We start from the raw sequence: 57,671 nt of genomic DNA, 5'->3' as shown, positions 1-57,671 counted from the left end.
GTGATCGTCTTGAGGGTGTGCAGGGTGTCGTAGCCCGGGATGTCCGGGGTGGTGAACCGCTTGCCCTTCGCGTCGAACCACATCGACGACGGGCCGGGAAGGATGCGGATGCCGTGGTTCGGCCAGATCGGGGCGTAGTTGCGCAGGCCCTCGGTGTAGTGCCACATGCGGTCCGGATTGACGATCCGGCCGCCCGCCTTCTCGGTGATGGCGAGCATCCGGCCGTCGACGTGCGCGGGGACGCCGGTGACCATGAACTTCGGCGGGGTGCCCATGCGGGCGGGCCAGTTCTGGCGGACCAGATCGTGGTTGGCGCCGATGCCGCCGGAGGTGACGACGACGACCGGAGCGCGCAGTTCGAAGTCGCCGACCACTGTGCGGGAGCTGGGCGTGCCGCGGGCCGCGCCGGAGGCCTCCAGGACCGCGCCGCGGACGCCGGTGACGACTCCGCCGGTGGTGACGAGCTCGTCCACGCGGTGGCGGAACTTGAAGGTGACCTTGTTCGCGTCGACCGCGGCCCGCACCTTCTTCTCGAACGGCTCGACCACGGCCGGGCCGGTGCCCCAGGTGACGTGGAAGCGGGGCACGGAGTTGCCGTGTCCCGTCGCGAGGCCGCCGCCGCGCTCCGCCCAGCCGACGATCGGGAACCACTGCACGCCGAGCCCGGACAGCCAGGACCGCTTCTCGCCGGACGCGAACTCGACGTACGCCTTGGCCCATTGGTAGGCCCAGTAGTCCTGGCCGGTGGGGTCGTCGACGCCCCGGTCGAAACCGGCCGTGCCCTGCCAGTCCTGCCAGGCCAGGTCGTAGGTGTCCTTGACGCCCATCAGGCGCTGTTCGTCGGAGTTGACGAAGAACAGCCCGCCGAAGGACCAGAAGGCCTGGCCGCCGATGCTCGCCTCGGGCTCCTGGTCGAGCAGGAGCACCTTGCGGCCGGCGGCGGCGAGTTCGGCGGTCGCGACGAGTCCGGCGAGGCCATGGCCGACGACGATCGCGTCGGCGTCCTGGGACTCGGCGCCGAAGGCCGGGAAGGCCTGGGCGGCGAGGGTCGCGCCCGCGACGACCCCGCCTGCCACGGTCAGGGCGCGGCGGCGGCTGACTCCGGCGGCGTCTACGGCGTAGTCCATGAGCGGCCCTCCTGGGGGCGTTGCGTGGGCGTCACTGGGGGGCGTTACGAAGGGTGTTCCTGCGACAGCAGCACTGTTACCGTCGGTAGCCCACAGGAAACCAGGCCTTCACAACGCTGCGATAGTGCGCGGACGCCAACGCGGCCACCGCTATGTTGTGGCCCGGAGACAGTGCCGGAGACAGCGCAGGTGCCGGTGCCGGAGACAGCGCAGGTGCCGGTGCCGGAGACAGCGCAGGAGTCGGCGCCGGAGACAGCGCAGGAGTCGGCGCCGGAGACAGCGCAGGAGTCGGCGCAGAGTCGGCGTCCGGGCGGGGAGGGGACCATGACCGCGGTGCGCGGCCCGCAGCAGATCACGGCCGTTCTACGGGACATGGCCGACGACCCCGAGGTGTCCGGCGAGCTGGTGCGCGCGGCCCGCAGTCAGTCCCCGGAGCTGTCCGGGCTCGCCGAGGAGGCGACCCGTTCGCATGTGACGGCGATGATCCGGGACGCCGGCCCCTGGTTCGCCGCGCTGGAGCGGTCCGGGGCGGTCGAGGAGCAGGACTTCACCTCCGCCCTGCTGCTGGGCGCCGACCGCGCGGTGCAGGGCGTCCCGATGACGGCCGTGCTGCGCGGGGTGCAGGCGGCGCTGTCCCGGGCGGCGGAGATCACGGTGGACCGCTGCCGTTCGGCAGGGGTGCCGGACCGGGTGCTGCTGTCGGTGGTGCTGCGCCTGCAGGAGTACGGCAACGCGGTCGAGCGGCATGTGGTCCACGGCTACCGGGCCGCCGAGCACGAGACGCCGCGCGCGCTGGGCGCGGTGCGCGCCCGGCTGCTGCGCCGGATCCTGCTCGGCGAAGTCGCCCCGCAGGGCGAAGTCGCTCCGCATCCGGAGGAGTTGGCGCAGGCCGGGGTCCGCGCGGACGCCGACGGCCGCTACCACTGCCTCGCCGCGTTCCCCGCCCGCCGCCGTTCGCTGCGCTCGGCGCACGTCGTCACGGGAACGCTCGACGGACGACTTGCGGGGCTGGGCCCGCGGCCGCCCGGCGCCGACGAGGTCCCCCAGGACGCCCTCGTCGTGGTCGCGCCGGCCGCCGCCCTGTCCGAACTGCCCGCGCTGTACCGGCTGTGCGTGCGCGCGGTGGACGTCGGCCTGGAGCGGGGACTGCACGGCCGCCACGACGTCACGGACTTCGCCGCCCTGCTCGCCCTGGCCGAACAGCCGCTGCTGGGCGCGCTGGTGCGCGACCGGCTGCTCGGCGGGCTCGATCCCGCGAACGACTTCCACCGTCAACTCGCCCTGACCGCGCTGGCGTTCCTCGACAACGGCCGCCGCCTGGACCAGACGGCCGCGGCCCTGTTCACGCATCCCAACACGGTCCGTTACCGGCTGGGCCGGCTGCGGCAGATCACCGCCACACCCCTCCCCGACGGCGACGCCGGTCCGCTGGACGCGCTGCACTGGTGGTGGGCGCTGACGTGCTGGCTGTCAACTCGGAGCTGAGCAGGGCCTCTTGTCCGCCGGCGAAACTTGTTCGGCCCTTCGGACATTGTTCGAGAAGTCTTGACGCGGCCATGTACAGCGTTTGACACTCTCGCAACATCACGTCACACGGCTGAAACGGCGGTCCCCTATGACGCATAGAAAACGCTTCCGCACCGGCGCGAGACGCGGGGCGGGGCGACTGGCGGCGTTGACCGCCGCGTCACTGCTCGTGGGGCTCGTCGGAGCCGCGACTCCCGTCCAGGCGGCGGATGTCGCGCAGGCCGCAGACGTCGCCGACGTCACCGACGGACTGGCCCTCTGGTACAAGCTCGACGGCGCGTCCGGCACGACGGTGCCCGACGCCTCCGGTCACGGCCGCGACGGCACGGTCAACGGCGTCGCCGACTGGTCGACGTCCGGCCAGGGGCTCGCCTTCAACGGCTCCGACACCTACGTCAAGGCGCCGAACGACGTCATGAAGGGCATGACGTCGATCAGCGTCGCGATGGACGTGAAGATCGACGCCGCGCAGACCACGCCGTACTTCCTGTACGGCTTCGGCAACTCCAGCGGCAGCAACGGCAACGGCTACCTGTTCGCCACCGGCAACTCCCTGCGCACCTCGATCGCGACCGGCAACTGGTCGACGGAGCAGACCACCAAGCCCGCCGACTCCCACAACCTGACCCGCGCGGTGTGGAAGAACGTCACCTACACCCAGACCGGCGCCACCGGCGTCCTGTACGAGGACGGCGTCGAGGTCGCCCGCAACACCTCGGTGACCATCGCACCGGGGGCGATCGGCTCGGGCACGACCACCGCCAACTACCTCGGCAAGTCGGTGTACTCGGGCGACAAGCTGTTCAAGGGCGGCATGCGCGACTTCCGCGTGTACGACCGGGCGCTGACGGGGTCCGAGGTCGAGCAGCTCGCCCTTCCCGTCGCCACGCAGGGCGTCTCCGACGACAAGGCCTCCCTCTCGCTCGGCGACACCAGTGCCGTCGTCGCCGACCTGGACCTGCCCAGGACAGGATCCGCGGGCGGCTCCACGATCAGCTGGGCCAGCGACGACACCGCCGTGGTGTCGGACGCCGGCAAGGTGACCCGCCCCGCGGCCGGCGAGCCGGACGGCCACGCCACGCTCACGGCGACGCTGAAGAAGGGCACGGTCACCGCGACCAGGTCCTTCGAGGTGACGGTCCTCGCGGCGTTCGACGACGACACCGCGGCCCGGCAGGCCGCCGAGGCCCTCACCGTCCACAACCTCGACGACGCCCGCGGAAACCTCACCCTCCCGGCGAGGGGTTCGTACGGCACGGACGTCACCTGGTCCTCCGCAGACCCGGACGTCGTCTCGGCCGACGGCGTGGTCCACCGCCCCGCGCACGGCGCCGGCGGCGCCACGGTCGCGCTGACCGCGACGGTCGCCAAGGGGGACGCGAAGGCGACCCGCGTGTTCACCGCGAAGGTCCCCGCGCTCCCCGCGAAGGAAGCCCTCAAGGGCTATCTCTTCAGCTACTTCACCGGCGAGGGCACCTCGGACGGCGAGCAGCTCTACGCGGCCCTCAGCAAGGGCGACGACCCGCTGAAGTGGCGGGAGCTGAACGACGGCAAGCCCGTCCTGACGTCCACGCTCGGCGAGAAGGGCCTGCGCGACCCGTTCATCATCCGCTCCCCCGAGGGCGACAAGTTCTACCAGATCGCCACCGACCTCAGGATCTACGGCAACGGCGACTGGGACGCAGCCCAGCGCACCGGCAGCAAGTCGGTCATGGTGTGGGAGTCCACCGACCTCGTCCACTGGACCGACCAGCGCCTGGTGCAGGTCTCCCCGGACAGCGCCGGCAACACCTGGGCCCCGGAGGCGTACTACGACGCCGCGCTCGGCGAGTACGTGGTCTTCTGGGCGTCGAAGCTGTACGACAACGAGGCCCACTCCGGTGACACCTACAACCGGATGATGTACGCCACGACCCGCGACTTCTACACCTTCAGCGAGCCCAAGGTCTGGATCGACCGCGGCTACTCCGTCATCGACTCCACGGTGATCCAGCACGACGGCACGTACTTCCGCCTGTCGAAGGACGAGCGCAACAACTCCTCCTCCACGCCCAACAGCAAGTTCATCTTCGAGGAGAAGAGCGACTCGCTGCTGAACCTCTCCTGGGACGCGGTCGCCGAGGGCATCGGCAAGGGCGCGATGAGCGCGGCCGAGGGGCCGCTGGTGTTCAAGTCCAACACCGAGGACAAGTGGTACGCGTTCCTCGACGAGTTCGGCGGCCGCGGCTACCTCCCGTTCGAGACGACCGACCTCGCCTCCGGCGTCTGGACCCCGTCGACCGGCTACGACCTGCCGTCCAAGCCCCGCCACGGCACCGTGCTGCCGGTCACCCAGGCCGAGTACGACCGGCTGCTGCGCGCCTACCAGCCCGACCAGCTGGTGGCGAGCGTCGAGGACGTGTCGGTGAAGACGCGCGTCGGCGAGGCCCCCGTCCTGCCCGCGACCGTGATCGCCGAGTACGCCGACGGAGTCACCCGACCGGTGGCCGTGACCTGGGACGCCGTCCCCGCGTCGGACTACGCCCAGACCGGGACCTTCACGGTGACCGGCGCTCTCCCCGACGGCGCCGCCGTCCCGGTCCGCGCCGAGGTCACCGTCTCCGCCCAGGGCCCCGACGTGCCCGCCGACCTGCTGCTGCACTACGGCTTCGACGAGACGTCCGGCAGCATCGCCCGCGACTCCAGCGGCCACGGCTACCACGGCACCTATGTCCGAACGCCTGCCTTCGGCACGGGAGTCGAGGGCGGATCCTTCAAGATGTCCGGCGGCTCCAGCACCTCCGACTCGCCGTACGTCAAGATCCCGAACGGCGTCCTCAAGGACACCGACAGCGTCACCGTCTCCACGTACGCCAAGTGGAACGGCGGGGACAACTTCCAGTGGCTGTTCGGCCTGGGCCCGGACAGCGACAAGTACCTCTTCGCCACCCCGTCCAACGGCGGCGGCAGCCTCTTCTCGGCCGTCACCAAGGCCACCTGGTCGGGCGAGAAGCAGATGTCGGCGGGCTCCCCGCTGACCGTCGGCACATGGCAGCACGTCACCGTCACCCTGGACGGCTCGACCGGGACCGCGGTCCTCTACGTGGACGGCGCCGAGGCGGCCCGGGTCACCGGGATCACCATCAAGCCGTCCGACCTGTACGACGCGGCGAAGGGCTACAGCGGCTACATCGGCAAGTCCCTCTACTCCCCCGACCCGTACTTCGGCGGCGAGGTGGACGACTTCCGGATCTACAACCGGGCCCTGTCGGCGTCCGAGGTCCTGGAGCTGAGCGGCAACACGACGGGCATCGCCGCCGCGACCCACCCGGCGCTGAAGGTGGACGCGATCGTCGACGACGCGGACGCCAAGATCACGCTCCCGCTCACCGAGGGCACCGATCTCACCGCCCTGGCACCGGAGTTCACGCTCGCCCACGGCGCGGCGATCAGCCCGGCCTCCGGTTCGGCGCACGACTTCACCAGCCCCGTCACGTACGAGGTCACCGGCTCGGACGGCGAGAAGCGCACCTGGACGGTGACGGCGCTGGAGATGAGGAGCCCGGTGCTGCCGGGCCTCAACGCCGACCCGAACATCGTCCGCTTCGGCGACACCTTCTACCTCTACCCGACGACCGACGGCTTCGAGGGCTGGAGCGGTACGCAGTTCAAGGCGTACTCCTCCACCGACCTGGTCCACTGGAAGGACCACGGCGTCATCCTCGACCTGGGCCCGGACGTCTCCTGGGCGGACAGCAGGGCCTGGGCCCCGACCATGGAGGAGCGCGACGGCAAGTACTACTTCTACTTCTGCGCCGACGCCAGCATCGGCGTCGCGGTCTCGGACTCGCCGACCGGCCCGTTCAAGGACGCCCTGGGCAAGCCGCTGCTCGCCTCGGGCCGGTACCCGGGCCAGATGATCGACCCGGCGGTCTTCACCGACGACGACGGCCAGTCGTACCTCTACTGGGGCAACGGCCGGGCGTACGTCGTCCCGTTGAACGACGACATGGTCTCCTTCGACGCCTCGAAGGTCGCCGACATCACCCCGAGCGGCTACAACGAGGGCTCCTTCGTCGTCAAGCGCCAGGGCACCTACTACTTCATGTGGTCGGAGAACGACACCCGGGACGTGAACTACCGCGTCGCCTACGCGACCGGCCCCTCGCCCACCGGCCCCTGGACCAAGCGGGGCGTGATCCTGGAGAAGGACCTCTCCCTGGGCATCAAGGGCACGGGCCACCACTCGGTCGTCCACGTCCCGAACACCGACGACTGGTACATCGCCTACCACCGCTTCGCGATGCCCGGCGGCAACGGCTTCAACCGCGAGACCACCGTCGACAAGCTGGAGTTCGACGCGGACGGCCTGATCAAGAAGGTCGTGCCCACGCTCACCAGCGTCGACCCGGTGACCATCGTCCACGCCGGTCCGGACGCCAAGGGCGCCGAGGGCGACGCGATCGCCCTGAACGGCACGCTCTCCGGGGCGGGCAGCCCGAAGTGGACGGCGGAGAAGGGCGCGCCCTGCACGGTCGCGGACCCGGCCGCCGCCCGCACCACGGTCGCCTGCACCGACGACGGCACGTTCACCCTCACCCTGACCGGCGGACGCAGCACCGACACGGCCGTCGTCACGGTGACGAACGCGGCCCCGACGATCACCTCGGCCACCGGCCCGTCGTCCCCGGTCCCGGCCGGCCGCCGTACGGCCGTCACCGCCCGGTTCGACGACCCGGGCGCCGGCGACGCCCACACCTGCACGGTCGACTGGAAGGACGGCAGTAAGCCGGTCGCCGGGACGGTCACCGCGACCGGCTGCCGCGCCGAGCACACCTACGCCTCGGCCGGCATCCACCGCCCGGTGATCACCGTCACCGACGACGAGGGAGCCTCGGACAGCCGCACGCTCCCCGAGCTGATCGTGTACGACCGCTCGGCGGGCCCGGTGCTGGGCGCGGGCCGCGTCGGCTCCCAGGGGTTCTTCACCCTCGCCGCCGGCTACCTGCCGCACACCCTCGCCCCCGCGGGCCAGGTCACCTTCGACTCCGGTCCGGCCCGTCTGAAGTTCCGCTCCACCGGCCTGGACTGGCTCGTCGTCACCGGCTCCCGGGCGGTCCTCCAGGGCTCCGCCACGGTCGCGGGCAAGAGCGGCTACGCCTTCCGCGTCACCGCGACGGACCGCCCGGACATCTTCCACATCAGGATCTGGAAGAAGTCCGGCGGGGAACTGGTCTACGACAGTGGAGTCGGCGCGAAGACCAACGGCGTCGTGACGGTCGGCGCCCACCGCCGGTAGACGGTCACGTACGACGGTTAGAGTCATGGGCCCCCTGCCACCGCAGGGGGCCCATGCGTCGTACCGGGGGAACACCAGGCATGCCGACACCCGATCAGATCTGGAAGGACGCCGACCTGCCGACCCGGCGCCTCGCCGGGCTGGCCCTCAACCCGTCCACCCCGCTGGACGTCCTGCTGCGTCTGCTCGCCGACGCCCCCCTCGCCGTACGGATGGTGCTGTGCCGGGACCGGGACCTGCCCGAGGCGGTCGTCGACGCGGTGGTCGCGCACCCCGACGCGCGCACCCGCCGCTTCTTCGCCCGCAACGCACACATCGACCCCGCACAGCGGGCCCGGCTGGTGGACGATCCCGAGTGGGCGGTGCGCGCCGTGCTGGCCCACGGGCCGTGGGTGACTGATCCCTGTGAGTTCAGGCCGCTTCCCGACGAGACGATCGTGCGCATGATCAGCACGTACGAAGGCGACGCCATAGGCGGTTTCTTCTACCGGCAGATCTCCGTCGGACTGCACCTCTCCCTGCGCACGCACCCGGTCGCGAAGGTCCGCGCCTGGGGGGTCGGCGGGTGGGGTTCGCTGTCCGCCGAGACCCGGGCCGCGCTCCTGGCCGACCCCGACGCCGAGGTCCGGGAACGGGCCCGGCGGCATGCCGAGCAGCATGCCCGCGACGAGGACCCGGCGTGGGTGGAGAGCAACCTGCCCGCCCACTCGTGTCACGCCCGCACCGACATGCTGCTCCACCACGCCCTGAGCAGGGCGGTCGTGGACAGCGTCCTGACCGCTCCGGCCCGCGAGGACGAACGGGCGACGATCGCGGCCAACCCCGGCCTGCCGCCCGACGTCGTGGTCCTCCTGGCCGCCGACCCGGACCCCGAGGTCCGCTGGTACATCGCCCGCCGCGCGGACCTCGCGCCCGCCGAGCGCCGCGCCCTGGTCGAGGATCCCGACCCGGGCGTACGGCGCATGGTCGCCCGCCACCCGGACCTCGGCCTCGACGAGCGCCGTGCCCTCGCCTCGGACCCCGACCCCGGGGTGCGGCTCTCCGTCTCCGTCCACCCCGCGTGGAGCGAGGAGGAACGGGCCTCGATCGCCTACGAGGCCCCCCTCGACGTGCCTTTCGTCCCCGGCTTCGCCCTCCTGACGTCCAGGGACCCCGAAGCCGTCCGGCGGGACGCGCTCTCCGGTCACCCGATGCTGCGCCGCGAAGCGGCGAAGGAGCGCACGCTGCCGCCCGACCTCGTGGCCCGGCTCGCCGCCGACGACGACCTCGGCGTACGCGTCCTGCTGGCGCAGCACCACCCGGACGCCCCGCCGTCCGTCGTCCTGCGCAGCTTCCTCGAGTACACCGGGCCCGAGCGCGCCCACCTGCTCACCCGCCCGAACTTCCCGGCCGACGGGCTGGCCGGCCACGCCGACGACGAGGATCCGGAGGTCCGCGCCCTGGCCGCCCGCGACCCCGCGACCCCGCCGGACACGGTGGAACGGCTCACCCGGGACCCGGAACCCGCCGTACGGGCGGCGTTCGCACGCCACCCGAATCTTCCGGCGGACCGGCTCGCGGAGCTCCTCGACGACGAGGAGCTGGTCCACGAGGCCGCCGCGAACCCGGCGTTGGAGGTGGACGTGATCCGCCGTCTGGTGCGGGCCCTGCCCGTCAGGTGACGGCCAGCAGCGCCTCCAGTGCCGTCGCGGTCTCCGGGTGCCGGGCGAGGAGCGCCGCACCGGCTTCGGGGGCCTGCGGAGCGTCCCAGGTCCCGTCGTAGCCCAGCAGGTCCGCGAGGGCGTCGCAGGTCGCGGGGTGGGCGGCCAGGAGCGGGACGCCGCCGGCGCCCGCGGTGCCCGCGCTCGGTGCGAGGCGCAGGTCCAGCGGTTCCTGCGGGAGCCGCCACGGCGGTACCCAGGCGTCGAGTTCGGCGAGGCGGGCGGGGAAGACGCGGCCGGCCTCGCGGATCAGCAGCGGGGCCAGTTCGGTCCCGCCAGAGCGCAGGGTGGTGATCAGGGTGGGCAGCCAGGGCAGCAGCACCGGGTCGGGCAGCCGCGCGAACGCGTTCGACACCGCCTCCACGACGAAGTCGGCCAGGCCCGGCACCGGTTCCAGCGCGTGCAGGAACCCGCTGAGATAGCGGGGGTAGGCGGGGACCACCAGGGGGTTGCCGAGCAACTCGTCGCAACGCTCCCGCAGTTCGCCCCGGGTCATGGCGCCCAGATGGGTCCGGGCCGCCCAGAGCAGTGCGGTGCGGGCCGGGTCGGTCGGGTGGGACTGGGCGAGGGCGAGTTCGAGCTGGGTCCGGTCGCAGCCCAGCGACAGGGCCAGGCCCTCCATGCTGAACAGGAAGCCCAGCATCGCCGCGACCTGGCGGACGCTCGCGTCGTCGTCGGTGAACGCCGTCGGCAGCAGCGTGCAGTAGTGCGCGTAGCCGGTCTTGACGAACGACTCGATCCACGGCGGCAGCACCGGCTCGGCCGTGCGGTAGTACGCCAGCAGCCGGCGGACACGGCGCAGCACCTCGGGTGCGCCGTCGACGCTCCGCTCGTGCGCCAGGACCTCCAGGGCGCGGGTGCCCAGTTCGTCGGCGAGCCGGCGGCTGCGCAGATAGCGGACGGCGTCCTCGACGGTCTCCAGGACGGTGGCCGCGGTGGCCTGCGCGGCGTAGGCGGTGCGGCGCAGCCGCTGCTCCAGGACCTGCTCGATGCTGACGCCCTCGTAGCCGAGTTCGATGAGGGCGCGCTGGTGGGTGCCCAGGGCCAGGTCCCAGGACTCCTGGATGGGGCGCTCGCCGAGCCGCCGGTCGCCCATGATGGGACGGGCCGCGTCCCTGGGCAGCAGTCGGCGCAGCATCCACAGCACGTCGGAGCAGCGCTCCAGTTCGGGCTGGGCGGCGATGTCCAGCAGCGCCCGCTGCACCCCGCGCTGCTCGAGTCGCAGGTTCAACGGCGCGAGCCGGTCGTGCACGTCGCGGGCCAGCGGCGGCAGCGCGTCGTAGCCGACCTGGCCGACGCGGTCGCCGCCCATCATGATCTCCACCAGCCGGCGCACGTCCCGCCGCCCCGGCACGACGTCCTTCTCGATGCAGGTGACGGCCGCGTCCTGGAAGTCGTACGGCGTCGGCTTGGCGCGGTCGCGCATCCCGGCCAGGAGGATCGACGTCTCGAACACGGCGATGGCGTCGGCGGTGGAGGCGAGGTAGCCGCTGCGGCGGGCGGCGCGCACGATGTCCACCGACCAGCCGAGCAGTTCGGCCTCGTCGAGGGGGTCGAGGGCGGGCGGACGCTGCAGGAAACCGGTGAGTGCGTCGGCGGGCGGGGCCGCGGAGGCGGGAAGCGGGGCCACGGTCTTCCTGGGCCGGGTGCTCTTCTTCGCGCCCGCCTGGCCTTCGAGCCGGTACGGCCGTACGCCGGTGCGCTTGACGTTCTTCGCCCACTCCGTCGCGGCGATGGACACCGAGCCGGGGGCCAGGCCGAACTGTGCCTCGATCGCGGCGTGGCTGGAGGGGATCAGACCGTGCCGCCACGTGGTGGCGGTGCGCGGGGTGATCGCGAAGGTGTCGCTGCCGTGCACGCCGAACTCGGCGACGCGGCTGGCCGCGTGGAACGCGCCGCACACGTAGAGGCAGTCGGCGGGGTCGGCGCCGGTGGCGGCGAGGTGCTCGCGCATCCGGGTCCACATGTACCGCTCGCGGTCCTCGTCGACCTGCACCTTGCGCGGGTCGCCGGGGGCGAGCCGCCTGAAGAGGCTGCCGATGAGCAGCATCACCTGGCGGTAGGCGTCGTGGTCGCTGTCGCCGAGGGGCACTTCGACGTACTGGTGCCACCACTCCGACCAGTGCCGTACCCGGCCGTGGCGCAGGAGGTGTTCCTCCAGTTCGGCGAAGCGCGGACGCAGGTCGCCGATCTCCACGCCGACGGCGTCGCCGTGCAGGCCGGCGTCCTCCTCGGCGTGCGGTGCGTCGGGGCCGGGGGCGGGCTCGTCGGCGGGCCGGGCGTCCCACTGGAAGACGTGGTCCGAGGAGCGGTCGACGAGCACCAGTTCGACGCCGGGGGTGTCGAGGGCGTACGCGATGGCCTGGTACTCGGCGGAGGCCTCGGTGACCGGGGCGACCACCGAGAGCGGGGCCCAGTCGGCCGGAAAGCCCTCGATCTCGCTCGCGAAGGCCTGGACGGCCACGGGGAGGCGGCAGTTGCGCAGTTCGGTGAGGAGCGGCGCCATGTCCTCGCACAGCTCCAGGTAGATCACCTTCGGCTGCTTCTCGCGCAGCCGGCGGGCCATCGCGAGGGCCGAGGCGGGTGAGTGGTGGCAGACCGGGAAGATCTCCAGCGGCTCGCGGACCGCGCGCTCGACGTCGTCGACGATGCCCCGCAGGATGCCCTCCAGCGCGCCGGGCCCGTCCGCGAACGCCGTCGCCGCCTCGTGCAGTTGGCCGCGCAGCGCCTCGAAGGTGCCGCCGCTCACGACAGGGTCGCGATCGCGTCGCGGCCGCCCTCGAGGAACTCCGGCCAGGAGCCGCCCTGTTCCTTGCTGCGGGGTTCGACGACCCCGTGCAGGTACTTGTTGAGGATGGCGAGGTCCTCGGGCTCGCGCCGGGCCAGGGTGCCGACGAGGGAGGAGGCGAGGGTGTGGGCGGTGAGGGCGCGTTCGCCGAAGAAGTTGCTGTGCAGGACGGCGTCTTCGAGGACGCCGATCTGTTCGGCGGTGGACAGCGCGGACTCCAGTTTCTCGTCGTCGCTGCCGGCTGCGGCCGCGGAGGCGCGCAGGTCGGCGAAGCTCTGCAGGAGCACGTCCAGCAGGGTCGGCGGGACGTCCAGCTCGATCTGGTGGCGGCGCAGGAGTTCCTCGGTGCGGAAGCGGACGATCTCCGCCTCGCTCTTCTTGTTCGTCACCACCGGGACGCGGACGAAGTTGAAGCGGCGCTTGAGCGCCGAGGACAGGTCGTTGACGCCCCGGTCGCGGCTGTTGGCGGTGGCGATGACGGAGAAGCCGGGCTTGGCGAAGACGATGTTGTCGCTGTCCTTGTCGCTGCCCAGTTCCGGGACCGAGATGTACTTCTCGGACAGGATGGAGATCAGCGCGTCCTGGACGTCGCTGGTGGAGCGGGTCAGCTCCTCGAAGCGGCCGATCGCGCCGGCCTCCATGGCGGTCATGATCGGCGAAGGGATCATCGACTCCCGGGACTGGCCCTTGGCGATGACCATCGACACGTTCCACGAGTACTTGATGTGGTCCTCGGTGGTGCCGGCGGTGCCCTGTACGACCAGCGTGGAGTTACGGCAGATCGCGGCGGACAGCAGCTCGGCGAGCCAGCTCTTGCCGGTGCCGGGGTCGCCGATCAGCAGCAGACCGCGGTCGGAGGCGAGGGTGACGATGGACCGCTCGACGAAGCTGCGGTCGCCGAACCACTTCTGGGAGATCTCCCGGTCCAGGCCGTCGGCGCGCTCGGAGCCCAGCACGAACAGCCTGACCATCTTCGGGGACAGCCGCCAGGAGAACGGCTTGGGGCTGTCGTCGATCGACTCCAGCCAGTCCAGTTCCTCGGCGTACTTGATCTCGGCGGGGGCGCGCAACAGGTCGGACATCTCAGGGCCTTTCAAGAAAGAGGGGTGCCACGAAGAGGAAGGCGTGTCGGGCGATAAGGAGGTCAGGCGAGGAACGTCTTGAGTTCGTGGACGAGCTTGTTGATGTGACCGGAGATCACCGGGGTGCCGAGGGCCTTGAAGCGCTCCCGGAACCAGGGGTTGACCTCCTGCCGCCCGGAGCTGGTCACCGAGCCGACCGGGATGAACTTCACTCCGGAGCGGTGGACCGCCTCGATGCCTTCGAACAGCGGCTGTGAGCGGCTGAACTCGTAGAAGTCCGAGATCCACACCATCACGGTGTTCTTGGGCTCGGCGATCTTCGGTCGGGCCATGGCCATGGCGACGGGACCGTCGTTGCCGCCGCCCAGCTGGGTGCGCAGCAGCACCTCGAAGGGCTCGTTCACCCAGGGGGTGAGGTCGATGGCCCTGGTGTCGTACGCGATCAGGTGCACGTCGACCTTCGGCAGCCCCGCGAAGATCGACGCCAGGATGGTGCAGTTGACCATCGAGTCGACCATCGAGCCGGACTGGTCCACGACCACGATGAGCCGTTGCGGAGTCGTCTTGCGGGCGGTGTGGCGGTAGTAGAGGCGGTCGACGTAGAGCCGCTCCTCTTCGGGGCTGTAGTTGGTGAGGTTCTTCCAGATGGTGCGGTCGAGGTCGAGGTTGCGGAACACGCGCTTCGGCGGGATCGAGCGGTCGACCGCGCCGACCGTCGCCTTCTCCACCTGGGTGCGCAGCACGTCGGCGACCTCGTCGACGAAGCGGCGGATGAGCGCCTTGGCGTTGGCCAGGGCCACGCCGGACAGGTTGTTCTTGTCGCGCAGGAGCTGCTCGATGAGGGACATGCTCGGGGTGAGCCGGGCGGCGAGCCTGGGGTCGGCGAGGACCTCCCGCAGGTGCATCCGCGACACGAGGTCGGCCTCGATCGCGCCGAGCTCCGGACCGATCCCCGGGATCGGGTTGCCGGGACCGGGCGTGGAGCTGCCGGGATCCGGTGTCGTACGGCGGCCGCCGCGCAGTTCGCCGGGTTGGCAGCCGAGCGCGCGCTCCAGCCAGCCGGCGTCGCTCTGCCAGCGCGCCAGCTGTCCCGCGCCGACCGCTCCGGAGCCGGTGGCGAAGACGTTGAGCAGCACCTTGGAGACGAGCGCCGCGCGCCGCACCTCGTCGGGGGCGGACTCGGGCTCAGGGCCAGGCTCGGACTCGGTCTCGGTCTCGGACTCGGTCCTGGTCTCGGTCTCGGTCTCGGTCCTGGTCTCGGTCTCGGTCTCGGTCTCGGGGACCATCAGGCCGTCGAACTCCGACGCCAGTTCCGGGTGTCGCTGCACGATCGAGTCGACGGAGGTCTGGGGGTCCAGCAGGGCGGACGGCAGACCGACGTCCTCGACGACGGCGAGGCTGGCCGCCTCCAGCGCGGGCTGCTCCTCGGGGTCGAAGAGGCGGGCGAGCAGCCGCCAGTACAGGACCTGACGCCGGTTGTCGTCGGGAGCCGCCTCGGGTGTGTGCCCGGCAGCGGGGTCTGTGCCGTGCTCGGTGATGTGCTCGCTCATTTCCGCAGCAGCCTTCCGGCCCGTTCACGCAGGACGGTCACGGCGTCGGTGGCGGCCTTCTCGGCCCTGACGCCGACCTTGTCGGTGGTGCCGCCGGCCCACGCGCCCGCGTGCAGGGCCACGGTCTTCTTGCGCACGGTGGTCTCGACGGCGAGCGGCTGGAGGCGGAACTCCCCGCCGTCCCAGCGGAGCAGTCCGATGCACGCACCGGACGCGGCGACGGCCTCCGGGGTGAGGGGACTCGCGGTGGGGATGCGGTCCGTGTCGACGATGTGGAGGCGTCCGGCGACGGCGAACGAGAGGCCGCCGCCGTCCTCCCCGGTGTCGTCCCGCCGGATGTCGTAGCCCTCCAGGAACACCGGTTCGGCCAGGCGCGCCGGGTGGCGGTCCAGAGGCGCGACGGCCGGGGCGACAGCGGTCGGCAGGGCGATGCGGGCGGTGGCGAAGGAGTCGACCGGGTCGCCCGCGCGGGCCTGCGCGTCGTTCCAGATCAGGTCGCCGTCGTCGGTGAGCGGCATGCCGTCGAGGTCCATGGAGCGGCCCTCGCCGAGCGCCGCGAGCAGCGACAGACGGGGGCGCAGCAGCTGCCAGACGCCGGCGGCGACGACGGTGTCCGGCTTGGGGACGGAGACGCTCGCGCGGACCAGGCGGGGCGGGCCGCCGTCGGCGGGTTCGAAGACCGCGTGGACCTGGGCCTGCGCGGCGGTGGCGTGTTCGTGCAGGTCGACGCCGAGGGGCAGCAGGCGGCCGGTGGCGGCGAGCACGGCCGACGGCTCGGCGGCGCCGGGCCGGGTCAGCAGCAGGGCGCGGGACCACAGGTCGCCCCAGCGTCGCGCCGGGACCCGGTCCAGCATCGCGCCGGGGCAGGATGCGGCGAGTTCGGCGGCGAAGCCGTCGAGCAGGGTCGCCAGACGGCGCAGCGCGGGGTCGGGGAGCATCGCGGAGACGATCGGCGCGGCCGAGCCGACGAGGTCGTGGTCGATGCCCTGCCAGCCGGTGCGGGCGAGGTCGCACAGCCAGGTGCGGGCGGCCGCGAGCAGGTTCGCCGTCGGCCGCTCCCCCGGAGCCCCGGGCGTCGGCTCGCCGCGGGTACGGCCGGTCGTCTCGTCGACGCGGGCCGTGAGCGCGTCGTGGACGGCGCCGAGCAGGGCGGTGCGGGCGGCGGCGAGGGCGAGGAAGTGGTCCTCGCTCGCGGCTCCGGCCGCGGCCTTCTCGGCCGCCTCGGCGACCCGGGCGGCCAGCGGGGTGCCGGCGACGGCGCGGGCCAGCTCCGCCAGGTCGCCTGCCCGGTCGGGCCGGGGGCGCAACAGGCCCGTGACGAGGGCGCGATCGAGGGCGTCGGCCGCCGCCAGGGCTTCGTCGAGCCCGTCCACGGACCCGGTGAGGCCGTCGACGGATGCGGTGAGGCCGTCGACGCGCTTCCCCGCGCTCGGAGCGGTCTCGCTCTGGGGCTCACCCGTCGCCCGGGTCGGCGGGAACCACTGCATCTCCGGCAACGGGGCGGTGGCCGACGGGAGTTCGAGGTAGGCGAGGTGGCGCAGGAACCTGCTGAAGACGGGCGCCGCGGCCGCCTTGCCGTCCGCCTGCGAAGGGCGCGTACCGGTCATGGCGGCGGTGAGGGCGCCGGCGTCCGGCTCCTCTCCCGTCGTCTCGACGCGCAGATAGCGGGCGACGCGGTGGGCGCCGTACTGCAGGACGGCCTCGGTGATCAGGGCGCGCAGATGGTTGCAGAACGAGCCGCGCGCGCCGCCGCAGGGGCGGTTGTTGTTGGTCGAGCAGGCGAACGCGTACGTGCCGCACACGATCGACGAGACGTACACCCGCTCGATGTCCGAGCCGCTGGAGACCACGCCCTGCAGGCGTCCGTCGGCCAGTTCGACGAAGGGGACCTTGGCGAGCTTGCGCGGCCGGGCGGGCGGCACCACCCGGGCCGTGCTCGACTTCTCCCAGTCCGACAACACCATCTCCTTTGCAGCACAAGGGGGCACGCCGAATCGGCGCAGCACAGGGGGGTTGTCGCGCCATCTCGGCGCCACACGAACGAACTTACCGGCGACCACTGACAACGCCGTCCGGATGGCGTCGGAAGGCCGATCGGAGGCCAGGGGCGGGGGGCCGGGGCGCCGGGGGCCGTGGGACCGGGGGCCGGGGGCCGGGGCGGTTCACCTTGGTTTGCGGGTCCAAGGGCATCTCGACGGCGGGTCGGCCGGTATACGGTCCGAACCGCGATGTCCCGGAGTCCACCGCTCCTCGACGTGGGACATCGGGCTGCGGGGTGGGCGCCCTCAACGGATTCAGCGTCGTCCTGGGTCCGCTGGGGTGCGGCCGACGAACCGGGCCTCGGCCCGGCTGCTGCCGGTCACCGGTCTCGTCGGCGGCGGCGTCGGGGCGCTCCGAGGCCGAGGCGGGCTGACCCCGGCCGCGGGCCCCTCAGGCCTCAGGTGAGCGGCCGCGGCCCGACGCGCACGCGTAGAGCAGCGCCAGCCCCGCCGCCGTAGCCGCCGTAGCCGCCGTGGCGACGCCCTTGCGGGAGCGACCGCGGGACAGGACCGCGCCGGTGGAGCGGGCGGACAGCACCGACCCCGCGCTCAGCCAGGAGCCCAGGGACACGAAGGACAGGGCGGAGCCCACGGACCCCACGGACAGCCAGCTGCCGACCGAGCCGATGGACAGAGCGCTGCCCACGGAGCCGATGGAGAGGAACGAGTCGATCGAGCCGATCGACAGTGCGGAGTTCTTCGAGCCCAGCGAACGCCAGGAGCCGTTGCCGTCGATGCCGTCGATGCCGCTGCTACGCGTCGTCATGACTCGAGGATAAGGGGGCGACTGGGGGTCAGGCCGAGGGCGGCCTGACCCCCCAGTCGCGGTGGGCGATGCGGGCCAGGTCGTGGATCTCGCCGATCGTGCTCCACTCGTTCCTGCCCAGCCGCGCCAGGGGCCGCAGTCGCCGGATGTCGGGGTGCCCGTCGACGAGGACCTCCTCGTGCACGGCGGCGTGCACGACCTCGCCGAGGACCAGCGTGGAGTTGCCGATGCCGAGGGTCGAGTGCAGTCGGCACTCCAGTGCCACGGGCGAGGCGGCGACGCGGGGCGGCTTCACGCGCAGCGAGGACTCCCGTTCGATGCCCACCGCGTCGAACTCGTCGACCTCGGCCGGAAAGTCGGTGGCGCTGGCGTTGATCTGCTCGAGGAGCGGCTCGGGGGCGAGGTTGACGACGAACTCGCCGGTGGCCTCGATGTTGCGCAGCGAGTCCTTGCGCCCGACGGAGGTGAACTGGACGATCGGCGGGTCGGCGCAGGCGACGGTGAAGAAGGAGTGCGGGGCGAGGTTGGCGGTGGTGCCGTCGGCCGCCAGGGTCGACACCCAGGCGATGGGCCGGGGCACGACGACGGCGGTGAGCAGCCGGTAGAAGGCTCCGGCACCGAGGGAGGCGGGATCGTGATCAACGCGCATGACGGCCAGTTCTACCCGACCGGGGCGTCAGGGACATAACCAGCCGGGACATAACCGGCCGGGATATAACCGTCCCGGCCCCGGGGCTCAGCCCACGTCCCACAGGAACCGGTGGGTGTGGATGCCGAAGTAGGGGAAGGACTGGACGCCGCGCACGCCCTCGACCGGCCGCACGGTGTCGTTGACGAAGTCCAGCAGGTCCTTGGCGGTGGGGCTGACCACCTCGGCGAAGAGGTCGAACCCGCCGGAGGTGAGCACCGAGTACACCACCTCGGGGTGGGCGTCCAGCGCGTCGGCGACGGGGCGGGGATCGCCCTCGACGGTGATGCCGAGGAGCGCCATGGCCTGGCCGCCCATGGCCATCGGGTCGGTGACGCCGACGACCTGGACGGCCCGGGAGTCCAGCAGCCGTTGCAGACGCTGGCGGGCGGCGGACGCCGACAGGCCGACCTTGGGTCCGAGATCGGCGTACGCGATGCGTCCGTCGGTCTGCAGTTCGCGCAGGATGGCCCGGTCGATGTCGTCCACGGGTGGGTCCTCTCCGGTGGCGTCAGGCGGTCAGTTCGGCGAGGGCGGCGGCGAAGAGTTCGGTGTGGGCGTCGACGTCCTGGTCGGTGGTGTCGGGGCACATCAGGGCCATGTTGTGGAAGGGGGTGAGGAGGATGCCCCGGTTGGCGAGGTAGAGGTGCAGGAAGTCCTCCAGCTCGGTGTCGCCGGCGGCCGCGGCCTCGGTGCCGGTGCGGGGCGCCGGGGCCGTGAAGCGGTACTCGGTGCGGGCGCCGAGGCGGCTGACCGACCAGGGCAGGGCGTGCGCGTCGATGCCCGCGCGGACGCCCGCCTCGAAGCGTGCGGACAGTCGGTGCATCCGGGCGAACGCCTCGTCGGTCAGGACGTGTTCGAGGGTGGCGCGGGTGGCGGCGACGGACAGCGCGTTGCCGGCGAGGGTGCCGCCGACGCCGCCCATGTCGACCAGGTCCAGGTCGGCGCGGTCCAGCAGCCGTTCGGCGAGGTCGGCGGAGAGTCCGTAGGCGCCGGCCGGGATGCCGCCGCCGATGGCCTTGCCGATGGTGAGGACGTCCGGTGCGAGGTCCCATACGGCGGTGCAGCCGCCCGGTCCGGCGGAGAAGGTGTGCGTCTCGTCGTTGATGAGGAGCGTGCCGTGGCGGTGGGTCAGTTCGCGCACGCCGGCGAGGTAGCCGGGTTCGGGCAGGACGATGCCGATGTTGGTGAGGGCGGGTTCCATCAGTACGGCGGCCACGTCGCCGTGGGCGAGTTCGCGCTCCAGGTGGTCCAGGTCGTTGAACTCCGCGACCCGGCTGGTGAGGGTGACGTCGCAGGGGGCGCCGACGTTGCCGGGGCGGGCGGCGCCGTGGCCGTCGGGGCCGGTCACGATCAGGGACTCGTCGACGCTGCCGTGGTAGCAGTAGCTGTTGACCAGGATCTTAGGGCGGGCGGTGACGGCCCTCGCGAGCCGGATCGCCCAGCGGTTGGCGTCGGTCGCGGTCAGGGCGAAGCTCCAGCGGGGCAGTCCGAAGCGCCGGGTCAGCTCGGCGCCGACCCACTCGGCGTCCTCGGTCGGCAGCATCGCGGTCGCGCCGCCCAGGGCGGTGAAGCGGTGCTGGACGGCGTCGGCGACGGCGGTCGGCGAGTGGCCCGCCATCGCGCCGGTGTCGCCCAGGCAGAAGTCGATGTACTCATGCCCGTCGACGTCGCGGACCCGGGCGCCCCGCGCGGACTCCAGATACCGGGGGAAGGCGCCGGCCGTCTTGTTCATCCAGGTCATCGGCACCCTGCCGAAGAGGTGCTCGGCCCGGTCGTAGGCGGCCCGGGAACGGGGGTTGCGGCGCTCGGCGTCCGCGCTCTCGCGGTCCAGCAGCTGACGCAGTCGGGCACGGTCCATGGCACACCTCGGGTCCGCGGGACGAGTGGACGTGAATGAGTGAAGGACGAGTGAATGCCGTGAATCTACGATCGCGGGTGCGGAATCCTCAAGGCGTCGCGATCGATTCGCTCGTCGGGACGATCGAAACGGCCGAGTGGCCTATTGAGACGAAGGTCACGAATACGTATCGGGCATTTAACACTTCAATCTTCACACTGGCCACACATGTTGGCTAAGTTGACGCTCAGCAAGCTTGGGGTGTCATCGACTCGTCGGTGGCCCGGGAAGGAGTACGTCTTCCATGGCGACGGAGGTCGGGGAGCCGAGCCGGGCCGAGATACAGCAGCGGGTCAACTCGCTGTACAACCGGGCCGAGAGCGACACCGGTAACTACAACGCCACGCGCGCCATGTCGAACGCGGACCGCAGATCCGGCGTCTCCCTCGCCCGGGGACGCGGGGAGTCCGGGCCGTCGGTGGAGTCCGTGGCCCGCAGATGGTTCGACGGGGCGCGCACCAGCATCGGCCCGACGGTTCCCGCGGTGCTGCCTGCCGACCGGATGCCCGCTCGACCGGCCCCTCAACCCGTGCGCATCCCCAAAGAGTTGGAGCGCATCATCGAGGGCGGGGGGACGCCCGCGCTGGAGTCGGGGCGCCGACTCGAACTCGAGGCCCCCCAGCGGCGTACTCCGGAGCTGCCCGGGCGCGCCGTCGCCGCGCTGCCCGCCGCGCCCGAGCGGACGCCCGCGGCGCCTGCGGCGCTCGAGCCGCCCCGCGCGCAGGCCCTGGCCCTGCCGACCGCGTCCGGCGCCCCGGCTGGGCAGGTCAACGCCGCTCCGACGGACCGTCAGGCCTCCCTCAGGAACAACAAGGAGAAGGCCGGGCGCAAGCTGGCGACCGCCCGCGACCTGCTGGCCCGCGCCCTGGCCCAGCCGACACAGCCGCCGACTCCACAGCCCTCCCAGCTGACGACATCGATGCCGGTGATGCAGACGGGCTCCATGCCCGTGATGCAGACAGGCTCCATGGCCGCGATGCAGACAGGCTCCATGCCCGTGATGCAGACAGGCTCCATGCCCGCCATGCAGACAGGCTCCATGCCCGCCATGCAGACGGCACCCCAGTCCATGACGGCTCAGACCGCGCCGATGCAGTCGGCACAGATGCAGCCCGCACCGGCGCAGCAGCAGGCCGCCCAGCCCATGGCAGCGCAGCCCACCGCGCCCGTTCCGGCGCAGCCGGGGGACACCGCGGAGCAGCAGGCGTTCCGCGCGGAGATGGCCGCCGCGTGGGCGGGCCAGGCGGCGGCCACGGGATCGGCGGCCTCCACGGGCTCGACGGGACCCTCGCCGCGCCCCGCCGACACCAACCCCCCGATGCCCGAGGCCAAGATCATGACCCCGGGCGCCGGGGCCAGGTCCGGCTCCGCCTTCCCGACGTCCGAATTCGGCGTCGCGCAGCCCGCGTTCCGCTTCCCGATGCCGGACGAGGCCGGGAACACCCCGCCGTCCGGTACTCCCGTGCCCCAGGCCGGCCCCTCGACGGGCTCCTTCGCCTTCCCCATGCCGGACGCGGCCCCCAGCACGCCGACCCCTCAGTCAGGCCCCGGAACAGGCCAGTTCATGTTCCCCATGCCGGACGCCGCCCCGGTCGCGCCCGCGCCCCAAGCAGGCCCCGGAACAGGCCAGTTCGCGTTCCCCATGCCGGACGCAGTCCTCGTCGCCCCCGCGCCCCAGACCGGCCCCTCGACAGGCTCCTTCGCCTTCCCCATGCCGGACGCGGCCCCCAACGCGCCGACCCCTCAGTCAGGCCCCGGAACAGGCCAGTTCATGTTCCCCATGCCGGACGCCGCCCCGGTCGCGCCCGCGCCCCAAGCAGGCCCCGGAACAGGCCAGTTCGCGTTCCCCATGCCGGACGCAGTCCCCGTCGCCCCCGCGCCCCAGACCGGCCCCTCGACAGGCTCCTTCGCCTTCCCCGGGTCCGACGCGGGGTACGGCGGCGCGCCTGCCATGGCTCCGCCCATGCCCACCGCGGCTCCGGTTCCGCAGCCCGCCCCTACCCCTACCCCTGCGCCTGCCCCCGCGCCCGTCGGCGTCACCGCCGCCGCGACCGGCACGGCGTATCTCGGGAAGGCCGACAAGGCCCTCGCCTTCGCGCGGGCGCAGGTCGGGCGGCCCTGTCTGCCGGGAGCCACGGGCCCGGAGTCGTACGACTGCTCCAGCCTCACGCAGGCCGCGTGGCGGGCCGCCGGAGTGACCCTGCCGCGCTCCGCCATCGACCAGGCGAAGGCCTTCACCCGGGTCGGTCTCAACGAACTCCGCGTCGGCGACCTGGTCTTCTTCCACGACGACCTCGACCATGTCGGCCTGTGCACGGACGGCGGCAACATGATTCACGCCCCCGGCCCGGGCGCGTACATCCGCGAGGAGTCGATCCTCGCCGTCGGGGAGGGCACGGTGCGAGGAGCGGTTCGCCCCGTCTGACCCTCACCGCACCTCGGCTCACCGCGCCGCACCTCGCCTCACCTCATCGCGGAGCCGGGGTGCGACTGCGTTCTGCGCACGTTGTTGTACATGCGCAGAAGGTGCTTGGAGACCGCGCACGGCGTCTGGTCGTAGTGACACTGACGGCAGGTCCGCACATGCTCCTCGTACTCGGCGCGGGCCTGGTTCAGGGCATCGTTCTCAGCGGGCACGGGGGTCCTCCGACAGGTCAGGGCGTCGCCGGGGTCGGCACCTCGCCGGTGCGCCCCCTTCAGGCAGTAAAGTTGATCATGTTACTTACGGTAGTGGAAAATAGGATTCCGGCCGCTTCCTCCCCGGCGCCGGATCCCCGCCGACCGATCCGATGACGGCGGCGTCACCGCCCGCACACCGGTTCCGCTGCCACCATCCTGGGCAGGAGGACGCGTCGACCGACGCACTCGTACGCGAGAGCCTGCCCAGGGAGCCCCGATGACCCTTCCCGCCCCGCTGACCGGAGTGGTCCCGCCCGTCTGCACCCCCCTGACCCCGGACCGCGAGGTGGACGTCCCCTCGCTGCGCCGCCTGGTCGACCATCTCGTGGCCGGCGGTGTGGACGCGCTGTTCGTGCTCGGTTCGACGTCGGAGGTCGCCTACCTCACCGACCGGCAGCGCCGGCTGGTCGTCGAGACGGTGGTGGAGCAGGTGACGGGGAAGCTCCCCGTGCTGGCCGGGGCGATCGACATGACCACGCCCCGGATGCTCGACCATGTCACGGCGGTCACGGCGGCGGGCGCGGACGCGGTCGTCGTCACCGCGCCGTTCTACGCCCGCACCCACCCGGCCGAGATCTCCCGCCACTTCCGGCTGATCGCCGAGGGCAGTCCCGTCCCGGTGATCGCCTACGACATCCCGGTCGCCGTGCACACCAAGCTCCCCGCCGGACTCGTCCTGGAGCTCGCGGCCGACGGGGTGCTGGCCGGGCTCAAGGACTCCAGCGGCGATCTGGCCGCCTTCCGCGAGATCGTCGTCGGGGCCCGCGGCCTGCCGGGCTTCAGCGCCCTCACCGGCTCCGAACTGGTCGTCGACGCGGCCCTGGCGCTGGGCGCGCACGGGGCGGTGCCCGGCCTGGCCAACGTCGACCCGCACGGCTACGTCCGTCTCGTGCGCCTGTGCCGTTCGGGCGACGTGGCGCGGGCCCGGGCCGAACAGGAGCGGCTGTGCGCCCTGTTCGGCATGGTGAGCGTCGGGGACCCGGCCCGGATGGGCGGCGGTTCGTCGGCCCTGGGCGCGTTCAAGGCGGCCCTGCACCTGCGGGGCGTCATCGCCTGCCCGGCGACGGCCGAGCCGCAGATCCCGCTGTCGGCGGCGGAGGTGGAACAGGTGGGCAAATACCTCGCCGGGGCGGGACTGCTCTGAGACAGGTCCCCTGGACGTCTCGCCTCAGATCAAGGACGCTTCCAGGATGACGATCCCGGTGGAGGACAACGGGCGGCGCGCGGCGCGGGTGTTCGACGCGCTGGGGCCCGCGTACGAGAAGGCGTTCGCGCACGCGGAGGCGCATCGCCGGTCGCTCGACTGGCTGCTCGGGCGGCTCGCGCCGGGCAGCCGGGTGCTGGACGTGGGCAGCGGCACCGGCCGGCCGACGGCCGCGACCCTGGTGGCGGCGGGCCATGACGTGCTGGGCGTCGACGTCTCCCCCGTCATGGTCGAGCTGGCCGCGCGCCAGGTGCCCGGGGCGCGGTTCCAGTGCGCGGACGTGCGCGGACTTTCCCTGGACGAGGGGTCGTTGGACGCGGTCTGTGTGTACTTCTCGCTGCTCCAGCTGGACCGCGCGGAGCAGACCGAGCTGATCGGCCGGTTCGCGCGGGCGCTGGCGCCGGGCGGGAGTCTGGTGCTGGCGACCGTGCCGCTGGACGTGGCGGGCGTCGACGCGGTGTTCATGGGGCAGCCCGTCCGGGTCACCAGCTTCGACGGCGAAGCGCTCGTCGAGGTGGTGCGGGACGCGGGCCTGACCGTACTGGCCGAGGAGAACACGCTGTTCACCCCCGACCATCCCGAGGCCGTGCCCGAGCCCCATCTCTTCCTGTACTGCGCCCGGTAGGTCTCGACTGCGCCCGGTAGGTCTCAGAGGTCGGCGCGGGCCGCGAGGGACACGACCAGGGCCGCCGATCCGGTGCCGAGGAGCGCGCCGGCGACGACGTCGCCCGGGTAGTGCACGCCGGTGTGGACCCGCGAGTAGCCGACCGCGCAGGCGAGCAGGCCGAGCGGGACGGCGGCGACCGGGAAGGCCGGGCCGACGGCGGCGGCGAAGGCCACGGCCGAGGCGGTGTGCCCGGACGGGAAGGACGCGGAGTGCGGCATCGGCACATGGCGGCCGGGGAACGGCGAGTCCTCGGCCCGGTGCGGCCGGGGACGGCGTACGAGCCGCTTGCCGAGCAGGTTGGCGGTCGCCGAGGCGACGCCGACGGCGGCGACGCCCAGGACGGCGGCCCGGCGGGCGCTGCCGCCGCGCAGGGCCAGTCCGGCCGCGACCGCGAAGGAGATCTTGGAGTGGTCGGCGGCGGCGGACAGCCGGCGCAGCGCGGTGTCCAGGGTGGGGGTTCTGGTCACCGTGACCGCCTCGTACAGGGCCTGGTCCAGGGTGGCGAGGTCACCGACCAGGCGCAGGGCGGAGAGCTTGGAGAGACGGTCAGACATCATAGGCGTCCTTGATCGTACGGGGGTCGGGGTGGCCGAGCGCGAGTCGGGCGATGCGCCGCCAGTCGACCGTCGGCGGGGCGTAGGCGGCCCCGGGGCGGTGCCGTGGCACCCGGACGCGCAGCACGCTGGGCCGTACGGTGCACACGACCGGGGTGGGCAGTTCGAGCGCCTCGCCGTCGACGGCGACCGCGATGCGCTCCTGGTCGGCCTCGACGACCACGCGGTGGGCGGTGAGCGAGGTGATGCCGCTGGCCCGTTCGCCGAGCACGGCCAGTTCGGCGGCCTGGGCGGCGCCCTCCACCCGGGCGCCGATCACGCCGAGCAGGCCGCCGTCCAGGCGGGGTCGGCGGCCGCCGCCGAGCGGGTCGGCGCGGGCGTAGGCGTTGTTGCTGACCAGGACGGCCTGCGGGGCGTGCACGCGGCTGTCGTCCGCGCGGACCTCCAGGGTGGGTCCCGCGGCGCCCTGGAGCAGGTCGGGCAGGTGTTCCAGGAAGGTGGCGGCCTTGGCGTCGCGGTAGGCGGGGTTCTGCACTATCTCCGCGTACGCCCCGAAGGACACGGTGTTGACGAAGGCCCGCCCGTCGACCTCGCCGAGGTCGACGCGGAGTTCGACGCCGTGGGTGAGGGCGTCGAGGCTGCGCACCGGGTCGGTGCGGTCCAGGCCGAGATCCATGGCGAAGTGGTTGCGGGTGCCGGCGGCGATGACCAGGAAGGGCACGTCGTGCTCGGCCGCGACGGCCGCGACGAGCGCCTGGGTGCCGTCGCCGCCCGCGACGCCGAGCAGGTCCGCGCCCTCGGCGACGGCCTTGCGGGCCACCAGCTCCGGATCGGTGTAGGCGTCGTCGGCGCCGAGCAGGACCACCCGGGCGCCGAGCGCCTCGGCGCGCTCGACGAGGCCGAACCTCTCGACCTTTCCGCCGCCCGAGCGCACGTTCATGATCAGGACGGGTCGGCTGGGCGGCGGAGTGCGGCGGCCGTGCGGGCCCTTGGGGTGGCGCAGGCTGCGCAGCGAGGCACGGGCCGAGGCCAGGGCGGCGGCCCACAGCGAGAGGGCGCCGATCGCCACGACCCAGAGTCCGGACGTGGCGTACAGCACCAGCACGCCGACGGGTGCGGTGACGGCGAGCAGTCCGCCGAGCAGCCGGGCGCCGCCCCGGTGGGCCAGCGCCCACCACACGCCGGCCCCGGCCAGCGCGAGGCCGGCGAAGCCGATGACCAGGACCAGCCAGCCGCCGGATCCGGCGGCCAGCGCCACGACCAGGACGCAGCCGACGACCAGCGCCAGGGCGACGCGGGCCCACAGTCGGGCGCGGGCGAGGGCGGCCTCGGGCGTCGGGCCTTTGGCGGCCGTCGCCCAGGTCGACCACGTCGACCGGATCTTCCACGAAGTGTTCACCGTGCAGCCGCCATGCTCCGGGTCTCCCTGTTGTGCGTCGTTGCGCGTGGTTGCACGTCGTTGCACGTTCTCTTGCACGTTGTGTTGTGCGTCGACAGCGCCGTCGATCAATTGTCCATGGCGCAGCACCCGGACGTGACCGCGGTGTCGCCGTCGGCGGTCGCGGCGGCGCTCCCGGCGTCCTCCAGACGGCAGAAGCAGGACGCCCGCACGGGTACGTCCGCCAGCGCGGCGGCGAGCTTCAGCTGCTGGGCGACGATCCGCGCCTCCGCGTGCCTGCCCTGCCGGACCAGGCACTCGTGGAAGCCGTGCAGGGACCAGACGTTGCCGGGGTGCTGGGAGGGGCGTGGCAGCGTGTCGTCGAGTCCGAGGTCGGCGCGGTAGACCGCCTCGGCCTGTGCGACCCGGCCCTGCTCCAGCAGCAGCGCGCCGTAGGCGTGGCGGGTGGGCTGCATCCAGCCCCACGGCTCGTCGTAGGGAAGGCCGTCGTCCAGCTCGATCGACCGCTCCAGGGCGGCGAAGGCGAGGTCGTGGCGGCCCGTGCGGTACTCCAGCTCGCCGTCCAGCATCGCGGAGGCGATGGCGAGGATGTCCTGGCAGGTGTTGTTGAACAGCATGCGGGTCTCGGGGACCCGGTCGGCCGCGGTCCGGAACAGGGCGCGTTCCGCCTCCGCTTCGGCGACGCGGCCGGTGGCGGAGAGGGCGACGCCCCGGGCGTAGTGCAGCAGCGCGGTCGTGACGGCGTACAGGTCGGGGTCCGCGGGCAGCGGCAGGGCGAGGATGTCGGACCAGCGGCCGAAGCGGATCAGGACGTGGAAGCGCATGGCGAGGAAGGCCTCCAGCCAGTCGGCCATCGGCGGGCTCGGCACGCGCAGCAGCTCCTGCGGGATCGCGGCCTCCAGACGGTCGGCGGCCTCCAGGGCGGTGCGGTACTGGCCGAGGAACATCGCCCCGTAGATCGTGAAGTGGAGGTTGTGGCAGCGGTAGAGCGTGTAGAAGTTCATGGCGCCGGAGCGGGCCAGGTACTTCTCGTCCGCGACGGTGGCGGCGATGTTGTCGGCGACGACGCGGCGGTAGTCGCCGCACAGGACGTCCAGGTGGGAGGGCATGTGCTGGAGGTGTCCCGCGTCGGGCACCAGACCGCGCAGCCGGTCGGCGACCCGCAGGGCGGCCTCGGGGGTCGGCGACATCTCCATGAGGTGGATGTAGAGGTGCAGGACGCCGGGGTGCTCGGCGGAGGCCTCGGCGGCGAGGGCCCGGTCGAGCACGTCCTTCGCGTGGAGCGTACGGGCGCCCTCGGCGGGCTCGCCGGTGCGCAGGTCCCACAGCTGCCAGGGGGTGAGGTTCATCAGGGCGTCGGCGTACAGGGCGGCGACGTCGAGGTCGTCGGGGGCGAGTTCGTGGACGGCGCGCATGGCGTCGGCGTAGGGCTCGTTCCACACCGTGCAGTCCGGCGCCGGGCGCTCCTGGGGGTAGCGGGCGCGCAGCGCGCCGATCAGGGCGCGTTCCACGGGGGTGGCGTGCGCGGCCTTCTCGTGGGCGAGCTCCACGGCGGCGTGGGTGCGGGCGACGGTCCGCGCGAGGTCCTTCTCGTCGAAGAACTCCCAGGGTTTGTTGTAGTTGGGCCCGAGCGCGTAAGCGATGCCCCAGTGGGCCATGGCACAGTCGGGGTCGGCCAGGACCGCCGCCTCGAAACAGGAGACGGCCTCCTCGTGGTGGAAGGCGTACGACCAGACCAGTCCGCGGTCGAACCACCGCTGGGCCTGGGGGGACGAGGTCGTCACGGTCCGGCCGTGGGCGCCGAGGTCGTAGGGGTACTCCGAGGGCTGCATGGCTCTCCCATCGTCGCGCACTGTTCGAGCGACGTATACCGTGCGACCCGGTGCCGGGGGCGGATCTTCCGGGCGGGAGCACCCGTACGGGAGGTTCCCCAGGAGATCGTCTTGCCGTAGTCGAGCCCGTACGGGGAGCAGTCATTGGTTGCGCGTTCACGTGCCGAGGGGCCCGTCGGCGGTGCGACGGGCCCCTCATATGGCGTGCCTGGAGCTGAACTTCTGTGAGTTGCCTGGAGCTCCTGGACCTCAGCGGTGGCGGAAGGCCGTGCGGCGCAGGAGGACGAAGCCGGCGATCACCAGAAGGCCGCCGACGGCCGCGGGCCACAGGTCGGCGCCCGTCTCGGCGAGGCCGCCCTGGACCGCCTGGGGCTCGGTCTGGTCATAGCCGCCGGTGCCGGTGCCCGTGTCGGCCGGGGTGGTGTCCGCCGGGGTCGGCGTCTGGTCGGCGGGGGCGGTGGCGGCGTCGCCGATCTCACCGCCCGAGTCGGCCGACGGCTTCGTGTCCGCGCGGGGCTCCGCACTGTGGGTGACGGTGCCGGAACCGGCGTCGCCTGCGGCGGGGTCCTTGCCGGGGGCGGGGGCCTGGGGCGACTGGGCGGGGGGCTGTTGGGTGGCGTCGTCGGAACCGCCGTTGGATCCGTTGTCGCCGCCGTTGTCCGCGCCGCCGTTGGAACCGTTGCCGCCGCCGTTGTCCGCGCCGCCGTTGGAACCGTTGCCGCCGCCGTTGTCCGCGCCGCCGTTGCCGGAACCGTTGTCGCCACCGTTGCCGCCGTCGTCGTTGCCCGGGGCCGTACCGGCGCCGCAGGTGCGGCCGGCGTTGATGCAGTCGACCATCTCCGTCATCAGGTCGTCGTCGAAGACGTTGATGAAGTCGCCGTGGTCGGTCACCGGCTTGTGCAGCTGCTCGGGGAAGGAGTCCACCGCGAACAGCGGGGTCGTCTTGCCGCCGTCGGCGAGGCTCGGCGCGTCGACGTCGTAGACGATGCGCTGCACCAGCTGCGGGACGGCCTCGAAGCCGGTCGGGCAGGCGCCGTCGGCGGCGGCGAAGGCCACATGGGTGCGGTGGTTGGCGCTGTCGATGTTGCTGCCGTCCCAGCAGCTCTGGAAGTGGAAGGTGCGCACCACGTCGCTGCCGGCCGGGCAGAGCGGGTACTTGTCCTTCAGCTGGCGGTCCTCGAAGCCGGTGCAGCTCCAGGACGCGTTGGCGTTGGCCGGGCCGTTGACGAAGGCCTTGGCGTCGCCGGTGATGATGCGCAGCAGCCGGGGCATGGCGGTGACCTGGGAGCGCGGGTTGCCGACGAAGGTCAGCGTGACGGCCTTGGGGGTGACGATCTCGCCGGCGTTGCCCTCGATGCCGCCGCCGGGGCTGCCTGCGTCCTTCTCCTGGGCGCCGTTCTGCAGCCGCAGCACGGGCCAGTAGTAGGTGGACTTGTCGCCCTGGTCCACGCAGCTGGTGTCGGCGTTCGCCAGGTCCTCGTCGGAGGCGAAGGCGGTGTTGGACTGGTTGCCGACGTAGTCGTGGAAGTGGTGGGCGCCGTTGCTGACGCCCGGGGCGACGATGACGTTGTCGGAGTTGAACAGGCCGTTCTCGTTCACACCGCAGCTCGTGACGAAGGTCCCTCGGGAGGGGCCGGAGCTGGGGTCGGGGGTCTGCTGGGCGGGCTGGACGCTGGTGATGTCCGCATAATCGCCGGCGACCGGGCCGTTGCCTGCCTGACCGCCGTTGCCCTGCTGGTCGTTCTGACCGGACCCCTGAGCCGGGCCCTGTCCCTGACCGTCGTTCTGCTTCTGGTCCTGCCCCTGGTCCTGGCCTTCTTCCTGGCCCTGCCCCTGACCCTGTTCCTGGTCTTCGGTGATGCGCAGGGTGCAGGCGGCGAGGGAGTCCAGGCCCTCCGGGCGGTCACCGCTCCGGTCGATCGCCTCCACGATGCGGCCGATCGTCGCGCCGCGCTTCTCCTTCAGCGGGTTCATCACCGCGTTGTCGGCGAAGCCGGGATCCTGCCGTACGGCCTGCGCCTGGTCCTGGAGTTGGCGGTAGGCGGCGGCGATCTGCTCGTCCAGGAGCGCGAGTTCACGGGCGACCTCGGGCGAGGCCTGTTCCGGGACGGAGGTCAGACTGTTGCCGACGTCGGGACAGTCGATCGTGACCGAGCCCCCTCCGGTCAGCTGTACGGACTCGCCGTTGGAGGTGGCCGAGGCATAGACGTTCACCGCCATGAGTCCACCGCCGCCGAGTATCAGCGCAATCGCCCCGAAGGTCGCGCGCCGTCCGCCCGTTGGGCGTCTGCGCCTGTTCTCTGCCAAGGAGTGCTCCTACACGTCGTCGGCGGCCGGACATGAAATCCCCCGGCCCAATACGCGGCAGAGCCCAGGAGTGTTCAACCGTCCCACGAATTCATAGCAACATCTCAGGAAGCCGAGGTCAGCGGCCTTCCGGGCGGCCGCTCGGCAAAGGCGGCGGAGTCAGGCCTTCTTGACCACGCTCGACCTGAGCCGCATCGCCCCGAAGCCGTCGATCCTGCAGTCGATGTCGTGGCAGTCGACGCCGTCGGCGAGGAGGATGCCGCGCACCTTGGTGCCGGCCTCGATGCCGGAGGGGCTCCCCTCGACCTCGAGCGCCTGGACGACGACCACCGAGTCGCCGTCCCGCAGCACGTTGCCCACGGCGTCCTTGACGACCTTCTCGGCGGGGCCGCCGCAGTCCGCGCCGGTCGCGTCGACCGTCCGCGTCTCCGCAGGCCGGGAGGGTCGTTGCCGCCGATGGCGGCGGTACTCGTGCACCAGGCCCAGGACGAGGGCGGCGCCCACCGCGATGAGGTGCTCACGGCCGGCCAGGTTGGGCTTGGCGATCGACTCGAACACCATCGAGCCGCCGGTGAGCGTGAACACGATGGGGGCGTGGCGGACGACCGAGAGGTAGGTGAAGAGCCCGACGACCGCCGCGGACGGACCGGTGTCCAGCACCTGTCCGACCTCGGGCGGCAGCCCCAGACCCCACCAGCCGGGCCCCAGCGCGATCATCAACCGCACCGTGAGGGTGCCGGCCAGGGTGGACGCGTAGGCGATCGCCAGGGTCCTTCTGCGGCCGAGGGCGAGTTCGGCCAGGGCGAAGGCGAGGAACAGCTGGGTGATGCCGGCCCAGACCGGCAGGTCGAGCGCCGGGACGTACAGGGAGATCGGGGTGCGCAGCAGGGCCAGCCACAGGGGCAGGTCGCCCTGGACTCCGCCCAGTATCCGCACCGCCGTCGCGCCGGCCGGACGTTGCGCGATGGCGTGGAAGAAGATCACGCCCCCGCAGGCCACGGCCGCCAGCAGCAGCCCGGCGGGACCGCGTCGGCGCAGCTGTCGTACGGGGTCGGCGACGATGCCGTGCCACTCGCCCTTCAGCGTCCGTCCGACGAACGCGGCCACCCGCACGGGAGCGCTCCTGCGCGGCCGGCCCCCGGATCCGCCGCCCCGCAGCTCCTCCTCGGCGCCACCGCGCGCCCTCTGCCTGGTACCGCCGCCCCGCTGCTCCCCCTCAGTACCGCCGCCCCGCTGCTCCCCCGCGGCGCGCCCGGCCCTGCGCCCACCCTCCGTGCGGCGGCCGCGCACCTCTTGCTCGACGCCATCGCCGTGCGGCTTCTCCTGGGCGCGGCCGCCCGGAAACTCCCCCTCGGTACGGCGGTCGCGCAGCTCGACCTCGATCTCGACCCCGCCCCCGCCCCCGCGCAGCCGCTCCTTGACACCGCCGCTGTGCGGCTGGGCCTCGACGGCGCCGACCCGGAGCCCGCCGTCGGCGTCGCCCGCACGCGGCTGCTCCTCGAGGCGGCCGTCGCGAGGCCGTTCCAGTTCCGGACGCAGGATGCCCAAGGTTCCCCCCACCATTCATCGCGCGAACGCACCGCACGGTGTTCGTGCGCGTCGCCCTCTGGTAGACGCAAGGACGGCCTGTGAGGATCAGTCCTCTCACAGGACCGTCGCCTGCGTCACATACCCGGGCCACGCTCACGCGGTGCGGCCGCGGCCGAGGCCGGCGAGGACTGCGCCGTCGACGAGGAGGTCCGTACCGCTGACGAAGGCGGCGTCCGGGCCGAGGTCGAGCCGCGTGTCCCCCTCCAGGTCAGCGCTGCGGGCGGCGGCCCGCCTCCTGGTGCGGGAACGTCTGGTCGGCGCCCGGCAGCGTGGGCCTGGGCAGGGTGGCGACCTCCTCCTGCGCCGTCAGGAGCTGTTCGGCGGTGTCCTGGGGCAGGCTCGGCGGGAGCGGCCGGGGGGAGGAGAGGCGGAAGGCGGAGGTGAGGTCGCCGAAGGCGCCGCGCCGCCAGGTGCTGATGTTGGGCTCCGCCACTCCGGTGAGCCGTTCCAGGAACCGCAGCGCCGAGGTGTGGTCGAAGCTCTCCGTGGCCACCCAGCCGCCCACGGTCCAGGGCGAGACGATGATGGCGGGAACGCGGAAACCGCCGCCGACGGGCAGCCCGCGGACGAACTCGCCGGGCGTGCCGGCGGGCGGGGTCGGCGGGGGCACATGATCGAACAGGCCGTCGTTCTCGTCGTAGTTGAGGATGAACGCCGTCTTGCGCCACACCTTCGGGTTCGCCGCGATGGCCTCGATCTTCGAGGCGACGAAGTCCGCGCCGGCCGCCGGCAGATAGTCCGGGTGCTCCGACTGGTGGCTCGTCGGCATGATCCAGGACACCGTCGGCAGCCGGTCGCCCCGGGCGTCGTCCTCGAACGTCCCCTCCGGCTGCGGCCGTACCCCCCGCTCGTACAGCGCGGAGCCCGGCGGGGCGTCGCGGAAGATCGCGAACTGCTCCAGCACGTTACAGCCGTAGTCGTCGTCCTGCTGGTACACCCGCCAGCTGACCCCGGCCGCCTGGAGCCGTTCGGCGTACGTCGTCCAGCCGTACGGCGTCGGCGCGGTGTTGTTGATGATCGGGCCGCCCGAGGCGCCGTCGGCGTCGAGGGTGCCGGTCATCCACATCAGGCGGTTGGGCCAGGTCGGGCCGAGGACCGAGCAGAAGTAGTGGTCGCAGACGGTGAAGGTCTCGGCGAGCGCGAACTGGAACGGGATGTCCTCGCGCGTGTAGTAGCCCATGACATAGGGGCCGTTGACGCCGTCGGCCTTGCGGTGGGCGGGCAGCCAGCGGTCCATCCGGCCGCCGTTCCACGCGTCGTGCTGCACGGACCAGGCGTGGCTCGTGGACGGGATGGCCTGGGCGCTGGAGGTGCGGGTGTCGAGGTGGAACGGCAGGAGGTAGCCCTTGGGGTTCTCGGCGTCCGGCTGGTAGAAGACCGAGCGGCCGGTGTCGAGGGTGAGTGCGTCGGGGTCGGCGAAGCCGCGCACGCCCGAGAGGGTGCCGAAGTAGTGGTCGAACGAGCGGTTCTCCTGCATCAGCAGCACGACGTGCTCGATGTCGGCGAGCGAACTGTGCCGGGGCGGTTCGGCCGCGACGGCCTTCTGCACGCTCGGCGGGAGGAGGGAGAGGGCCGCGGCGCCGCCCAGCGCGCCCGCGGCGGATCCCAGCAGTCTGCGACGCGTCAACTCGGCCATTCGTGCCCCTTGGCGAGTGCGAGAAGGGCCAGTGAGCGGGGAGCGCCGGGACAGGTGGCTCGGCGGACCGACGCGGCGTTGTTGATCACGCCGTTATGGGTGCCCGCCCGGAGCCGGGTCTGACGGCATGTCACTCTTCCGCGCCGTCGTCGCCCGTGCCGGACCGGCGCCGACGGCTCCCCGAAACCGGTGCGACCGGCGGCCCGCGCCTCGGTTACAGTGCCCCGCCGGTATCGAGACCGGCGTCGCGACCGGTATCGAGAGGGGACACAGCAGTGCGCATCGGGGTGGGGAACGTGGGGCAGGGGCTGACGTCGGCGGTCTTGCTGACGGGGCTGCTGACGGGGTGCGCGGCCGACGGGGGAGGCTCGGACGCCTCACCGAAGGGGAAGACGAAGGCGACGGCTACCGCGAGCGCGGGCGCGAAGGTCGCTCAGCGCGGCGGGTCCGTCGGCGCCTCCGGGTCCGCCTGCGAGCTGCCCGTCACCTTCGACGTCGCCGAGTTCTGGAAGGCCGAGGCCGTCGACGCGCAGGAGGCGGACGACGCGGGCGGCGATCTGGCCGACCTCGCGGACGCGCTTCTGCACCAGGGGCCCGTCACCATGGCCTGCGAGATCGACGCCAAGCCCGCGGGGAAGCTCGGATATCTGCGGGTCTGGACCGGCGAGCCGGGCGACGGCGACGCGCGCGCCGTGCTGGAGGAGTTCGTGAGCGCCGAGGAGGGGTCGAGCGGGGCGAAGTACCGCTCCTTCGAGGCGGCCGGCGTCACCGGCGCCGAGGTCGAGTACGTCACCACGAGCGAGCTCCTGGAGGAGACCAAGAAGGAGCGCGCGCTGGCCGTCAGCACCTCCGACGGCCCCGTCGTGCTGCACCTCGGCGGGATGGACACCGAGGAGCACGAGGCGATGCTCCCGGCGTACGAGCTCGCCAAGAGCACCCTGCGCGCCACTGGCGCCTGACCCCTCTTTCGACCGCGCGCGGATGCACATCCGGTCCGGTGTGGCGCATTCTTGCTGTGTCGCCCACGCGGCGGCGCACCGACGAGGTAGGGCCGATGACTGGGAGCGCCGGGGACGAGCGGAAGCGGTCCGGGCCGCCGCCCGAGCTGCTGACCGGGTCCGTGGCGGACGCGCTGCGGGCGGCGGGCGGCCGCTCCGGGGGCGTCTACCTGTCCTCGGGCACGTCCGGGCTGCTGCGCCTGGCGGTGCTCGCGGGGCTGCCGGGGCCGCTGTTCCGCCCCTGGTGGCGGGTGCACGTGGATCGGCCGTTCCCGGTGGCCGACGTGCACCGGACGGGTGCGCCGGTGGTGCTGGCGAACTCCACGGAGACCATGCGCCGCTATCCGCAGTTCGCGGCGGGCCTGCCGTTCCAGTTCGGCTGCCTCAACGTGCCCGTGGTGGCGGGGGACCGCTCCTTCGGGGTGCTGACCGTGCTGCGCCCGGCGGCCTCCGACGCGATGGATGTGCTGCCGGAGCGCGAGCGGCTGACGCAGGTCGCGCAGGCCCTGGGCGCGGCGCTGCTGGGCCTGGAGGCGGACGGGGGGTGCGCGGACTGGGACGACGAGCCGGTGTGCGTACGCCCGCCGGCGGCGGGTCCGGCTCTGGGGCGTGTCGGCCGGTTCTCGTGGGACCCGGCGACCGACGCCGTCACCGCGGACGAGCAGGCGGGCGCCCTGCTCGGTCTGCCGCCGGGCGAGGTCCCGGCCACGCTCGGCGACCTGGCCCGGGCCATCGACCCGACGGACGCCCATCGGCTGCCCGCCCTGCTGCACGAGGCCGCCCGCGGCACCGCCCCGCCGCTGCCGATCCAGGTGCGCACGACGGCCGGGGGCCTGCGGCTTCTGGAGCTGTGGGCGTCGCCGACGGCGGCGGGCTCCCCGGTCGGCGGCATCCTGCTCGACCCGGGCCCCGGCGCCTTCGCCGACGGCGCGGCCGACCTCCTCCCGGAGGGCGTGTTCTGCCTGGACCGGCTGGGGCTGGTCGTCTACGCCAACGCCCGGGCCGCCCACCTGCTGGGCGTGGAGCCGGACCGGCTGGCCGGGCGGCCCCTGTGGGATGCCGTGCCGTGGCTGAACCAGCCCACCTGCGAGGAGCATCTGCGCGGCGCCCTGCTGTCGCCGGAGCCCGCCCACTTCCACGTCCGGCTGCCCACCGCGGACGCCCACCGGCCCTCCGGCGCCCGACCGTACGAGGGCGACTGGCTGCGCCTGTCCCTCTACCCCGGCGCGGACCTCCTGACCTGCACGGCGGCCCCGGCGAACCGGGTGCCGGACGACACGGCCCCGGCCGCGGCGGACGCCGAGGGCCCCGCGCCGGACACCGCCGCCTCGACCGCCCCGCTGTACCGGCCCATCGTGCTGGCCATCGCGCTGACGGAGGCGGTGACCGCCCGCCAGGTGTCGGCGGTGGTCATGCAGGAGCTGCTGCCCGCGTTCGGCGGCCGCCGACTGGCCATCTACCTGCTCCAGGAGCGGCATCTGTACCTGGCGTGGGAGTCCGGCTTCCCAGAGGGCTTCCTGGCGCCGTTCGAGGGCGTGGGCCTGGACGCCCGGCTGCCCGGCGTGGAGACGCTGACCACGGGCCGTCCGCTGTTCTTCGACTCGATGGAGCAGCTGTCGGCCGCCTACCCGGGCATCGCGCTGGACGCGGCGGAGGGCGCCCGCGCCTTCCTCCCGCTGATCGCCTCGGGCCGCCCGGTCGGCTCGTGCATCCTCGGCTTCGACGGCTCGCGCCGCGGCTTCAGCTCCGAGGAGCGCACGGTGCTCACCGCCCTCGCGGGGCTGATCGCCCACGCGATGGAGAAGGCCCAGCGTTACGACACCGAGGCCGCCCTCGCCCGGGGACTTCAGCAGGCCCTGCTCCCCCGGCGGCTGTCGCAGCACACGCGCGTGGAGACCGCCGCCCGGTATCTGCCGGGCACCGAGGGCATGGACGTGGGCGGCGACTGGTACGACGTCGTGGAGTCCGGCGACGGGCTGGCCCTGGTCATCGGCGACGTCCAGGGGCACGGGGTGCAGGCGGCGGCGACCATGGGGCAACTGCGCAGCGCGGTCCGGGCGTTCGCGTTGAGCGACCGGCCGCCCGAGGAGGTCATGGCCGGCACCAACCACCTCCTGATCGACCTCGACCCCGGCCAGTTCGCCAGCTGCTGCTACGTCCGGCTCGACCCGTCCACCGGCCGGGCCCTGGCGGTCCGCGCCGGGCACCCGCTGCCGGTCCTGCGCCACCCCGACGGCCGTACGGAGGTCCTCGACCTGCCCGGCGGGGTGGTGCTCGGGGTCGATCCGCGCGCCCACTACCCGGTGACGGAGCTGCGGCTGGCGGCGGGCGCGATCCTGGCGCTGTACACGGACGGGCTGGTGGAGCGGGCCGGCTTCGACATCGACGACGGCGTGGCCGCGCTGCGCGTCGCCCTGGCGGAGGCCGCCGCCGTCCCCGGGCGTTCCCTCGGGGACGTGGCCGACCTGATCACCGCGACGGCCCGGCAGGCCGTCGACCGGCCCGACGACATCGCCCTGCTGCTCGCCACCCGCCCGGACGGCCGCGGGGACCATGTACGGGAGGGCGACGGGCGCGGAGGGTTCGTGCGCCGGGCTCGACACGGCACGGAGATCACGTACGGAGAGCGCGACGGGCGCGAACGGTGACCCTGTGTGACGCCTCTCGCCTAGCGGGCCCAGGCAGTGTAGATATGGCACATGGTCCGACTCCTGGGGCGCTCGGATACCCGGCCGGCCCGTCCGCCCCGTGGCTCCCGGGTCCGGCGTTCACCCGAGTCCGCCCTGGGCGGGCGCAGTCTCGCCGCGCAGGTGTTCGTCCTGCAGGTGGTCATCGTGCTGGTGCTGGTCGTGGCCGCGGTGCTGGCGCTGCTGCTCCAGGTGCGGCACGACACCACGCAGGAGGCCCGTAACCGCTCCCTCGCCGTCGCGCAGACCTTCGCGAACTCGCCGGGCATCGTGGCGGCGCTGCGCAGCCCGCACCCGACCGCGGTGCTCCAGCCGCGGGCCGAGGCCGCCCGCACGGCCGCGGACGTGGACTTCATCGTCGTGATGAACACCGACGGGATCCGCTACACCCATCCGAAGCCGGACCGCATCGGCAAGAAGTTCGTCGGCGACATCCAGCCGGCGCTGGACGGCGGCACCGTCGTCGAGGAGGTCGACGGGACCATCGGCCGTCTCGTGCAGGCCGTCGTCCCCGTGCACGCGCCGGACGGGACGGTCGTGGGCCTGGTGTCGTCCGGCATCACCACCGCCCACGTCGGCGGCAACGCAGACCGCCAGCTGCCCCTCGTCCTGGCCTCCGCCGCGGTGGCCCTCGCCCTGGCCACGGCCAGCACGGCGCTGGTCAGCCGCCGGCTGCTGCGCCAGACCCATGGCCTGGGCCCGCGCGAGATGACCCGTATGTACGAGCATCACGACGCGGTGCTGCACGCCGTGCGGGAAGGCGTGATCATCGTCGGCGGGGAGGGCGATCTGCTGCTCGCCAACGACGAGGCGCAGCGGCTGCTCGACCTGCCCGCGGACGCCGAACGCCGTCAGGTCCTGGACCTGGGCCTGGACCCCGGCACCGCCGAACTGCTCGCCTCCGGGCGGATGGTGACGGACGAGGTGCACCTGGTCGGGGAGCGGCTCCTGGCGATCAACCAGCGGCCCACCGACCTGGCGGGCGGACCCGCCGGCAGCGTCGCGACCCTGCGCGACTCCACGGAGCTGCGCGCCCTGTCCGGCCGGGCGGAGGCGACCCGGGAGCGCCTGGACATGCTGTACGCCGCCGGGGTGGCCATCGGGACGAGCCTGGACGTGGCCCGCACCGCGGAGGAGCTGACGGAGCTCGCCGTGCCGCGATTCGCGGACTTCGCCACCGTGGACCTGTTCGACGCCGTGCTGGCCGGGGAGGAGCCGGAGACCCGGGGCGCGCTGCGGCGCACGGCGATGAGCGGGATCCGCAAGGGCGCGCCGTTGTACGGGGTGGGCGAGCGGATCCGGTTCGTCGACTCCGCCCCGCAGGCCCGCAGCCTCGGCGGCGAACGGGCCGTGCTGGAGGCCCGGCTCGCCCAGTCGCCGGGCTGGCGCGCCCAGGACCTGGAGCGGACCGAGCAGGTCGTGGAGTTCGGCATCCACTCGCTGATCACCGTGCCCGTGCGGGCCGGGGCCCTGGTGCTGGGTGTGGTCAGCTTCTGGCGTTCGGAGCGGCCCGCTCCGTTCGATCCGGACGAGGTGGTCCTCGCGGAGGAGCTGGTGGCGCGGGCCGCGATCTCCATCGACAACGCGCGCCGCTTCACCCGCGAGCACGGCATGGCCGTCACGCTCCAGCGCAGTCTGCTGCCGCGCACCCTGCCCGAGCAGAACGCCCTGGACATCGCCTACCGGTATCTGCCCGCGCAGGCGGGCGTCGGCGGCGACTGGTTCGACGTGCTGCCGCTGTCGGGGTCCCGGGTCGCCCTCGTCGTGGGCGACGTGGTGGGCCACGGGCTGCACGCGGCGGCCACGATGGGCCGGCTGCGCACCGCGGTCCACAACTTCTCCTCGTTGGACCTCGCGCCGGAGGAACTCCTCAGTCTGCTGGACGAGTTGGTGGCCCGGATCGACCAGGACGAGGCGAGCGACGGCGCCACCGCGCCGGTCTCCGGGGCGACGTGTCTGTACGCCATCTACGATCCGGTCTCCCGGCGCTGCACGGTCGCCCGGGCCGGCCATCCGCCGCCGGCGCTGGTCCACCCCGACGGGCGGGTGGAATACCCCGAGGTGCCCGCCGGGCTGCCGCTGGGCCTGGGCGGGCTGCCGTTCGAGACGGCCGAGCTGGAGCTGGCCGAGGGCAGCTCGCTGGTGCTGTACACCGACGGGCTGGTCGAGGACCGGGAACGGGACATCGACGCGGGTCTGGAGCTGCTGCGCACCGCCCTGGAGCGGGCCGCCGACGGCTCGCCCGAGGAGACCTGCCAGGCCGTCCTGGACGCCCTGCTGCCGGCCCGCCCCAATGACGACATCGCCCTGATCGTGGCGCGGACCCGGGCGCTGGGCGCGGACCGGGTCGCCGAGTGGGACGTGCCGATGGAGCCGGCGGCGGTGGGCGAGGTGCGGGCGGCGGTGGCCGGACAGCTGGAGCGCTGGGGCCTGGAGGACCTGTCCTTCACCACGGAGCTGATCCTGAGCGAGCTGGTCACCAACGCGATCCGCTACGGCAGCGCCCCCGTCCGCGTCCGGCTGCTGCGCGACCGTTCGCTGATCTGCGAGGTCGCCGACGGCAGCAGCACCTCGCCCCATCTGCGGTACGCGGCGATGACGGACGAGGGCGGGCGCGGGCTGTTCCTGGTGGCCCAGCTCACCGACCGCTGGGGCACCCGCTACACGCCCACCGGAAAGGTGATCTGGGCGGAACAGCCGCTGCCCTGAGGTGCGTTGGCCGACCTCTGACTCATAAGAGACGTTTATGAGCTCATAGACCGGACCCCCGTACCGACTTAGGTTTGCCTTAGTTTAGGCTTCCCTCGAGTTGATCTGTCACCGCTCGAAGGGAACCTGATCATGCCCCGCCCCCTGCGGGTAGCCATCGTCGGAGCCGGCCCCGCCGGGATCTACGCCGCCGACGCGCTGCTCAAGTCCGATGTGGCCGCCGACCCCGGTGTCTCCATCGACCTCTTCGAGCGGATGCCGGCCCCGTTCGGACTGATCCGCTACGGCGTGGCCCCGGACCACCCCCGGATCAAGGGCATCATCACCGCCCTGCACCAGGTCCTCGACAAGCCGCAGATCCGCCTCTTCGGCAACGTCGACTACCCGACCGACATCAGCCTCGACGACCTGCGCGCCTTCTACGACGCCGTGATCTTCTCGACGGGCGCCACGGCCGACCGCGAGCTGTCGCTCCCGGGCGTCGACCTCGACGGCTCCTACGGCGCCGCGGACTTCGTCTCCTGGTACGACGGCCACCCGGACGTCCCGCGCACCTGGCCGCTCGAAGCCGAGAAGGTCGCGGTCCTGGGCGTCGGCAACGTCGCCCTCGACGTGGCCCGCATCCTGGCCAAGACGGCGGACGAGCTGCTGCCGACGGAGATCCCGGCCAACGTCTACGACGGCCTGAAGGCCAACAAGGCGCTGGAGATCCACGTCTTCGGCCGCCGCGGCCCGGCCCAGGCGAAGTTCTCCCCGATGGAGCTGCGCGAGCTGGACCACTCCCCCACCATCGAGGTCATCGTCGACCCCGAGGACATCGACTACGACGACGGCTCGATCGCGACCCGGCGCGGCAACAAGCAGGCCGACATGGTCGCCAAGACGCTGGAGAACTGGGCGATCCGCGACGTCGGGAGCCGGCCGCACAAGCTGTTCCTGCACTTCTTCGAGTCCCCGACGGAGATCCTCGGCGAGGACGGCAAGGTCGTCGGCCTGCGCACCGAGCGCACCGCCCTCGACGGCACCGGCAACGTCAAGGGCACCGGCGAGTTCAAGGAATGGGACGTCACCGGGATCTACCGCGCCGTCGGCTACCTCTCCGAGAAACTGCCGAAGCTGCCCTGGGACATCGACTCGGGCACGGTCCCGGACCAGGGCGGCCGGGTCATCGAGGAGTCCGGCGCGCATCTGCAGTCGACGTACGTCACCGGCTGGATCCGGCGCGGCCCGGTGGGCCTGATCGGCCACACCAAGGGCGACGCCAACGAGACGGTGTCGAACCTGCTCGCCGACCACGCGGGCGGCCGTCTGCACACGCCTGCTTCGCCCGAGCCGGCGGCCGTGGACGCGTTCCTCGCCGACCGGAACGTCCGCTTCACCACCTGGGAGGGCTGGTACAGGCTGGACGCCGCCGAGAAGGCGCTGGGCGAGCCGCAGGGCCGCGAGCGCGTGAAGCTCGTCGAGCGCGAGGACATGCTGCGGGAGAGCGGCGCGTAGGCGTTCCGGTCAGGGGTCCGGTGGACGCCGTACGGTCCACCGGACCCCGATTCCCGTGTGGCGCACGCCAGTTGCCGCAAACCAGGTGAGCCGCACGATCGCCCCCTGCTAGCGTCCCCGGGTGTTCTCCCTCCACGAGCCTCCCCTGTTCACCCGGCTGCGCGACGCACGCCGGGTGCTCGTCGCCGGTGCGGGCGGCGGTTTCGACGTGTACGCGGGCCTGCCGCTGGCGCTGGCCCTGCAGGCGGCGGGCAAGGACGTCCACCTCGCCAACCTCTCCTTCACCGACCTGTACGGTCTGCCCACCGAGGTGTGGCTGGAGCCGGACGTCGCGGCCGTCCGCCCCGACACCGTGACCCGCGGCGACTACTTCCCCGAGCACACCCTCGCGTGCTGGCTCGACCGGCACGACCTGCCTTCCACGGTGTACGCCTTCCCCCGCACCGGCGTGGGCCCGCTGCGGGACGCCTACCGCGCGCTCCTGGACCACCTGGGCGGGGTGGACGCCGTCGTCCTGGTCGACGGCGGGACGGACATCCTGCTGCGCGGCGACGAGCACGGCCTCGGCACGCCCGAGGAGGACATGGCCAGCCTGGCCGCCGTGCAGGGGCTGACGGACGTACCCCACCGGCTGGTCGCGTGCCTCGGCTTCGGCGTGGACGCCTACCACGGGGTGAACCACTCCCTGGTGCTGGAGAACCTGGCCGCGCTGGACCGCGACGGCGCCTATCTCGGCGCGTTCTCCCTGCCGCACGACAGCCGGGAGGGAGGCCTGTACGTCGACGCGGTGGCCGACGCCCAGGCGTGCACCCCGGGCCGCCCGAGCATCGTCAACGGCTCGGTCGCCGCCGCCGTGCGCGGCGACTTCGGGGACGTACGGTTCACCGAGCGGACGAAGGACAGCCGACTGTTCGTGAACCCGCTCATGGCCCTGTACTTCTGCGTCGACGCGCCCGGTCTGGCCCGCCGCAACCTCTACCTCGACCGGCTCGAGGACACCGTCCTGATGCGGCAGATCAGCTCCCGCATCGAGGAGTTCCGCGAGGAACTCCCCCTCCTGCGCCAGCCCCGCGCGTTTCCCCACTGAGGGCTTCCGGAACGTCGGCGCAGGGCGAGGCCACGACGACCCACGACCGCGGCGACCGCCTGCAGCGGCACGCGGGCCGGCAGGCGCAGGACGTCAGCCGTCGTCGCGGGGGTGGGTCTCGATGATCCGGCCGTGGACATCGGCCCGGAGGTAGGCGCTGCCGTAGTCGTCGGAGAGGTAGACGCTCAGCGTCGGGGGCGTGTCGAAGACGGTGGAGGCCGGGTTGATCACCAGATAGCGGCCCGTCGGCTCGTCGATGCCCAGCGTCCGGCCCGCCTTGGCGAGCAGTGCGGGCACCGCGTCCCAGTCGTAGACGTCCAGGTCGACGGGGACCGCGCCGTTCATGACGGTGCCGCCGGGGCCGTCCTTCACCGCCACGTCCCCGCCCTGGTACAGGTAGCGGTCGTAGAGCTTCGGGTGGCCGTCGACGGGCGCCTCGGCCATGGCGTACTCCGGGTACACGGCGAGACTGGTGACCTTCGTCCCGCCGATCGCGGCGGTCAGCTTCGCCACGGCCGTGCGGACGCCGTCGCCGGTGAGCAGATCGACCTTCCCCGCGGCCTCGCCGCCGGACGCGGCGCTCGGGGTGGCGGGGCGGTCGCTCCGCGACGTCGTGCCGTTCGACGACGCGGTGGTGTTCGGCGCGCCTCCCGCACTGCCGCCGTCGTCGCCCTTCGTCTGCGGGACCAGCGACCACACGAGGACGCCCGTGAGCACGGCGCCGACGACGACGGCCACCACGGCCGTCCCACGGGTACGGCGACCCCGGGGCGGGACGGGGCCGGTCGGCGAGGCGGCCGCGCCGGACCCCTGCGTGGCGGGGACGGATCCCGCTGCGGCGGGAGCGGGCGGGGCGAGCGCATAGGAGGTCGGGGCGGGGGCCGAGGGGCTCACTGGCACGGGGGCGCTCGCGTCCGTGTGCCCGTACGCCGCACTCCCGATGCCCTCTCGGAGAGCGGGGGCGTCCCGGGGATCGCGGGAGTCCCGGTCATCGGGGGCGTCCCGGGGATCGGGAGCGTCCCGGGGATCGGGAGCGTCCCCCGTCACGATCGCCAGCAGGCGGTCGACCTCGGCCGCGTCGGGGCGGGCCCGCGGGTCCCGGACGAGCAGGGCCGTCAGGACGGCGGTCAGCGGACCGGCCCGCCGGGGCGGCGGCACGTCCTCGCCGAGTACGGCGGCCAGGGTGGCCAGCGTGCTGGCCCGGCGCAGCGGGTGGTGGCCCTCCACGGCGACGTACAGCAGCATCGCCAGCGACCAGAGGTCGGCCGCGGGGCCGCCCTCCTTGCCGCTGACGCGTTCCGGGGCCATGAAGTCGGGCGAGCCGATGACCGCGCCGGTCGCGGTGAGGCCGGCGGACTCGCGGACGGCGGCGATGCCGAAGTCGGTGAGCACGGGCCTGCCGTCGGGGCGCAGCAGGACGTTGGCCGGCTTCACGTCACGGTGCTCGATGCCGGCGGCGTGCGCGGCGCGCAGCGCGGACAGCACCTCGCGGCCCAGCCGGGCGGCGTCGAGCGGCGCCAGCGCGCCCCGGTCCAGCCGGTCCTGGAGCGAGCCGCCCGTCACCAGCTCCATCACGATCCACGGATAGGTGCCGTCGCCGCCGTCGACGATGTGGTGGATCGTGACCACGTTGGGGTGGTGGACCCGGGCCAGCGCGCGGGCCTCCCGCAGGACGCGCTCACGCAGTGTGCGGGCGCCCTCGGGGTCGTACTCGGCGAGGGCCGGATCCGGCGGCCGTACCTCCTTCACCGCCACGTCCCGCTGCAGCGCCAGATCGCGGGCGCGCCACACCCAGCCCATGCCCCCGGCGCCGAGCCGTTCCACCAGCTCGAAACGGCCGTCGACGACACGTCTGTCAGGTCCCCCTGTGCTCATGGGGGGAGAGCTTAAACGTACGGCGTGACGGGCCGGATGTCCGCCAGAGGGGGCACAGCGCGAATGGTCCGCGGGGCCACGGGCATGCTGTGAACGGGGTCACTTCCGGTGGGCCGTTCCGGAACCGCTCCGGACCGCCCCCGCCCTCCCGTCGCCTTCCCCCTCACTCACGCATTCCCCACCCACGCATTCCCCCCACCACGAAGGACATGTGCCTTGGCTCTCACCTACCCTGACGCCCCCTCAGCCCGACGCCCCGGCCGCTGCTGGACGATCCGCGTGGTGGGACACCGGGACCGCACCGCGTCGGTCACCTGCTCCTCGGCGTGCGTGATGCCGCCGCGCTCACGGGACATCGCGGCGCTGCGCCGCTTCGCCGAGGCCCATGCGGCCGCGCACGCCCGGGCGGCGGCGGTGCACCACGACGCCGCCTGCTGGTGCCGCCGCCAGCGGTGCGCGGCGCACGAGGGCGTCCGGGTCCACTGCGCGGGCACGGTCGTGCTCGTGGTGCAGCACGATCCGGCGGTCGGCCAGGTGTGGACGCTCAGCGAAGTGTGCTCCGCGTGCGCCCCGTTGATGCCCCACGCGCGCGTGCTGAGCCGGGCGGTCCCACCACCGCCGACGGCGCCGGCCGAGGAACGGGAGACGCCCTACGTCCGACCCGCGCCGCCCGGACCGGCGGCCTCGTCCGCGTCAGCGCCGCCACGCCATGTCCCCGGCGGGTTCAGCGCACCTACCACGACCGCGGGCCTGGGCGCAGTGCCGAGTCCGGGTTCGGGTGCGGGCACGGGCCGCCCGGAGCGGAGCCCCGGCCGACGGCACGCGGTCGGCAGGCGCCGCGGCGCACCCGGCCGTGCGCAGGCGGAGGGCGCCGGGGAGTGACCGGGCGCCGGTGCCCGCACCCCGGAAGACGGTAGGGAGGCCGCAAAAGACCAGAGGGCCTGAGGGGATGCCGACATGAGGCGTCGTGCTCGGTGGCCGGTGGCCGGTACCCGGCGTCCCTCTGTGCCGTCGCGGTTCAGGACTCGTGCCGGGACTGCGGTGGGATGCGCACGGGCAGGGCGCCGAGCATGCGGCCGCGGACCCCGGGGGCGGCCGGGCGGCCGGGGACGAAGGGGCCGTCGGGCGGGAACCGGGCCGCCACCAGTTCGGCGATGCGGAAGCCGCTGCGCCGTCCTTCCAGGTGCAGTCGGCCGACGTTGGCCCGGTCGTCGGCGAGCAGCGTCAGGACGGCGGACGGTCCGGCCGAATAGGTCGCGACGTATCCCCCGGAGCCGCGCACCAGCAGTTCGCGGAAGTCGCCGCCGGCCGCGAGATCGGCCATCCGGCGGCCGACGCCGAGGGCCGCCGCGGTCAGCGCCGCCAGCCCTTCCGGTTCGACGTCGGGCATGTCCTGGGCGAGGACGAGTCCGTCGGCGCCGGCCGCCAACGCCCCCGTCAGCTGCGGCATGCGTGCGCGCAGCCTGTGCAGTTCGTTCAGAACCTCGGCCTCGACAGCCATGACCGGTGTCCTTTCGGCGCGTTGGCGATGGGCGCGGATCAAGTGCGATGCGGGGCAGGCGAGTTCGTGCGCCCCAGAGGCTTGCGTGTGACCCAGAGGCTACGGAAAGTACCGACCTCGGGTGACAGCTTTGGCATTTTCCTTTGGAACATGCCGTGCACGGACTCCGGCTCATCCCGTCCCGTACCCGCCGCCCGACAGAGTCCGCAGCGCCGAGTTCACGGCATCGGCCATCGCCCGGCGCGCCGCGGTGAGGGCCGGCCGCGGGTCGACGGCCGCGGGCGCCGCGACGAGTGTGTCGCGGACCGTGCCGGTGAAGGCGGCATTCAGTGCCGTACCGATGTTGACCTTGACCATGCCGGCCGCCACCGCCTGCCGGAGTTCGGCCTCAGGCACCCCCGTCGAGCCGTGCAGGACCAGCGGCACGGGGACCGCCTCCGCGAGACGGGCGATGAGGGCGTGATCCAGCCGGGCGGTGCGCGTGGTCATCGCGTGGGAACTGCCGACCGCGACGGCCAGTGCGTCGACCCCGGTGGCGGACACGAAGTCGCGCGCCTGATCGGGATCCGTACGTGCCGAAGGCGCGTGCACTCCGTCCTTGCCGCCGATCTCGCCGAGTTCCGCCTCCACCCACAACCCGTGGGCGTGCGCCCACTGCGCCGCAGCGCGCGTGGCGGCGACGTTCTCGGCGTGCGGCAGCGCGGACGCGTCGACCATGACGGATCCGAAGCCGCACTCCGCGGCGCGGCGCAGCAGCGCTTCGTCGGTGACGTGGTCCAGGTGCAGGGCCACGGGGACGGTGGCCGCCTCGGCGAGCGCGGCGGCGGCGCGGGCGATCGGGGCGAGCCGGCTGCCGTGGAACCGGACGGCGTTCTCGCTGATCTGGCAGATGACCGGGCAGCCCGCGGCTTCCGCTCCGGCGACCACGGCCTCGGCGTGTTCCAGGGTGATCACGTTGAACGCGCCGACGGCCCGTCCGTCCCGGCACGCGGAGCTCACCACGTCGGCGGTGGGGGTCAGCGGCACGGCCGACCTCCGATCACGGGGTGCGCCGGCCGCGACAGGGGCGAGGCTGTACGGAACGCGCAGGATCTTGCTCGTTTGGCGACCATAAAACACCCAATCAAGCGCTGTGGTTTCATGGAGGTGCGCACATCGTGGCGCACACCACCGACAGGAAGTTGTGAGACATGGCGGCACCGCAAGCCCGGTGGAGCGCACTGCTGGAGATGCTGACGCGCGACGGACGGATCGAAGTCGAGCCGGCTGCCGCGGAGTTGGGGGTCTCCGCCGCGACGATCAGGCGCGACCTCGACGAGCTGGCCCGCCAGCAGATGGTCACCCGCACGCACGGCGGAGCCGTGATCAACGCGATCGCCTACGACCTGCCACTGCGCTACAAGGCCGCGCGCAACGCTCCGGAGAAGGAGCGGATCGCGCACGCGGCCGCCGGGCTGGTGAAGGCGGGCGCCGTGGTGGGGTTGAACGGCGGCACCACGACCACCGAGGTGGCGCGGGCACTGGCCACCCGCGCCGACCTGAGTTCCGGCGGTGCGGAGACGGCGGTCACCGTGGTGACCAACGCCCTCAACATCGCCAACGAACTGGTCGTACGGCGCCACGTCAAGCTCGTGGTGACCGGCGGCGTGGCCCGGCCGGCGTCCTATGAGCTGATCGGGCCGCTGGCCACCGAACTGCTCGCGGAGATCGCCCTGGACCAGGTCTTCATCGGGGTGGACGCCATCGACGTGGCCAACGGGGCGACCGCCCACCACGAGGGCGAGGCCAGCATCAACCGGGCGCTGGCCCGCCGCGCGCAGCAGGTCGTCGCGGTCGCCGACTCCTCCAAGCTGGACCGGCGGGCCTTCGCCCGCATCTGCCCGGTGGAGGACATCGACGTCCTGGTGACCGACAAGGCCGCCTCCGACGAGCTGACCGAGGCGTTCACGGCGGCCGGTGTGGAGGTCATCCGCGCCTGACACCGCACACGGCTCCCGTGGCGGCCCCGGCCCTTGCCGCGCTGCGCATCCCGGCGTCATCCCCGCACGCCGCCCGCGGTCAGACCGGCGACGAGGTGGCGCTCCACGAAGACGAACAGCACCACCACGGGCACGATCGCGACGAGCGACGTGGCGAACAGGTACTGCCATTGCTCGTGATAGGAAGTGACGAAGCCGGGAATCGCCCTGGTCAGCGTCATCCGGTTGCTGGACGAGGTGATGGTGAGCGCCACCACGTACTCGTTCCACGCGCCGATGAAGGTGTAGACGAGCGCGGTCACCACACCGGGCATCGCGAGCGGCAGGACGACACGGGTGAGGGCGCCGAGCCGCCCCGCGCCGTCGAGCCAGGCCGCCTCCTCCAGTTCCCGCGGGATGCTCGCGAAGTACGCGTTGAGGATCCACACGCAGAACGGCAGGTTGAACGCCGCGTTCACCAGGATGAGGCCCTCAGCGGTGTCCGTCAGGTCGAGACTGACCATCTCCCGGTAGACGCCGACCAGCAGCGCGGTCGGCGCGAACATCTGGGTGACGAGCACGAGCAGCAGGAAGGCCCCGCGCCCGCGGAAGCGGTGCCGGGCGGTGTAGTACGCGGCGGGCATCCCGACCGCGAGGGTGAGCAGCGTCGCCGCCCCGGCGACGTACAGCGAGAACACCAGCGCGTCCGCGACGCGCGGGTCGGTGAGCGACCAGATGTGCGTGAAGTTCGACCACTGCCACCGGGAGGGCAGATAGGACGGCGGGGACTTCATCAGTTCGGGCGTCGGTTTGAGCGCCGTCAGCAGCATTTCCGCGTACGGCGCGAGAAACACCAGCGCCACCAGCCATCCGACGGCGGTGAGCAGGACGGTGCGCAGTCTCATCGGTCCTGGCCGCCTCCTGCGCGGCGCGGCTTTGCGGGGGATGACGGCGGTCCTGCTCACGCGCTGTCCTCCTGTCTGCGGACGACGCGCAGATAGACCAGCACCACCGCCAGGACCAGCCCGAAGTTGACGACGGCCATGGCGGCCGACTCCCCCACCGACTGGTTGTCGAAGGCCAGTTTGTACAGGTAGGTGGTGGTCGTGTCGGTGGCGAAGCCGGGGCCGCCGCGCGTCATGGCCCAGATGATGGGGAACGAGTTGAACACGTTGATGACGTTGATGATCGCGGCGACCACCAGCGAGGGCCGCAGCAGCGGCAGGGTGATGCCCAGGTAGCCGCGGACCGGGCCGGCGCCGTCCACCCGCGCCGCCTCGTACACCTCGGCGGGGATGCTCTGCAGACCGGCCAGCAGGACGAACGAGGTGAACGGCAGCGAGACGAACACCGCCACGCCCATCATCGCGACCAGGGCCTGCCCCGGATCGGCCAGCCAATTGACCGGTGCGTCCAACACGCCTACATCCATGAGCAGCCGGTTGACCACGCCGTAGAAGTTGTTGAGCATCCAGCGCCAGATGAGGGCCGTCATCAGCACGGACGAGGCCCAGGGCACGATCAGCGCCCACCGCACCAGCCGCCGCCCGGGGAACCGGGAGTTCAGCAGCCCGGCCAGGCCGAGAGAGACCACGACCGTGACGGTGACGACGCCGACAACCCACACGAGGGTGCGCAGCAGCACTCCGGGCAGGTCGCCCTCGGCGAACAGGTCGGTGTAGTTGCGGACTCCGGCGAACCCCCGGGACAGTCCGGTGGAGCTCACCCGCGTCAGGGACGTACGGATCATCTCGACGACCGGCCAGACGACCATGGTCAGGATGAGGAGGGTCGCGGGACCGAGCCACAACAGCGGCTCCAGCGCGCGCCGATTCCTGCGACCGCGGCGCGGCGAGGGCGGCGCCGGCGCCGCCGGGCGTTCGGCCCCGGCGGCGCTCACGGTGACCTCGTGTACGGCCACCGAAGTCAGTCGTCCTTCTGTGCGGTCTTCTGGATCTCGCCCAGCACCTTCGCCGGGTCGCCGCCCGCCACCGCCGTGCCGATGCGCTGTTTCACGGCGCCGTCGACCGCGGCCCATGCGGGGTCGTCGGTGGGGGCGAACTCCGCGTCGGTGAGGGCGTCGACGAACGGCTTGTAGTAGGCGGCGTTCCCGCTGTCGGAACTGAGCACCTCACCGGCCGACTTCGTGACGGACAGGAACCCCTCGGTGGAGACGAACTCGGCGGCGTTCTCCTTCTGGTAGAAGAAGTCGAGGAACTTCTTCACCGCCGCCTTGTTCGACCCGTCGCTCTTCTTGAACGCGACGAGGTAGTCCTGCACGCCGAGCGTCTTGTGGGTGCTGCCGGCCTTGCTCGGCAGGGCGGCGACGCCGTAGTTCAGTTTCGCGTCGACCGGGTCGATGAAGCCCTTCCGCATGAAGACCGCCCCGTTCAGCATGCCGATCTTGCCCTGGGCGAACTCGTTGAAGACGTCCTTGCGGTTGGTGGCCTCCGGGTTGGGCTGGGTGACCTTCTCCTTCGTCAGCTTGCGCAGATAGGTGAGCGTGTCGACGTTGGCCTGCTGGTCGATCGCCCACCTGCCCGAGGCGTCGGTCCAGCCGCCGCCGTTGTTCATCGCCCAGATCTGGAACTCCGCCTGGGCCTCCTCGGCCCCCAGGGGTAACCCGAGGCCGATGTAACCGGCCTGCTTGATCTTCTTGGCGTCGGCCTCGACCTCGGCCCAGGTGGACGGCGGCCGGGCGATGCCCGCCTTGGCGAAGATGTCCTTGTTGTAGAAGAACAGGCGCGCGCTGGAGATGAACGGCAGACCGTACTGGGCTCCCTCGTACTGCGCCTTCTGCCGGAACAGCGGGAGGAAGTCGGCCAGCACCTCGGGGGAGACGACGTCCTGCGCCTTGTGGACCAGGCCGTCGCGGGCGAAGTCGGAGAACTTGTTGTAGTTGAGGAGGTCGGGTTCCTGCTTGGTCTGGACGTACGTCTTGACCTTGGAGTCCATCTGTTCCCAGTCGACGACTTCGAGATTCACCCGGTAGCCGGGGTTCGCGGCTTCGAAGTCCTTGATCAGCGCCGTCCAGTAGGCCTGGGTGTCGTCGTCGTACTTCGCCGCGACGAATCTGATCGTCCTGCCGTCGGATCCGCCGCTGTCCGAGGAGCTGCCCTTGCCGCATCCGGTGAGGGCCAGTGCCAGGGCGAGTCCCCCGGCGAGGCCCGCGAGGTGCCGTTTCACGGAGTACCTCTCCGCACGCATGGCGTGCTTGGTCAAGCGCGTGCTCGCCCGATTGCGCGCCCGCTTGCTTGTTTATGCTCGATTCTCAGTGCTATCAATCAACTAACGACATGATGCTCAATGAAACGCGCACGGTGTCAAGGGCCGCCGCATCACGTATCGGTCACGCCGTGCGCCCGAGAGGGGAGACCTCCCGATGAGTCAGACCGAGATCGAGATCGCCACCCAGCCCGACTGCTGGCGGCAGGCCGTGGCGCTGGCCCGGCAGCCCGACGGCCCCGCCTCCGCCTCGCTGCCCCGGCCCGGCGAGCGGGTGGCCGTAGTCGGCTGCGGGACGTCCTGGTTCATCGCCCAGGCCTACGCGGCACTGCGGGAGTCGGGCGGCCACGGCGAGACCGACGCCTTCCCCGCCTCCGAGATGCCGACGGGGCGCGCCTACGACCGGGTGGTCGCGCTGACCCGGTCCGGCACCACGACCGAGGTGCTGGAGCTGCTCCGCCGGCTGCGCGGGCGCATCCCCACGACCGCGGTGACCGCGGTACCGCAGGCGCCGGTGACGGTGCTGGCGGACGCCGTCGTCCTGCTCGACTTCGCGGACGAGACCTCGGTCGTCCAGACCCGGTTCGCCAGCACCGAACTGGTGCTCCTGCGGGCGCATTTGGGCGAGGACATCGACCATCTGCCGCAGCAGGGGCACGCGGCGCTGGACGAACCGCTGCCGGCCGGGGTGCTCGAGGCCGAGCAGTTCACCTTCCTGGGCCAGGGCTGGGCGTACGGGATCGCCCAGGAGGCGGCGCTGAAGATGCGCGAGGCGGCGTGCGCCTGGACGGAGGCCTATCCGGTGATGGAGTACCGGCACGGCCCGATCAGCGTCACCGGACCCGGCCGCGTGGCGTGGTGGTTCGGGGCCACGGCGGCCCTGCCCTCCGGTATCGCCGACGACATCGCCCGTACCGGCGGGCAGTTGGTGGCGCCCGGCCGGGACCCCCTGGCCGACCTCGTCGTGGTGCACCGGCTGGCCGCCGCCCTCGCCCAGGCACGCGGACTGGACCCGGACAATCCGCGCCATCTGACCCGTTCCGTGATCCTCGCCTGACCTGACTTTACCCTTCCGTTACGGTCGCTCTCCGGCTCCGCGGACGCCTGCCAGTGGGGCCGGAGAGCGACCGCCACCAGGGACACAGCGGGTCCTCAAGGGCACCTGAGTGCCGGCGGAGTCGCGCCGCCCGCCTGTTGACAGGTGGCGAGCACCGCAAGAACATGAGCGAAACCTTTGGAAATCTTGCATCTACATGCAGCATCAAGCAGACACTCAGCTCTGCCAGCCACCACGCACCGCCACTCCTGAGTCACCGTCCTGTCCGACAGGAGGACACGAGTGCACGCCCGACTGAGCAGTCCCGGCAGCCTGTTGCTCGCTGCCGCGCTGACCGCCGCCATGCTGATGACGCCCGTCACCGGCTCCACCGCCGCGGCAACGGCCTCCGCCCGCCCCAGCACCGACACCGCCACCGCCACCGGCGGCCCGAAGGTGACCCGCACCGCGCACGCCGTCACGGTCTCCGTGCCGGCCTCGGCCGGCGCCCCCGGCTACACCCTCGACGTCTCCACCGACGAACTCGCCCTCACCACGCGCCGCGCCGGGCAGACCGTGCTCGCCACCGCCACCGGCGACACCGGCGCCCTGCGCTTCGCCGCGGCCGACGGCACGTGGCAGCACGCGACCGGCGTCACCGACTGGACATGGAAGAACGGCGTCCTGACCGTCACCGCCGACAGCACGCTCGACGGCGCCACGGTGGAGGCCCGGATCACCCCCGGCGCGGACCGCTACCAGCTCGACTGGGACGTCCACGGCGGCTTACCGAAGCAGCTGGGCCTCACCTACGAGCTGTCATCGGCCGGCCACTGGTACGGCCACGGCGAGGCGGAGACCCCGCAAGGAGGTCCGGGCGTCAACCAGCCCTGGCCGCTCGACGCCGGTGAGGTCGACCACCAGACCTTCGGCCCGGCGTCGTACAACATGATCGACCCGTTCTGGTACACGTCCACGTCGACCGGTCTGCGGGTCGACACCGGAGACGTCATGGACGTGGCGCTCAACAAGGGCAAGGACGGCCTCGGCACCTTCACCGTCGAGTCGCCCGACACCTACAAGGCCACCGTGTTCGTCGAGTCGACCCCGCTCGGGGTCTACCGCGACTACATAGGCATCGTCGGCAAACCGGCCAAGAGCGACGCCCCGTACGAGCAGTACGCCAAGCCGCTGTGGAATTCCTGGGCGCAGTTCTACACCAAGGTCGACCAGGAGAAACTGCTCGACTACGCCACCGACCTCCACGACGACGGCCTGGACGGGCACACCATCCAGCTCGACGACAAGTGGGAGTCGAACTACGGCAATCTGACCTGGGATCCCAAGACCTTCCCCGATCCCAAGGGCCTGTCGGACCAGATCCACGACATGGGGTTCGACTTCGGCATCTGGGTCACCCTGTGGATCAACCTGGACTCCGACAACTACCGGTACGCGGTCGACCACGGCTATCTGCTCATGGACGCGAAGGACACAGCCAAGCCGTGTGAAGTGACCTGGTGGAACGGCCAGGCCGGGATCATCGACCTGGCGAACCCGGACGCCAAGGCCTGGTACGAGGGCAACCTCAAGAGCCTGATGGACACGTACGACATCGACGGGCTGAAGTTCGACACCCGCTTCTTCGACGAGAAGTGCGCGCCGCGCGAGGGTCACCAGGCCACGGACTACCAGAAGCTCGGTACGCAGCTCGCCGACGAGTTCGACCTCCAGGGCGCGGGCATCCGGGTGCACTGGAACCAGACGGCCCACGAGGCCGGCTTCGTCACCCGGCAGGTCGACAAGGGCACCGGCTGGGACTCCCTGCGCGCCTCCGCCGCCCAGAACCTCGCCATCTCCACCATCGGCTACCCGTTCGTCGAGTCCGACATGATCGGCGGCTCCGGCGGCCAGCCCGCACCGTCGAAGGACGTGCTGGTGCGGTGGGCGCAGTCCGCCTCGCTGATGCCGCTGATGTACGCCTCGACCTCCCCGGTCGACACCAACGACACCACCACCGGGCAGAAGGTGGACTACGACCAGGAGACGGTCGACCTCTACCGGCAGGCGGTCAAGACGCACGAGAAGCTCGCCCCCTATATCTGGGACCAGGTGCAGAGCACCCTGAAGACCGGCGATCCGATCATGCGGCCGTTGTTCTTCGACTTCCCGAAGGACGAGGCGAGTTACACGGTCACCGACGAGTGGATGCTCGGCCCGGCCGTACTGGCCGCGCCCAAGCTGAGCACCGGCGCCACCCGCTCCGTCCATCTGCCGCCGGGCACCTGGTACGACGTGAACCAGGGCACCGTGATCCGTGGCCCCAGGACCCTCAAGGGCTATGCGGCGCCGCTCGGCGTCACCCCGGCCTTCGTCGACCTCAAGGCCAAGGGCGCCGCCAAGGCCGTCAAGGCCCTCAAGCGCGACGACGCTCCGGCCGCCTCCGTCCTGATCACCCCGGACGCCCCGTCCACCGGCTCCGGTACGCCGTTCGAGGTGACCACCGAGGTGACCAACTGGGGCACGCGGACCCTCAGGAACGCCAAGGCCGCACTGGAGCTGCCCGACGGCTGGAGCGCCAAGGCGACCGGCCCGACCACCGCGAAGTCCCTCAACAACGGCGCCACACTCACCACCACCTGGACGGTGACCCCGGCCGACGACGCCCGCTGGGGCGGTCACGACCTCACCGGAACGGCCGCCTACAACGGACACGACGGGCCACAGAAGGCGTCCGACACCGTCCAGGCGCAGGTGAAGCCCGCCCCGGGCAGTGTGCAGGAGCCCTACCTGACGACCGACACCACCTCCGGGGACGCCCGATACGCCCAGGGCGGCGACCAGTTCGCCATCTGGGCGGGCGGCCAGGACCTGTCCGGCTGGAAGGACGAGAAGGGCGTCGTCTACCGCGACGACGCGGCCGGCGAGAAGGCCACCGTGCAGGCTGAGCTGGTCTCCCAGGACAGCGCCTCACCGGTCGGCAAGGCAGGCATCGCCCTCGCCAACGACCTGACCGCGCCGGAAAAGGGCGGCTACGCGGTGCTGGTCATGACCCAGCGGTACGGACTCGAGTTCATGACCGACAGCGACGGCGACGGGAAGCTCGACACCTGGGCGGGCGGCGGCTCCACCTATCACCCGGCGTATCTCAGGCTGACCCGGGACGGGGCCGCCTACACCGCGTACGCCAGCAAGGACGGCGACACCTGGTCGCAGGTCGGCACCGCCCATGTGTCGTCGGCCGCCGGCACCGGCGACGCCGGGATGGTCGCCAGCGCCGCCAACGCCAACTATCCCGGCGAGAACATCGAAGCCGTCTTCAGCGGATTCTCCGTCACCTCCTGACACGACAGACGCCACGAGAGGGAACCCAGCCCCATGGCACGTACGTCCTCAGCGGTCGCCGGCTTCGTCGCGGGCGTGGTCGTGGCCGCGAGCACCACCGCGCTCGCCGTCACCGGTACGACGACCACCGGCGCCGACCTCGATTCCAAGGCCACCACCACCTGGCTGACCGTCAAGGTCGCCGACGCCATGGGCACCAGGGACACCATCACCTGGGTTCCCACCGGCTCCTTCGCCGGCTCCGCGGAAGAGCGGGTCCCGCGCTACCCGATGACCGCCGTCCAGGGCAAGGACACCAAGGAGCTCAGGCTCTCCGCCGTCCGCAACGAGCAGGTCTCGGCACAGCTGGCGATCGCCTCCGGCCAGGACCTCGACGACGTCAAGGCCGTGGTCGGCGACTTGACCGGGCCCGGCGGCGCGAAGCTGTCCGGTGCCGACACCCAGGTCCGGTTCGTCAAGTACGTGCCCGTGCAGCGCTCCAAGAGCGAGGTCGACTGGTCCGCCACCATCGACCAGGTCAGCTCCGGCAAGGAGGTGTCCGGCGACCGCAACCCCGACGTGGTCGGCGACGCGCTCGAGGAGCGGTCCTCCGTGGACGTGCCCGCGTACGCGGCGCAGCCGCTGTGGTTCACCTTCCACATCCCGGAGAAGGCCAGGCCCGGCGCCTACACCGGCACGGTCGAGGTCAACGCCGACGGCCGCACCCAGGCCAGTTACCCGCTGACCATCGAGGTCGCCGACGCGAGCGTGCCCGACCCGAAGGACTACGACTTCTTCCTCGACGTATGGGCGCAGCCGGAGACGATCGCCGAGAACCACGGCGTCGCACTCTGGTCCGAGCGGCACTGGAAGCTGATCGAGAAGTACGACCGCGACCTGGCCTCGCGTGGCCAGAAGGTCATCAACACCACCATCGTCGACAACCCGTGGCACCACCAGTGGTCACTGGGCACCCGGGAGTCGCAGACCGCCACGCCGTACACCAGCATGGTGGGCTGGAACTGGAACGGAAAGACGTTCTCCTTCGACTTCAGCCGCTTCGACACCTACGTCCGGACCGCCAGACGCGCCGGTCTCGGGCCCGACATCGGCGCCTTCTCGATGCTGGCGTTCCAGGACCAGGAGCACCTCGCCTACACCGACACCAGCACCGGCAGGACCGTCTACGAGAACGTCGATCTGGGCGGCAGGCGCTGGCGGGAGGCGTGGGGAGCGTTTCTCCCCGCCTTCGAGAAGCATCTGACGGCGAAGGGCTGGCTGAACAGCACCTGGCTGTCCTTCGACGAGCGGCCCGTCGACACCATGACGGTCGTCAAGGACTTCGTCCACGAGGTCGCGCCGGCCTTCGACGACCGTATCTCCGTGGCCGGTTCGATCAGCACCGAGGGCGTCGCGTCCAACCTGTCCGTCGACTGGGGCGGCATCGACGCGATGACGAAG

38 protein-coding genes (2 of these 38 running past the window's edge) are annotated in these 57,671 nt (G+C 72.4%); 16 read left to right on the top strand and 22 right to left on the bottom strand.

The annotated features are described in order from the left end of the window. A protein-coding gene (locus OG562_RS40705; protein WP_266407044.1) for an FAD-binding dehydrogenase crosses the window boundary here: on the bottom strand, positions 1 to 1,127 show its 5' portion. 661 nt of this gene lie to the left of the window's left edge; only the first 1,127 of its 1,788 coding nucleotides appear in the window; it begins with the start codon at positions 1,125 to 1,127; its stop codon lies off the left edge, out of view. A 324-nt stretch (positions 1,128 to 1,451) separates the two neighbouring features. On the opposite strand from OG562_RS40705, the gene OG562_RS40700 reads away from it, so the two are divergent. The 3 genes from OG562_RS40700 (at position 1,452) to OG562_RS40690 (ending at position 9,593) form a co-directional block, all read left to right on the top strand. After that, positions 1,452 to 2,612, top strand: coding sequence for a helix-turn-helix domain-containing protein (locus OG562_RS40700; RefSeq protein ID WP_266407042.1), 1,161 nt, complete (start codon positions 1,452 to 1,454; stop codon positions 2,610 to 2,612). Between the two features lie 130 nt (positions 2,613 to 2,742). Further along, positions 2,743 to 7,932 (top strand): family 43 glycosylhydrolase, encoded by a 5,190-nt coding sequence (locus OG562_RS40695; protein ID WP_266407039.1) that lies wholly within the window; start codon positions 2,743 to 2,745, stop codon positions 7,930 to 7,932. Positions 7,933 to 8,012: 80 nt separating this feature from the next. Then, complete coding sequence (locus tag OG562_RS40690; RefSeq protein WP_266407037.1) at positions 8,013 to 9,593, top strand: hypothetical protein; 1,581 nt, start codon at positions 8,013 to 8,015, stop codon at positions 9,591 to 9,593. Here the strand turns inward: OG562_RS40690 and OG562_RS40685 are convergent. The 8 genes from OG562_RS40685 to OG562_RS40650 form a co-directional block, all read right to left on the bottom strand. Continuing rightward, positions 9,586 to 12,381: a DUF5682 family protein gene (locus tag OG562_RS40685; protein WP_266407035.1), complete on the bottom strand. Its 2,796-nt coding sequence runs from the start codon at positions 12,379 to 12,381 to the stop codon at positions 9,586 to 9,588. The genes OG562_RS40690 and OG562_RS40685 overlap by 8 nt on opposite strands. Further along, positions 12,378 to 13,502, bottom strand: coding sequence for an AAA family ATPase (locus tag OG562_RS40680; protein WP_266407033.1), 1,125 nt, complete (start codon positions 13,500 to 13,502; stop codon positions 12,378 to 12,380). The genes OG562_RS40685 and OG562_RS40680 overlap by 4 nt, the downstream gene beginning before the upstream one ends. Before the next feature lie 62 nt (positions 13,503 to 13,564). Further along, a complete protein-coding gene (locus OG562_RS40675) occupies positions 13,565 to 15,052 on the bottom strand; it encodes a VWA domain-containing protein (RefSeq protein WP_266407031.1) in 1,488 nt (495 codons plus the stop codon). Further along, on the bottom strand, positions 15,049 to 16,425 hold the full coding sequence (locus OG562_RS40670; protein WP_266409794.1) for a hypothetical protein: 1,377 nt from the start codon (positions 16,423 to 16,425) through the stop codon (positions 15,049 to 15,051). Before OG562_RS40670 ends, OG562_RS40675 begins: the two co-directional genes overlap by 4 nt. Positions 16,426 to 17,482: 1,057 nt before the next feature. Then, on the bottom strand, positions 17,483 to 17,857 hold the full coding sequence (locus OG562_RS40665; RefSeq protein ID WP_266407029.1) for a hypothetical protein: 375 nt from the start codon (positions 17,855 to 17,857) through the stop codon (positions 17,483 to 17,485). 28 nt (positions 17,858 to 17,885) lie between these two features. Beyond that, entirely contained in the window at positions 17,886 to 18,506 is a 621-nt protein-coding gene (locus OG562_RS40660; RefSeq protein ID WP_266407027.1) for a flavin reductase family protein, read from the bottom strand. Positions 18,507 to 18,593: 87 nt separating this feature from the next. Next, positions 18,594 to 19,034, bottom strand: a complete 441-nt coding sequence (locus OG562_RS40655; protein WP_266407025.1) for an Lrp/AsnC family transcriptional regulator — start codon at positions 19,032 to 19,034, stop codon at positions 18,594 to 18,596. Between the two features lie 22 nt (positions 19,035 to 19,056). Continuing rightward, a complete protein-coding gene (locus OG562_RS40650; protein ID WP_266407023.1) occupies positions 19,057 to 20,406 on the bottom strand; it encodes a transaminase in 1,350 nt (449 codons plus the stop codon). A gap of 283 nt (positions 20,407 to 20,689) precedes the next feature. Between OG562_RS40650 and OG562_RS40645 the strand changes: the two genes are divergently transcribed. Further along, complete coding sequence (locus OG562_RS40645) at positions 20,690 to 22,870, top strand: C40 family peptidase (RefSeq protein ID WP_266407021.1); 2,181 nt, start codon at positions 20,690 to 20,692, stop codon at positions 22,868 to 22,870. A 38-nt stretch (positions 22,871 to 22,908) separates the two neighbouring features. Here OG562_RS40645 and OG562_RS40640 read toward each other — a convergent pair whose 3' ends face one another. Further along, positions 22,909 to 23,082: a hypothetical protein gene (locus tag OG562_RS40640; RefSeq protein ID WP_266407019.1), complete on the bottom strand. Its 174-nt coding sequence runs from the start codon at positions 23,080 to 23,082 to the stop codon at positions 22,909 to 22,911. A gap of 259 nt (positions 23,083 to 23,341) precedes the next feature. Here OG562_RS40640 and OG562_RS40635 point away from each other — a divergent pair, with 259 nt between their 5' ends. Further along, on the top strand, positions 23,342 to 24,268 hold the full coding sequence (locus OG562_RS40635) for a dihydrodipicolinate synthase family protein (RefSeq protein WP_266407017.1): 927 nt from the start codon (positions 23,342 to 23,344) through the stop codon (positions 24,266 to 24,268). A gap of 46 nt (positions 24,269 to 24,314) precedes the next feature. After that, positions 24,315 to 24,953, top strand: a complete 639-nt coding sequence (locus OG562_RS40630; RefSeq protein WP_266407015.1) for a bifunctional 2-polyprenyl-6-hydroxyphenol methylase/3-demethylubiquinol 3-O-methyltransferase UbiG — start codon at positions 24,315 to 24,317, stop codon at positions 24,951 to 24,953. A gap of 23 nt (positions 24,954 to 24,976) precedes the next feature. On the opposite strand, the gene OG562_RS40625 is transcribed toward OG562_RS40630, so the two are convergent. From OG562_RS40625 to OG562_RS40600, 6 genes are all read right to left on the bottom strand, one after another. After that, positions 24,977 to 25,549, bottom strand: a complete 573-nt coding sequence (locus OG562_RS40625; protein ID WP_266407013.1) for a phosphatase PAP2 family protein — start codon at positions 25,547 to 25,549, stop codon at positions 24,977 to 24,979. After that, positions 25,542 to 26,855, bottom strand: coding sequence for a diacylglycerol kinase family protein (locus tag OG562_RS40620; protein WP_266409793.1), 1,314 nt, complete (start codon positions 26,853 to 26,855; stop codon positions 25,542 to 25,544). The genes OG562_RS40625 and OG562_RS40620 overlap by 8 nt, the downstream gene beginning before the upstream one ends. 200 nt (positions 26,856 to 27,055) lie before the next feature. Then, entirely contained in the window at positions 27,056 to 28,780 is a 1,725-nt protein-coding gene (locus OG562_RS40615) for a hypothetical protein (RefSeq protein WP_266407011.1), read from the bottom strand. A gap of 249 nt (positions 28,781 to 29,029) precedes the next feature. Continuing rightward, on the bottom strand, positions 29,030 to 31,000 hold the full coding sequence (locus tag OG562_RS40610) for a DUF1996 domain-containing protein (RefSeq protein WP_266409792.1): 1,971 nt from the start codon (positions 30,998 to 31,000) through the stop codon (positions 29,030 to 29,032). A gap of 246 nt (positions 31,001 to 31,246) precedes the next feature. After that, on the bottom strand, positions 31,247 to 32,635 hold the full coding sequence (locus tag OG562_RS46095; RefSeq protein ID WP_323187613.1) for an alkylphosphonate utilization protein: 1,389 nt from the start codon (positions 32,633 to 32,635) through the stop codon (positions 31,247 to 31,249). Between the two features lie 250 nt (positions 32,636 to 32,885). After that, complete coding sequence (locus OG562_RS40600; protein ID WP_266407009.1) at positions 32,886 to 34,313, bottom strand: alkaline phosphatase family protein; 1,428 nt, start codon at positions 34,311 to 34,313, stop codon at positions 32,886 to 32,888. Positions 34,314 to 34,588: 275 nt separating this feature from the next. Between OG562_RS40600 and OG562_RS40595 the strand changes: the two genes are divergently transcribed. The 5 genes from OG562_RS40595 (at position 34,589) to OG562_RS40575 (ending at position 43,291) form a co-directional block, all read left to right on the top strand. Beyond that, complete coding sequence (locus tag OG562_RS40595) at positions 34,589 to 35,272, top strand: lipoprotein (RefSeq protein ID WP_266407006.1); 684 nt, start codon at positions 34,589 to 34,591, stop codon at positions 35,270 to 35,272. A 95-nt stretch (positions 35,273 to 35,367) separates the two neighbouring features. Next, complete coding sequence (locus OG562_RS40590) at positions 35,368 to 37,959, top strand: SpoIIE family protein phosphatase (RefSeq protein ID WP_266407003.1); 2,592 nt, start codon at positions 35,368 to 35,370, stop codon at positions 37,957 to 37,959. Between the two features lie 51 nt (positions 37,960 to 38,010). Then, complete coding sequence (locus OG562_RS40585; protein WP_266407001.1) at positions 38,011 to 40,707, top strand: SpoIIE family protein phosphatase/ATP-binding protein; 2,697 nt, start codon at positions 38,011 to 38,013, stop codon at positions 40,705 to 40,707. 132 nt (positions 40,708 to 40,839) lie between these two features. Continuing rightward, on the top strand, positions 40,840 to 42,204 hold the full coding sequence (locus OG562_RS40580) for an FAD-dependent oxidoreductase (protein ID WP_266406999.1): 1,365 nt from the start codon (positions 40,840 to 40,842) through the stop codon (positions 42,202 to 42,204). 121 nt (positions 42,205 to 42,325) lie between these two features. Continuing rightward, entirely contained in the window at positions 42,326 to 43,291 is a 966-nt protein-coding gene (locus OG562_RS40575) for a DUF1152 domain-containing protein (protein ID WP_266406997.1), read from the top strand. A gap of 93 nt (positions 43,292 to 43,384) precedes the next feature. Here OG562_RS40575 and OG562_RS40570 read toward each other — a convergent pair whose 3' ends face one another. Further along, positions 43,385 to 45,166 carry a serine/threonine-protein kinase gene (locus OG562_RS40570; RefSeq protein ID WP_266406995.1) on the bottom strand — a complete coding sequence of 594 codons (1,782 nt, stop codon included), beginning with the start codon at positions 45,164 to 45,166 and terminating at the stop codon, positions 43,385 to 43,387. Positions 45,167 to 45,382: 216 nt separating this feature from the next. Between OG562_RS40570 and OG562_RS40565 the strand changes: the two genes are divergently transcribed. Next, positions 45,383 to 46,048 carry a hypothetical protein gene (locus OG562_RS40565; RefSeq protein WP_266406994.1) on the top strand — a complete coding sequence of 222 codons (666 nt, stop codon included), beginning with the start codon at positions 45,383 to 45,385 and terminating at the stop codon, positions 46,046 to 46,048. Between the two features lie 136 nt (positions 46,049 to 46,184). On the opposite strand, the gene OG562_RS40560 is transcribed toward OG562_RS40565, so the two are convergent. Next, on the bottom strand, positions 46,185 to 46,667 hold the full coding sequence (locus OG562_RS40560; protein WP_266406991.1) for a roadblock/LC7 domain-containing protein: 483 nt from the start codon (positions 46,665 to 46,667) through the stop codon (positions 46,185 to 46,187). 171 nt (positions 46,668 to 46,838) lie between these two features. Further along, a complete protein-coding gene (locus OG562_RS40555) occupies positions 46,839 to 47,693 on the bottom strand; it encodes a class II fructose-bisphosphate aldolase (RefSeq protein ID WP_266406988.1) in 855 nt (284 codons plus the stop codon). Between the two features lie 164 nt (positions 47,694 to 47,857). On the opposite strand from OG562_RS40555, the gene OG562_RS40550 reads away from it, so the two are divergent. Next, complete coding sequence (locus OG562_RS40550; RefSeq protein WP_266406987.1) at positions 47,858 to 48,646, top strand: DeoR/GlpR family DNA-binding transcription regulator; 789 nt, start codon at positions 47,858 to 47,860, stop codon at positions 48,644 to 48,646. Between the two features lie 56 nt (positions 48,647 to 48,702). Here OG562_RS40550 and OG562_RS40545 read toward each other — a convergent pair whose 3' ends face one another. The 3 genes from OG562_RS40545 to OG562_RS40535 are packed head-to-tail and all read right to left on the bottom strand — an operon-like array spanning position 48,703 to position 51,832. After that, positions 48,703 to 49,530 carry a carbohydrate ABC transporter permease gene (locus OG562_RS40545; protein WP_266406984.1) on the bottom strand — a complete coding sequence of 276 codons (828 nt, stop codon included), beginning with the start codon at positions 49,528 to 49,530 and terminating at the stop codon, positions 48,703 to 48,705. Between the two features lie 56 nt (positions 49,531 to 49,586). Beyond that, positions 49,587 to 50,546, bottom strand: a complete 960-nt coding sequence (locus OG562_RS40540; RefSeq protein ID WP_266406982.1) for a carbohydrate ABC transporter permease — start codon at positions 50,544 to 50,546, stop codon at positions 49,587 to 49,589. A 5-nt stretch (positions 50,547 to 50,551) separates the two neighbouring features. Then, positions 50,552 to 51,832, bottom strand: a complete 1,281-nt coding sequence (locus OG562_RS40535; protein WP_266406980.1) for an extracellular solute-binding protein — start codon at positions 51,830 to 51,832, stop codon at positions 50,552 to 50,554. Positions 51,833 to 52,007: 175 nt separating this feature from the next. On the opposite strand from OG562_RS40535, the gene OG562_RS40530 reads away from it, so the two are divergent. From OG562_RS40530 to OG562_RS40520, 3 genes are all read left to right on the top strand, one after another. Next, a complete protein-coding gene (locus tag OG562_RS40530) occupies positions 52,008 to 52,907 on the top strand; it encodes an SIS domain-containing protein (RefSeq protein WP_266406978.1) in 900 nt (299 codons plus the stop codon). Positions 52,908 to 53,249: 342 nt separating this feature from the next. Beyond that, a complete protein-coding gene (locus OG562_RS40525) occupies positions 53,250 to 56,231 on the top strand; it encodes a TIM-barrel domain-containing protein (protein ID WP_266409791.1) in 2,982 nt (993 codons plus the stop codon). A 33-nt stretch (positions 56,232 to 56,264) separates the two neighbouring features. Beyond that, positions 56,265 to 57,671 carry the 5' portion of a glycoside hydrolase domain-containing protein gene (locus OG562_RS40520; RefSeq protein ID WP_266406977.1) on the top strand. 462 nt of this gene lie beyond the right edge of the window, so 1,407 of the gene's 1,869 nt are visible here — the first part of the coding sequence; its start codon is at positions 56,265 to 56,267; the stop codon falls past the right edge of the window.

Origin of the sequence: Streptomyces sp. NBC_01275 (assembly GCF_026340655.1) — a bacterium.
Classification (GTDB): Bacteria; Actinomycetota; Actinomycetes; order Streptomycetales; family Streptomycetaceae; genus Streptomyces.
This window is presented reverse-complemented; position numbering and strand designations above follow the sequence as displayed.

Bases quoted from the DNA above. Each gene is read 5' to 3' on its own strand.
- OG562_RS40695 (WP_266407039.1), top strand. From the start codon at position 2,743: ATGACGCATAGAAAACGCTTCCGCACCGGCGCGAGACGCGGGGCGGGG.
- OG562_RS40560 (WP_266406991.1), bottom strand. From the start codon at position 46,667: ATGGCTGTCGAGGCCGAGGTTCTGAACGAACTGCACAGGCTGCGCGCA.
- OG562_RS40675 (WP_266407031.1), bottom strand. From the start codon at position 15,052: ATGAGCGAGCACATCACCGAGCACGGCACAGACCCCGCTGCCGGGCAC.
- OG562_RS40590 (WP_266407003.1), top strand. From the start codon at position 35,368: ATGACTGGGAGCGCCGGGGACGAGCGGAAGCGGTCCGGGCCGCCGCCC.
- OG562_RS40580 (WP_266406999.1), top strand. From the start codon at position 40,840: ATGCCCCGCCCCCTGCGGGTAGCCATCGTCGGAGCCGGCCCCGCCGGG.
- OG562_RS40680 (WP_266407033.1), bottom strand. From the start codon at position 13,502: ATGTCCGACCTGTTGCGCGCCCCCGCCGAGATCAAGTACGCCGAGGAA.
- OG562_RS40625 (WP_266407013.1), bottom strand. From the start codon at position 25,549: ATGTCTGACCGTCTCTCCAAGCTCTCCGCCCTGCGCCTGGTCGGTGAC.
- OG562_RS40700 (WP_266407042.1), top strand. From the start codon at position 1,452: ATGACCGCGGTGCGCGGCCCGCAGCAGATCACGGCCGTTCTACGGGAC.
- OG562_RS40600 (WP_266407009.1), bottom strand. From the start codon at position 34,313: ATGGCCGAGTTGACGCGTCGCAGACTGCTGGGATCCGCCGCGGGCGCG.
- OG562_RS40635 (WP_266407017.1), top strand. From the start codon at position 23,342: ATGACCCTTCCCGCCCCGCTGACCGGAGTGGTCCCGCCCGTCTGCACC.
- OG562_RS40650 (WP_266407023.1), bottom strand. From the start codon at position 20,406: ATGGACCGTGCCCGACTGCGTCAGCTGCTGGACCGCGAGAGCGCGGAC.
- OG562_RS40690 (WP_266407037.1), top strand. From the start codon at position 8,013: ATGCCGACACCCGATCAGATCTGGAAGGACGCCGACCTGCCGACCCGG.
- OG562_RS40570 (WP_266406995.1), bottom strand. From the start codon at position 45,166: ATGAGCACAGGGGGACCTGACAGACGTGTCGTCGACGGCCGTTTCGAG.
- OG562_RS40530 (WP_266406978.1), top strand. From the start codon at position 52,008: ATGAGTCAGACCGAGATCGAGATCGCCACCCAGCCCGACTGCTGGCGG.
- OG562_RS40585 (WP_266407001.1), top strand. From the start codon at position 38,011: ATGGTCCGACTCCTGGGGCGCTCGGATACCCGGCCGGCCCGTCCGCCC.
- OG562_RS40610 (WP_266409792.1), bottom strand. From the start codon at position 31,000: ATGGCGGTGAACGTCTATGCCTCGGCCACCTCCAACGGCGAGTCCGTA.
- OG562_RS40660 (WP_266407027.1), bottom strand. From the start codon at position 18,506: ATGCGCGTTGATCACGATCCCGCCTCCCTCGGTGCCGGAGCCTTCTAC.
- OG562_RS40665 (WP_266407029.1), bottom strand. From the start codon at position 17,857: ATGACGACGCGTAGCAGCGGCATCGACGGCATCGACGGCAACGGCTCC.
- OG562_RS40545 (WP_266406984.1), bottom strand. From the start codon at position 49,530: ATGAGACTGCGCACCGTCCTGCTCACCGCCGTCGGATGGCTGGTGGCG.
- OG562_RS40535 (WP_266406980.1), bottom strand. From the start codon at position 51,832: ATGCGTGCGGAGAGGTACTCCGTGAAACGGCACCTCGCGGGCCTCGCC.
- OG562_RS40550 (WP_266406987.1), top strand. From the start codon at position 47,858: ATGGCGGCACCGCAAGCCCGGTGGAGCGCACTGCTGGAGATGCTGACG.
- OG562_RS40645 (WP_266407021.1), top strand. From the start codon at position 20,690: ATGGCGACGGAGGTCGGGGAGCCGAGCCGGGCCGAGATACAGCAGCGG.
- OG562_RS40630 (WP_266407015.1), top strand. From the start codon at position 24,315: ATGACGATCCCGGTGGAGGACAACGGGCGGCGCGCGGCGCGGGTGTTC.
- OG562_RS40615 (WP_266407011.1), bottom strand. From the start codon at position 28,780: ATGCAGCCCTCGGAGTACCCCTACGACCTCGGCGCCCACGGCCGGACC.
- OG562_RS40525 (WP_266409791.1), top strand. From the start codon at position 53,250: ATGCTGATGACGCCCGTCACCGGCTCCACCGCCGCGGCAACGGCCTCC.